34 protein-coding genes, 4 tRNA genes and 1 pseudogene are annotated in these 49376 nt (G+C 37.7%); 27 read left to right on the forward strand and 12 right to left on the reverse strand.

Annotated elements, in window-relative coordinates; genetic code table 11:
* Window positions 1-118: 118 nt before the first annotated feature.
* The 8 genes from H4J59_RS17025 (at window position 119) to H4J59_RS17055 (ending at window position 10235) form a co-directional block, all read left to right on the forward strand.
* Window positions 119-532, forward strand: coding sequence for a hypothetical protein (locus H4J59_RS17025; RefSeq protein ID WP_182241203.1), 414 nt, complete (start codon window positions 119-121; stop codon window positions 530-532).
* Window positions 533-818: 286 nt separating this feature from the next.
* A complete protein-coding gene (locus H4J59_RS17030; protein WP_182241204.1) occupies window positions 819-1766 on the forward strand; it encodes an ornithine cyclodeaminase family protein in 948 nt (315 codons plus the stop codon).
* 93 nt (window positions 1767-1859) lie between these two features.
* Entirely contained in the window at window positions 1860-2111 is a 252-nt protein-coding gene (locus H4J59_RS19885) for a zinc ribbon domain-containing protein (protein ID WP_404852033.1), read from the forward strand.
* 143 nt (window positions 2112-2254) lie between these two features.
* Window positions 2255-2713 carry a UPF0158 family protein gene (locus H4J59_RS17035; RefSeq protein WP_182241205.1) on the forward strand — a complete coding sequence of 153 codons (459 nt, stop codon included), beginning with the start codon at window positions 2255-2257 and terminating at the stop codon, window positions 2711-2713.
* Between the two features lie 721 nt (window positions 2714-3434).
* Window positions 3435-5132 (forward strand): L-lactate permease, encoded by a 1698-nt coding sequence (locus H4J59_RS17040; RefSeq protein WP_182241206.1) that lies wholly within the window; start codon window positions 3435-3437, stop codon window positions 5130-5132.
* 178 nt (window positions 5133-5310) lie between these two features.
* The gene (locus H4J59_RS17045; RefSeq protein ID WP_182241207.1) at window positions 5311-8154 is read left to right on the forward strand and encodes an FAD-binding and (Fe-S)-binding domain-containing protein; all 2844 of its coding nucleotides are present in this window, start codon (window positions 5311-5313) and stop codon (window positions 8152-8154) included.
* A gap of 40 nt (window positions 8155-8194) precedes the next feature.
* Window positions 8195-9613, forward strand: coding sequence for a cache domain-containing protein (locus H4J59_RS17050; protein ID WP_182241208.1), 1419 nt, complete (start codon window positions 8195-8197; stop codon window positions 9611-9613).
* 1 nt (window position 9614) lies between these two features.
* Window positions 9615-10235, forward strand: coding sequence for a response regulator transcription factor (locus H4J59_RS17055; protein WP_182192022.1), 621 nt, complete (start codon window positions 9615-9617; stop codon window positions 10233-10235).
* Between the two features lie 255 nt (window positions 10236-10490).
* Here the strand turns inward: H4J59_RS17055 and lldD are convergent, their stop codons facing one another.
* Window positions 10491-11627, reverse strand: coding sequence for an FMN-dependent L-lactate dehydrogenase LldD (gene lldD, locus H4J59_RS17060; RefSeq protein ID WP_182241209.1), 1137 nt, complete (start codon window positions 11625-11627; stop codon window positions 10491-10493).
* A 132-nt stretch (window positions 11628-11759) separates the two neighbouring features.
* Between lldD and H4J59_RS17065 the strand changes: the two genes are divergently transcribed.
* The 3 genes and pseudogenes from H4J59_RS17065 to folD all read left to right on the forward strand — a co-directional run bounded on the left by H4J59_RS17065 (window position 11760) and on the right by folD (window position 14867).
* Window positions 11760-12659, forward strand: a complete 900-nt coding sequence (locus H4J59_RS17065) for a LysR family transcriptional regulator (protein ID WP_182241210.1) — start codon at window positions 11760-11762, stop codon at window positions 12657-12659.
* Window positions 12660-12841: 182 nt separating this feature from the next.
* Window positions 12842-13863: pseudogene (locus H4J59_RS17070) on the forward strand (IS630 family transposase).
* Window positions 13864-14003: 140 nt separating this feature from the next.
* On the forward strand, window positions 14004-14867 hold the full coding sequence (folD, locus tag H4J59_RS17075; RefSeq protein ID WP_182241211.1) for a bifunctional methylenetetrahydrofolate dehydrogenase/methenyltetrahydrofolate cyclohydrolase FolD: 864 nt from the start codon (window positions 14004-14006) through the stop codon (window positions 14865-14867).
* A 199-nt stretch (window positions 14868-15066) separates the two neighbouring features.
* Here the strand turns inward: folD and H4J59_RS17080 are convergent, their stop codons facing one another.
* The gene (locus H4J59_RS17080) at window positions 15067-15555 is read right to left on the reverse strand and encodes a GNAT family N-acetyltransferase (protein WP_182241212.1); all 489 of its coding nucleotides are present in this window, start codon (window positions 15553-15555) and stop codon (window positions 15067-15069) included.
* Between the two features lie 501 nt (window positions 15556-16056).
* On the opposite strand from H4J59_RS17080, the gene H4J59_RS17085 reads away from it, so the two are divergent.
* The 3 genes from H4J59_RS17085 (at window position 16057) to H4J59_RS17095 (ending at window position 20773) form a co-directional block, all read left to right on the forward strand.
* Window positions 16057-17406 carry a DEAD/DEAH box helicase gene (locus tag H4J59_RS17085; protein ID WP_182241213.1) on the forward strand — a complete coding sequence of 450 codons (1350 nt, stop codon included), beginning with the start codon at window positions 16057-16059 and terminating at the stop codon, window positions 17404-17406.
* Window positions 17407-17850: 444 nt separating this feature from the next.
* Window positions 17851-20286, forward strand: a complete 2436-nt coding sequence (locus H4J59_RS19705) for a winged helix-turn-helix domain-containing protein (protein ID WP_182241214.1) — start codon at window positions 17851-17853, stop codon at window positions 20284-20286.
* A 28-nt stretch (window positions 20287-20314) separates the two neighbouring features.
* The gene (locus H4J59_RS17095; protein WP_182138403.1) at window positions 20315-20773 is read left to right on the forward strand and encodes a hypothetical protein; all 459 of its coding nucleotides are present in this window, start codon (window positions 20315-20317) and stop codon (window positions 20771-20773) included.
* Window positions 20774-20857: 84 nt separating this feature from the next.
* On the opposite strand, the gene H4J59_RS17100 is transcribed toward H4J59_RS17095, so the two are convergent.
* From H4J59_RS17100 to H4J59_RS17110, 3 genes are all read right to left on the reverse strand, one after another.
* Window positions 20858-21700 carry a 23S rRNA (adenine(2030)-N(6))-methyltransferase RlmJ gene (locus H4J59_RS17100; RefSeq protein ID WP_182241215.1) on the reverse strand — a complete coding sequence of 281 codons (843 nt, stop codon included), beginning with the start codon at window positions 21698-21700 and terminating at the stop codon, window positions 20858-20860.
* A 106-nt stretch (window positions 21701-21806) separates the two neighbouring features.
* Window positions 21807-23399 (reverse strand): ABC-F family ATPase, encoded by a 1593-nt coding sequence (locus H4J59_RS17105; protein ID WP_182241216.1) that lies wholly within the window; start codon window positions 23397-23399, stop codon window positions 21807-21809.
* Between the two features lie 418 nt (window positions 23400-23817).
* Window positions 23818-26169: a YgiQ family radical SAM protein gene (locus H4J59_RS17110; protein ID WP_182241217.1), complete on the reverse strand. Its 2352-nt coding sequence runs from the start codon at window positions 26167-26169 to the stop codon at window positions 23818-23820.
* Window positions 26170-26739: 570 nt separating this feature from the next.
* Here H4J59_RS17110 and H4J59_RS17115 point away from each other — a divergent pair.
* The gene (locus H4J59_RS17115) at window positions 26740-29235 is read left to right on the forward strand and encodes a prolyl oligopeptidase family serine peptidase (protein ID WP_182241218.1); all 2496 of its coding nucleotides are present in this window, start codon (window positions 26740-26742) and stop codon (window positions 29233-29235) included.
* A gap of 119 nt (window positions 29236-29354) precedes the next feature.
* Here H4J59_RS17115 and H4J59_RS17120 read toward each other — a convergent pair whose 3' ends face one another.
* Complete coding sequence (locus H4J59_RS17120) at window positions 29355-30197, reverse strand: ABC transporter substrate-binding protein (protein ID WP_182241219.1); 843 nt, start codon at window positions 30195-30197, stop codon at window positions 29355-29357.
* A 313-nt stretch (window positions 30198-30510) separates the two neighbouring features.
* Between H4J59_RS17120 and H4J59_RS17125 the strand changes: the two genes are divergently transcribed.
* Window positions 30511-31998, forward strand: a complete 1488-nt coding sequence (locus H4J59_RS17125; RefSeq protein ID WP_182241220.1) for an FMN-binding glutamate synthase family protein — start codon at window positions 30511-30513, stop codon at window positions 31996-31998.
* On the opposite strand, the gene rrtA is transcribed toward H4J59_RS17125, so the two are convergent.
* Together rrtA and H4J59_RS17135 are read right to left on the reverse strand one after the other, a co-directional pair.
* Complete coding sequence (gene rrtA, locus H4J59_RS17130; RefSeq protein ID WP_182241221.1) at window positions 31988-32587, reverse strand: rhombosortase; 600 nt, start codon at window positions 32585-32587, stop codon at window positions 31988-31990. The two genes, H4J59_RS17125 and rrtA, sit on opposite strands and share 11 nt — an antisense overlap.
* Window positions 32588-32791: 204 nt before the next feature.
* The gene (locus H4J59_RS17135) at window positions 32792-33820 is read right to left on the reverse strand and encodes a sensor domain-containing diguanylate cyclase (RefSeq protein WP_182241222.1); all 1029 of its coding nucleotides are present in this window, start codon (window positions 33818-33820) and stop codon (window positions 32792-32794) included.
* A 222-nt stretch (window positions 33821-34042) separates the two neighbouring features.
* Here H4J59_RS17135 and H4J59_RS17140 point away from each other — a divergent pair, with 222 nt between their 5' ends.
* Entirely contained in the window at window positions 34043-34669 is a 627-nt protein-coding gene (locus H4J59_RS17140) for a tRNA-uridine aminocarboxypropyltransferase (protein WP_182241223.1), read from the forward strand.
* 214 nt (window positions 34670-34883) lie between these two features.
* The gene (gene ggt, locus H4J59_RS17145) at window positions 34884-36641 is read left to right on the forward strand and encodes a gamma-glutamyltransferase (protein ID WP_182241224.1); all 1758 of its coding nucleotides are present in this window, start codon (window positions 34884-34886) and stop codon (window positions 36639-36641) included.
* A gap of 173 nt (window positions 36642-36814) precedes the next feature.
* Here the strand turns inward: ggt and H4J59_RS17150 are convergent, their stop codons facing one another.
* Window positions 36815-37249, reverse strand: a complete 435-nt coding sequence (locus H4J59_RS17150) for a hypothetical protein (RefSeq protein WP_182241225.1) — start codon at window positions 37247-37249, stop codon at window positions 36815-36817.
* A gap of 248 nt (window positions 37250-37497) precedes the next feature.
* Window positions 37498-38475: a cysteine synthase A gene (gene cysK, locus H4J59_RS17155; RefSeq protein WP_182241226.1), complete on the reverse strand. Its 978-nt coding sequence runs from the start codon at window positions 38473-38475 to the stop codon at window positions 37498-37500.
* Between the two features lie 476 nt (window positions 38476-38951).
* Between cysK and H4J59_RS19545 the strand changes: the two genes are divergently transcribed.
* Window positions 38952-40172: an RDD family protein gene (locus H4J59_RS19545; RefSeq protein WP_259369584.1), complete on the forward strand. Its 1221-nt coding sequence runs from the start codon at window positions 38952-38954 to the stop codon at window positions 40170-40172.
* 212 nt (window positions 40173-40384) lie between these two features.
* Here the strand turns inward: H4J59_RS19545 and H4J59_RS17165 are convergent, their stop codons facing one another.
* Entirely contained in the window at window positions 40385-42673 is a 2289-nt protein-coding gene (locus H4J59_RS17165) for a carbohydrate binding family 9 domain-containing protein (protein ID WP_182241227.1), read from the reverse strand.
* A gap of 820 nt (window positions 42674-43493) precedes the next feature.
* On the opposite strand from H4J59_RS17165, the gene H4J59_RS17170 reads away from it, so the two are divergent.
* The 8 genes from H4J59_RS17170 (at window position 43494) to H4J59_RS17205 (ending at window position 47579) form a co-directional block, all read left to right on the forward strand.
* The gene (locus H4J59_RS17170) at window positions 43494-44258 is read left to right on the forward strand and encodes a DUF599 domain-containing protein (RefSeq protein WP_182241228.1); all 765 of its coding nucleotides are present in this window, start codon (window positions 43494-43496) and stop codon (window positions 44256-44258) included.
* Between the two features lie 6 nt (window positions 44259-44264).
* On the forward strand, window positions 44265-44756 hold the full coding sequence (locus H4J59_RS17175; RefSeq protein WP_182241229.1) for a DUF2919 family protein: 492 nt from the start codon (window positions 44265-44267) through the stop codon (window positions 44754-44756).
* Window positions 44757-44817: 61 nt separating this feature from the next.
* Entirely contained in the window at window positions 44818-45552 is a 735-nt protein-coding gene (dnaQ, locus tag H4J59_RS17180; protein WP_220469870.1) for a DNA polymerase III subunit epsilon, read from the forward strand.
* Between the two features lie 140 nt (window positions 45553-45692).
* Window positions 45693-46949, forward strand: a complete 1257-nt coding sequence (locus H4J59_RS17185; RefSeq protein ID WP_182241230.1) for a TIGR03503 family protein — start codon at window positions 45693-45695, stop codon at window positions 46947-46949.
* A 170-nt stretch (window positions 46950-47119) separates the two neighbouring features.
* Window positions 47120-47196, forward strand: a tRNA-Asp gene (locus H4J59_RS17190).
* Window positions 47197-47247: 51 nt separating this feature from the next.
* Window positions 47248-47324: transfer RNA gene (locus H4J59_RS17195), tRNA-Asp, on the forward strand.
* A gap of 51 nt (window positions 47325-47375) precedes the next feature.
* A tRNA-Asp gene (locus H4J59_RS17200) sits at window positions 47376-47452 on the forward strand.
* 50 nt (window positions 47453-47502) lie between these two features.
* Window positions 47503-47579, forward strand: a tRNA-Asp gene (locus tag H4J59_RS17205).
* Window positions 47580-47794: 215 nt separating this feature from the next.
* On the opposite strand, the gene H4J59_RS17210 is transcribed toward H4J59_RS17205, so the two are convergent.
* The gene (locus H4J59_RS17210) at window positions 47795-48760 is read right to left on the reverse strand and encodes an integron integrase (RefSeq protein ID WP_182241231.1); all 966 of its coding nucleotides are present in this window, start codon (window positions 48758-48760) and stop codon (window positions 47795-47797) included.
* Between the last annotated feature and the right edge of the window lie 616 nt (window positions 48761-49376).

Consider the following 49376-nt stretch of genomic DNA (forward strand, 5'->3'; position numbering starts at 1 on the left):
AAAGTATGTTATGTTTTATCATGCTAGCCTCTGTTTTTAGTTGTTTGACACACTAATTATGGCGCTGGTTTGTAAAACTAACCCACGTTTAGAGGCTAGCACCTTGTGGGGAGTCATTGTGTCTAGATACCTAATCGTGGTCGAAGATTTCAAATCTATGCCTCTAATATTGAAATTCATAACAGCACACGGATTATTTTGCTTTTTGTTTTTCCTATCGGCTGTAATACCTGGCTTTGATGTAAATTTTTCCTACAAAGGGCAGTCAATGGAGTTTAATGAAATATGGCAAAATGATTTGGGTGTTCACTTAATTTTAATAGGGTTGTTTTTTCCTACTAGCGCTATTTTACTTATTAAAAAATGGCAATATTGCCGCCAGTTTTATGCTTTTGTTATTTTAGCAACTTTTGTCATTCCAAACGCTAATGGCGATAGTTTTATCTATTTACCTTTTGCTTTAATAGTTCCATGCTTGCTTATTGTTTACTTATTTAAATATAATAAAGCTAAAGTGTACTTCGGTACCTAACAAGCTAATTAATAAGGACAAAAAACAGTTGGCTGTTTTCGTTCCTCAACATTTTAGCCAACAATTTTTTGCCCATTAATAGGGCGTTGAGGCTGTAGAATAACTAATTCAGCCAAAACGACTAATATTTTGTACTCCTGTATCGAACCGTAGACAATTAACTCGATACAGATAATGCATTTAGTACCCTATTTTATAGGGCAATTCATCATAAACGAGTTATTCTACAGCCTCGTTATATTGCACAACCACCTGAAATTCCGTAAGAAACAGGAAATCAATCGCTATGAATACAAATAAATCTATTCCTTACCTATCAGAAGAGATGCTCTCCGGACTAAATATTTCAACTACCGATGTGATTCATAGTATCGAAAAATTAATTATTGGCTGTGAAAAGAAGTCGGCATGGAGTGCACCAAAAGCCGTGATATTACCCGAGGATGGCCGATACATGATGGCCGCATTAGCAGCGGCCGATGATCCACCATATCTGGCTGTTAAGACCGTAATATTAAATCCTCGTAATTCTGAGAAGAATCTGCCTCAAATAAACGGGTTAGTAACAATGCTGGATAGTGAAACAGGTCTTCCCGTTGCGATTCTCGATGGAAATTGGATAACCGCTGTGCGAACTGCTGGATTGAGTGCAGTCGCCGCAAAACATATGGCCCGAAAAGATTCAACTGTCGCTGCTTTTATTGGCTGCGGGGTGCAAGCTAAAAGCCATTTGAGGGCTTTTGCTGATATGTTTCCTCTTGAGAAGGTTCGAGTATTCGGTCGAGGCCAAGCCAACATGGATAGCCTCTGCGAATTAGCCGAAAGCATGTCGCTTAAACCTACACGATGTGCGACAGGCGAAGAGGCGATAAAAGGTGCAGACTTAATTGTGAGTTCCGTTACCTACTCAGCTGGCTTAGTGCCGTTTCTGGATGCAAACTGCTTAAAGCCCGGATCATTCTCAGCTATTACTGACCTCGGTGCTCCTTGGGATAAAGAACAGTTCTCTGCTATTAATCGAATCGTCATTGACGACTTGAAACAGGAAGCATCGCTACCGAATAAATTGGCTCCATCTGAATATATAACGGGTGACTTGTCTGGACTGGTTTTGGGTCAGTTTAGCGGGCGCGAGAGTGATAGTGAACGAACTGCATTTATATTCCGTGGCCACGCGCTGGGTGACCTTGCATTATCCGCATTAGCCTTGCAAAGAAGTCAGGATGTAAGTTAATCCGTGCCACAGAAAAAACGCCAGCACTTAGAATAGCCACTCGCTACACTCTTAGTTTTTTGGTGTGGCAGGGATTAGGTGTACGGAGAAAGCATGAACGATTTCGATTGGATTGATACTGGCTCAGGGGAGCGATTCCACTCTGCAATATATAATTGTCCAGATTGTACTAAAAAGGTTTCATTCGGTGATAATTTCTGTCGGCATTGCGGCATAAAATTCACGCCTACGATGTGCAATCACATGAAGAAAAGTTTAAAGGTTCTGGGTAGCAGTAATTTCAAACATTTAGTTATTATTATGCTCATAGTTATGGTTATTATATTAGCTACAGTACTTTCTTAGTTTGGAGGCACTGTATACTTAATAAGAAATTAAACAGGGACAAAAAACAGTTGGCTTTTGCTCCTTCTTTGCTTACTTTAGCTAACTACAGTTTTCCCCTTAACAGGGCTTTAGAATTTACAGCGAATCGGTGAGTAATCTGCATGAAAGTAAAAATAGACGATATCATTGACGCTGTAGATTTTGATAGTGATATGAGCGAGTCATTTTTAAACACTAAGACGGAACAGGTCTGTATGTTCACTGATGAGGAGCTTCGAGCAGCAGAAAACAATGTAGATTTGTCTGATTCTGCAGAGTGGTATTGTGAAGCTGTTGCTAGTGCTAAATATTATTTAGAAAACCAGGATGACTATTTGTCTTTGCCTGAAAAATACGATTTTAATGAGTACCGCATCATAGAAAAATTTATCGCTCGAGTGGTTATTCCTAAGCAATCAGAAATGTTATCCCAATCGATACATGGTAAAGGTGCATTCCGGCGGTTTAAAACTGTGCTAGAAAAGCTTGGATTGGCAGATGAATGGTATAAATACCGAGGTCAAAAGTTGCGAGAGTTTGTTGAGTTTTGGTGCAAAGAAAATAAAATTGACTTTGAGTAGGTAAATTCGAACCATGAGAGATAAGAGTCAAGATATGCCGCAAATTGGAAAACCTGAAGAGGGTATTTATATTACAATCTGGCATGGTAACTTTGAGTCACTTATTCAAATAACTGATTGTGTTAATTTAGAGCAACTATCGATAGCCTCCAAAAATAGAGATTGAACTAACCTTGTTACTTTAACGTAACAAGGTTAGTAGCTGCATTAATTCGTTGATAATTAATGCATTTCGATTTAAATCAACTCCTGCCCCTATAAGTTAGCTCAGTGTACAAACATTTAACTTTTCATTAGGGTAAGTAATTTAACAAGTGTCTAAGCCATTTATTTTATGTGCTTTATTTAAGTTATTCTTACACTGTCAAAGAGCAGCGTTTTTCTGTAAAAGCCATTTCGTCAAATCAATACCCCACCAATATACTGGTTAGTAGCATCAAAACTAAGTGTAAACACGTAGAAAAAGTAAGTGCATTCCCCGATTTTATTTTTTTATTAATACAATAATATAAGACATAGGAAGAACTTGATGTTGTATTTAAAGATTTTATTGAAATAACAAAAAATAAAATCAAGTGCATTGGCAGTTTATGTTTATCTATTTTCACTACCAATAGATAAATATTCTTTCCAAAAACAATATTTTCATTAGTTTAGTCAATTACTTTGTAAAACTGATCATTACTCACTATTGAGTAGTGAATAAATAGAGTCAATTATTATGTCAATTACAATGCAAGCACTACTTGCTTTTATCCCTATCGCCTTATCGGCATTACTACTTGTTGGCCTACAATGGTCTGCCAAACGAGCTATGCCTGTTGTCTATTTTACCACTGCTGCTATAGCTATTTTTGCCTGGGAAATGAGTGTTAATCGTGTATTAGCCAGTTCAATTCAAGGTTTATTAGTCACCGTTTCTGTATTGTGGATTATTTTTGGCGCCATTATGCTGTTAAATACTTTGCAACATTCAGGGGCTATTACTCGGATTAGATCTTGTTTTACAGATATAAGCCCAGATCGCCGTATTCAAGCCATTATCATTGCTTGGTTATTTGGGAGCTTCATTGAAGGGGCTTCAGGCTTTGGTACCCCTGCGGCTATTGCAGCGCCATTATTAGTTGCTATTGGTTTTCCTGCCATTGCCGCGGTTATGATAGGCATGATGATTCAATCAACGCCGGTATCGTTTGGTGCTGTTGGAACGCCAATCATTATTGGTGTAACTAGCGGATTAGATAAAGCTAATATGAGTGAACAACTAATTGCACAAGGCAGTAGTTGGGAACAGTTTTTACAGCTTATAACCTCAGAAGTTGCTATTGGTCACGCTATTGTTGGTACGTTTATGCCCCTACTTATGGTTGTGATGATGACGCGTTTCTTTGGTCAAAATAAGCGTTGGAAAGAAGGGTTAAGTGTTGCGCCATTCGCTATTTTTGCTGGTGTTGCTTTTACCGTTCCATATGCTTTAACGGGTATTTTCTTAGGTGCTGAATTCCCATCACTTATCGGTGCACTTGTTGGCTTAATTATTGTTGTGCCAGCAGCAAAAGCTGGATTTTTAATGCCTAAGCAAACTTGGGATTTTGCCCCAAGAACTTTATGGCCAAGCCACTGGTTAGGTAGTCTGCAATTTGAGCAAAAAACATCTCAATCTAAAAAGAGTATGTCATTGTTTAGCGCTTGGCTACCTTACTTATTAGTGGCCATTATTTTAGTGCTTAGTCGTGTTTCTAGTGATTTTAAAGCCATACTGCAAAGTGTGTCATTTGGTTTTAGTAATATCCTTGGTGAAACAGGTATAAGTGCAAGTGTACAGCCGCTGTACTTACCTGGGGGCATTTTATTCTTTGTCGTATTGCTAACGTTGTTTTTACATAAAATGCAATTTAAGCAAGTGGTTAGTGCGGCTAAGCAAGCGAGTCATACCTTAGTGGGTGCAAGTTTTGTTCTAGTTTTCACTATTCCAATGGTTAGGATTTTAATTAACTCAGGCGTGAATGGTGCTGATTTAGCGGCAATGCCAGTGGCTATGGCAAGTTTTGTTGCACAAACCTTTGGTGATCTATACCCATTATTTGCTCCAACTATCGGTGCCTTAGGGGCCTTTATTGCTGGCTCTAATACGGTAAGTAATATGATGTTAAGTCAATTCCAATATGAAGTTGCAAGTGCATTATCTGTATCAGGCGCATTAATGGTTGCACTACAAGCTATTGGCGCTGCAGCAGGAAATATGATTGCTATTCATAATGTTGTTGCCGCCTCAGCCACAGTGGGGTTGCTAGGGCAAGAAGGTAAAACAATACGACGTACCATCTTACCAACACTGTATTATGTTTTTGCTGTTGGATTACTTGGCTTATTTGCTATGTTTATATTAAACGTTACTGATCCATTAATGGCCGGTTAATCACTAAAATTGGTGGTGAGTAAATTTACCATTATATTGTAGAGTTTATGAAATCTGACCCTTGTTTGGCTTGATAATAGCCAAGCAACGGTGTTTGTACCGTAAGGGTGAACCGTTTTTTTTAAATATTGAATAGGGGCTCTAAAAGGGTTTTTATTTGTTAAACACAGGGCTACAAATGTTATTAACTAAGTATCAAGAATTTGCTAACAAATTAACTCAATTTTTGCCCACAGATAGAATAGCAACTGACTATTCAAAACGTATTGCCTATGGCGTAGATGCTAGTTTTTATCGATTAGTACCACAGTTGGTACTTATGCTTGATAGTGAAGAAGAGGTAGTGGAGGTATTAAATAAAGCCGCGCTAGATAACCTTCCGGTAACATTTAGAGCCGCGGGCACTAGCCTTTCAGGGCAAGCACAATCTGAGTCTATTCTCATCATGTTAACCACAAATTGGCGTGCTCATCAAATTTTAGACTTAGGCCTTAAAATAAAATTAGGTCCAGGTGTTATTGGTGCTGATGCTAACAAATACCTATTACCTTATGGCCGAAAAATAGGCCCTGATCCTGCGTCTATCAATACCTGTAAAATTGCGGGTATTGCCGCTAATAATGCTAGTGGCATGTGTTGTGGTGTAGCACAAAATAGTTATCATACGTTAGATAGTATTCGAGTGGTTTTGCATGATGGTGCAGTGCTTGATACGGGTGATAAAAATAATATTACCGAGTTTAAAAAAACACATATCACTTTGTTAGAAAATCTAAAGATATTGGCATTAAAAACGCGCAATAATAAAGATTTGCATCAATTAATTAGCCACAAATATAGGCTAAAAAACACCACAGGCTACGCCATAAACTCACTCATTGATTTTGATGATCCTATCGATATTCTTGCTCACTTAATGATTGGCTCAGAAGGTACATTAGGTTTTATTTCTTCTATCACCTACAACACAGTTATTGAACATAAACACCGCGCCTCATCAATCGTCTTTTTCCCTGATATACAAACCACTTGTCATGCGGTATCAGCATTGGCAAATGCCAATGTTTCAGCTGTTGAATTAATGGATCGAAGAGCCTTATCTTCGGTGAGTGATATGAATGGTTTACCTGACTTTATTAAAACGCTTGATAACAATGTTGGCGCATTATTGATTGAAACGTGCGCTGCAAATGCTGATCTGTTGGGTCAACAGGTCATAGCGCTTGAGTCTTTATTAGCCGAGTTTGAGCAGACGAATGTTATTAAATTCACCGATATTGCTAGCGAATACGCTCAGCTTTGGGCCATCAGAAAAGGCACTTTCCCCGCCGTTGGTGCCGTGCGTGAAAATGGCACGACAGTGATTATTGAAGATGTTGCCTTTCCTGTTGATAGACTGGCTAATGCTGTTGCTGATCTTCAAGCGCTTTTTGATAAATATCATTATGATGAAGCCATTATTTTTGGTCATGCACTGGAAGGAAACCTACATTTTGTCTTTACTCAAAATTTTGGCACACAACCTGAAATAGATCGTTATCAGGCATTTATGGACGATGTTTGTCAGCTAGTTGCGGTTGACTATCAAGGCTCACTAAAAGCTGAACACGGTACAGGACGCAATATGGCCCCTTTTATCGAGTTAGAATGGGGTGAGCAAGGGCTGGCGTTAATGCAACAAATAAAGCAATTGTTTGATCCTAAAAACTTGTTAAACCCTGGCGTTATCATTAATGACGATCCTAATGCGCATATTAAGCATTTAAAGGCATTACCCGCAGCAGATCCGCTTATTGATAAGTGTATTGAATGTGGTTTTTGTGAGCCAGTATGTCCTTCAAATGGTTTGAGTTTTACCCCGCGTCAGCGTATCACGAGTTATCGAGAGATTAGACGCCTTACTGACACCAATGAAAACCCTGAATTACTGGCTGAACTTGAAAAAGATTTTAATTATTTAGGCATAGAAACTTGTGCAGCAACGGGGTTATGCGCAGAGCGCTGTCCTGTTGGCATTAATACTGGCGATCTCATTCGTGAGTTGCGTCATCGAAACAATACAAGCTATCAAGGTGTATCTAAGGTTTTAGCAAATAATTTTGCTACGGTAGAAAAAATGACGCGTGTCTCGCTTGCGGTTGCTGGTTTTAGCCATCGACTTGTGGGTAGTAAAGTTATGGGTGGGCTAACCGGCACTATAAGAAAGCTCTCTTTTAATAAAATTCCGTTATGGAGTAAATATTTACCGCAAAAAGCCAACTATAGCCCTATAAGTAGTCCTAAAAACGCTGACAGCAATAAAATAACTTCACGTCCGAAAGTAGTTTACATCCCAAGTTGCGCAAGCCGCAGTATGGGGCAAGCAATAACGGCGACAGACCAGCGTTCGTTAACAGAAGTCACTTTTTCTTTAATTGAAAAAGCAGGATTTGATGTCATCAGTCCAGATTTTACGGGTGAATGTTGTGGTATGCCATTCAATAGTAAAGGCATGTTTTCACAAGCAAATCAGAAGAGTAATGCTTTGCTAGATAAGTTAAGAGCATTAAGTGAACAAGGTAAATATCCTATTTTAATTGATACTAGCCCGTGTAAATCAATGTTGTTAAAAAATAAAGAAAAAGTCAGTGGTTTATCAATCTATGAGCCAGTGGGATTTATTGAAGATATATTAATAAATTATTTAGATTTTTCGCCACTCGATGAAACAATCATGTTGCATGTTACTTGTTCTAGCAGAACAATGGGCTTAGCCGTAAAAATGCAACAACTTGCCGAGCGTTGTAGTACTAAGGTTATAATACCTGAAGATATTCAATGCTGCGGCTTTGCGGGTGATAAGGGCTTTACCACGCCAGAGTTGAATGAAAATGCGCTTGCCTCATTAAAAATACAGGTGCCAAAAAATTGTAATACTGGTTATAGTAATAGTAGAACTTGTGAAATAGGTTTATCTCACCATTCAGGTATTGACTATCAGTCAATTATTTATTTAGTAGACAAAGCAACAACAGTAAAGTGACGGCTTGAAGTAGACTACCTAAAAAGTAATAGGGGCATACGTGAATTTAAATTTAAAATTACAATTGGTGACTATAATCCCGTTGGTGCTAGCACTTTTGGGGGTGTTTTTTGTCACGCAAGTGCAATATCAATCGCTTTCTAAACAAACCGTTGATGAATATCGACAAAGCGTTATTCATCATCGTAAAGACGAATTACGTAACTATGTCACTATTGCTGAAGGTGCGATAGAACATATTTATCAAGATAAAAATTTAAATGTGCAACAAGCGCAAACATTAGTTAAGCAAACATTATCTAATATGCGTTTTGGTGAAGACGGCTATTTTTTTGCTTATGATTTTGATGGAACTGCCTTGGTGGTAGCCGGGCAAGAATGGCGCATAGGTAAAAACTGGCTCGATCTTGAAGATAGAAATGGCACCAAACTTATTCAGGGCCTTATTGAAAAAGCACAAGCAGGAGGCGGTTACCTTAACTATGTTTTTAATCAACCTTCTAAAGGTGGTGACGATGCTAAAAAAATCGGCTATTCACGCGCATTAGATAATTGGCAGTGGATGATTGGCACGGGTGTCTATATTGACGATATTGATCAAGAAACCGCATTGCTTAATGATTCTATCGGCAAACATATTCGTAATACCTCTATAATGACCCTTGTTATTGGCTTGTTTGCCGTTATTGCGATTTTTATTTCAGGACAGTTTATTCGCTTTAGCGAAAAAAAATTAGCCAACCGTAAATTACGTGAATTAAATGAGCGTATTTTTCAAACCCAAGAAGAAGAATGTAAACGCGTCTCTCGAGAACTACATGATGGTATAAGCCAAACTATCGCAGCCGCTAAATTTTCGTTAGAAACTGCGCAATTAAAGCAGCAAAACAATGATGATTCCAGTAAAGAAATGGATCGTGCTATGGAATTTATTTGTAAGATAATGGGCGATATTCGCGCTATTTCGCATCAGCTTCATCCAGGGATACTTGAAGATTTTGGTTTAGGCGCAGCCTTAGAAGAGCTCGCTAGAGATTTTTCTCAGCGAACGGGCATTGATGTTAAAGTCGAGCGTTTATCTATTAGAAACGTTTTATCAACTGAAGTTAAGGCCGCGTTATACCGAATTGCTCAGGAGTCGTTAACCAACATTGAACGCCATGCCAATGCTTCAAAAGTTTCACTGAGTTTAAAGCTGACCCCTGATTGGTTGGTACTAGAAATTATTGATAATGGCCAAGGTTTTGATTATCAGGATTACGATAAAAGTAGCGACAAAAAAAACAAAGCGCACCAAGGCATAGGTCTGCGTAACATTAATGAGAGATTAAGATTTTATCAAGGTAACTTAACGGTTTACTCAGAAAACAATGGCACCACAATACTAGCGCGTCTACCACAATCGCAACTTCGATATAATGCAAGTAGCACAAGTGAAAATTCAAATAAAGGGGAATAGTATGATTAAAGTATTATTAGTAGACGATCATCCGCTCTTTAGAGAAGGGCTAACATATCGCTTAAGTCTTGACGACGATATAGCCGTTGTTGGCGAAGCTGAAAATGGCAGACAAGCGCTGGAACTTATTAAGCGCCTTGAATTTGATATTGTCTTAATGGATATCAACATGCCTGATATGGACGGTATGTATGTGCTTGAGTTGATTAAAGAACAAGGTATTGATTGCAAAGTACTTATGCTAAGTATGCATGATAATAAAGAATACATTTTAGGTGCTATGCGACATGGTGCTGATGGTTATATTTTAAAAGATGTGCCCGGTCAAGAGCTCATAGAAGCGATTAAAAAAGTTATTTCAGGTAAAAATTATTTCAGCTCAGAGGTCACTGAAATCCTGTCAAAAGAACTTTCAGGTGAACAGCGCGGCATTGTTACTAGACGTGAGCAACTCGTTTTAAGACTTATTTCTCAAGGTCTTAATAACAAGCGCATAGCCCAAGAAATTAATGTTAGTGTGCGTACCGTTGAAACTCATAAACGTAATATCAAGCAAAAACTTGGCATAGACTCAACGATGGGGCTTATGCGTTACGGCATTGATTATGGCTTAGATCGTTAGATTATTAGCTATTAAAAATGTTGAATTTACTATCTTGAATAGCTAATGACTCATTGCACTGTGTAACTTACCTATACTGGTTAAGGTTCCAAATTTAAAAACGTTAAAAACGTTAAAAACTATAAAGAAAACTATAAAGAAAAGTACAGAATCAATTATCGATAATACGACTAAAAAAACTAGCTTATAGAATGACCCATAGGCTAGTGCATCGGAAAAATAGCTTATATTTCAAAACCCATATATAGGTTACCACTACATATTGGCTAAAGAATCATAGGTTAGGTCATTAATACATTTGGCACCGGTTAATACCATGGCAATTTGCATCTCTTTCTCGTAGATCGAAAGTAAATTTTCAACCCCTTTCTGGCCTTGAGCAGCCAAAGCATAGATATATGAACGGCCAAGTAAAGTACAGTCGGCACCTAGGGCAAGCATTCTTACGACATCTAAACCAGAGCGAATACCTGAGTCGGCAAATATTTTTAAATCACCTTTAACGGCATCAGCAATCTTTGGTAGTGCTTTTACTGATGATAAAACACCGTCTAGTTGGCGGCCACCGTGATTAGAAACTACAATGCCATCTGCACCAAAACTAACGGCATCTTTAGCATCTTGTTGATCAAGGATACCTTTAATCACCATAGGACCATCCCAAAACTCTCGAACCCACTCAATATCTGCCCATGAAATGGATGGATCAAAGTTTTCACCTAACCAACCAATGTAATCTTCTAACTTGGTGGGTTCACCTCGGTATGTAGAAATATTGCCTAGATCATGGGGCTTACCAAAAACGCCGACATCAAATGCCCATTGTGGATGAAGCATTGATTGAAATATTCGGCGGGTAGCGGCATTAGCACCACTCATACCTGAATGCATATCACGATAACGGGCTCCAGGAACGGGCATGTCAACGGTAAAAACCAAAGTGGTCACACCTGCAGCCTTCGCTCGCTCAAGCACATTTTTCATAAAACCACGGTCTTTAAGCACGTAAAGCTGAAACCACATTGGGCGTTTAATGGCTGGCGTAACTTCTTCTATCGGGCAAACCGAAACGGTAGACATAATAAAGGGTAGCCCTTTGTTATCAGCGGCTTTTGCCGCTTGAACTTCACCTCGGCGAGCATACATGCCGGTTAGCCCTACAGGTGCAAGGGCGATAGGCAAGGCCATTTTTTCACCAAAAATTTCAGTACTTAAATCAAGCTCAGACATATTATTTAAAACACGTTGTTTTAATGCGATATTAGCTAAATCTTCAGTGTTCTTTCTTAACGTATGCTCTCCATACGAACCACCATCAATATAGTCAAATAAGAAAGGTGGCAGTTTAGCTTTTGCGGCTTTTCGGTAATCTGTTGGCGCTGAAATAATCATTTATGGCTCCTGTTGTATCAAGAAATTACGACTGTTAATTTGTTTTTATATTGAGCAATTAAAAGTTTACGCTTTATATTTTTATGATAAATAGAGATAATGAATAACATTGTTTCCAAAAGTTGATGAATAATGCTGGCTAATGATTTAATTTTGTTTTCTCAGGTAGTTAAGCTCGGTAGCTTCAGTAAGGTGGCAGAGACAAATAATTTGACTAATTCGGTTGTTAGTAAACATATAGCCCGGTTAGAAAAAGAATTGGGTGTGCAATTGTTGTATCGAACCACACGTAGATTAACATTAACCGAAGCGGGTCGGGCCCTAGTTCAACAAGCTGAAATGATCAGCCAAATAACAGCGGAGGCGGTGGACACAGCTTCAGGCTTTAGTGAGAAAGTCTGCGGCCATATTCGGATGTCAATTCCTACTATTTCAGGTGAACTGTTTTTGACAGAATGCATTGCTGAGTTTGGTCAACGTTATCCTGACCTTTCTATCGAAGTGAGTTTAGAAAATGAATTCGTCGACTTAATAAAAGAAGGGATCGATTTAGCTATTCGAACCGGAGTATTAGATGATTCAAGTCTTATTGCTAAATCGTTAATGACGTCACACTGGGTTGTTTGCTGTTCGCCAAAATATATTGAAAAACATGGTATACCTCAAGTGCCCGCTGATTTAGTTCAGCATAATTGTCTCGCTTATACCTATCAAAACCAAGGCGCACATGAGTGGCGCTTCAGTCAAGGGGAGCATCAGCAGCAAGTAAAAATATCAGGTAGTTTTGCAACGAATAACTCTCAAGCATTACGGACCTTAGCACTCGCAGGTTACGGCATTGCTTATATTCCTAAATGCAGTGTTTATCAAGATCTTAATAAAGGGCTGTTAATCGAGCTATTACCGGATTACAAACCTCGAGAGCTTGGGGTTTATGCGATATATCCATACACTAAGCATTTACCTCTTAAGATTAAGCTGCTAATTGATCACATCAAACAAGGTTACGAAAATTTAAGCCATTATTTCTGATGAGGTGAAAGCCGCCTTATATCACTTAAGTCTGATGTGGACAGCTACGTAGCTGCTGAAGCTTAAAATGAAAATTAAATATAAAAACTAATTAATTCTTAATATTAGTATGCTTACGGTAGGAACCTAGACCAATTCCGATAATTTTGTGATCTACTATCCTTAATAAAGGATTACTAAATATGACTCAAGATTTATCACAAATTATTGCCACTACGACTAATGGTAGACTACGGATCCGATTACCTGCCGTATCTCATTTTAAAGCGGGTAAAAACAGACCACAAATAGCGAGTTTTTTAAAAGTGAGTCGCACTAGTGCTAATAAGTGGAGCAAGTCCTATTTGGGTAATGGTTTAACAGGACTTCAGGAAAAAGCACATACTGGACGCCCAAAAGCTCTGACGGATCTTTAATTACTTCAGCTTAAAAATTTTGTCACCACGACATCTATTAAGCCAAATGGTGGTAGACTCCAAGGGAAAGATATTCAAGCTTATATTGAGACAGAGTTCAACGTTAACTATCAAAAAAATAACGTATATCACCTCTTGTATGGACTTAACTTGAGCTGGATAACAACTCGGTCGAAATACCCCAAGTAATCAGTTGAAGCACAGGAAGCGTTTAAAAAAATGCTTAACAAAAATGAGCCTTAAGATCCCTGGTCATTTACCACTTGCTCGCGTTGATGCGTGGTTTCAAGACGAAGCCAGATTTGGCTAACAAAATACAACGACACGTATTTGGGCAGAAAAAGGAACGAGACCTCGTGTTGTACAGCAACAACAATTTACCTATGCTTATTTATTTGGAGTTGTTTGCGTAACTAACACAAATACTGAAGCGATCGTTGCCCCTTTGAGTATTATGAATGTAATGACGTCACATTTAGCGCTTATATCTGAAGCAACTGAAGCTAGTAGGCATGCCGTAGTTATCATGGATGGTGCTAGTTGGCATCAGCGTACCTTGATCAAGATTTTATTAATCTGAGTATCATACATATTCCCCCTTATTCACCAGAGTTAAATCCTATTGAACAAGTCTGGTCATGACTAGACAAAATGAAATAGCGAATTGCTCGTTCGCTGATTATGAGGATATAGTGGATAAGTGCTCTATTGCATGGAACAACTTCATAGCTGATACAGAACGGGTCTTATCTCTATGCCGGAGGGACTGGGTAAGGTTGACCAGTTAATTATCGGAATGAGTATCACTTATTAAATTTTATGCCTTGTATTTATTCATTTTTTTGCATTAAAAAGTAGATGACTTGATTAATCAAATTGATGTTAATTGCAAGGTACTATTTTGCTTTAACCAATGAGAACAATAATAATGAACATTAATGGAACGTTAGTAGCTAAACAATTACGAGATAAATTAGCGGTAGAAATAAACGAGCTTAAATCATGTCATGGTATTCAGCCTAGTTTAACCGTGCTGCTTGTTGGTGAAGATCCTGCTAGTCATATTTACGTAAAAAATAAAGTAAAACAAACACAAGAAATTGGTATGATCTCCAATGAGATAAAATTACCCTTTGATACTTCTCAGGAGTATTTACTAAGCCAGCTCGAAAAATTAAATAATGATGATAGCGTTCATGGCATTCTAGTTCAGTTACCTTTACCAAAACACATAGATGAAAGTGCTATTATTTCAGCTATTAATCCTAATAAAGATGTTGATGGTTTTCATGCGATAAATTCTGGTCGATTATTCAATGGTGAAACAGAGGCTATAGTACCCTGCACGCCACAAGGTTGTGTGATCTTGGTAAAACAACATTTAGGTGATGATTTATCTGGTAAGCATGCTGTTGTTATCGGTCGATCTAATATTGTTGGTAAGCCTGTGGCTATGTTGTTATTGCAAGAAAATTGTACGGTAACCATTGCGCACTCTAAAACAATAAATTTACCAGAAGTATGTCAGCAAGCTGACATTTTAGTTGCCGCTGTTGGTATAGCTAAATTTGTTAAAGCTGATTGGGTTAAAGAAGGGGCTACTATTATTGATGTAGGCATCAATAGAATTTTAACCGATGAAGGCAAAACAAAACTGGTTGGCGATGTAGATTATGATACGGTTATAGCTAAATGTGGCGCTATTACGCCTGTTCCCGGCGGCGTAGGACCAATGACAATTGCTTGTTTATTAAAAAACACGCTAACAGCGGCTAAAAATAGTCTGCGCTAGCACTTACCTTGTGTAGTCATTAGAGGCTTTACAATCAAGTTAATATTTTATTGCAAATTTTTAGCGATCTTAAAACTGTACTGATCTTCAAGGAAGCTGATTTTTTAGGTAGTTCAGAGAGCAAGTAAAATGACTTGAATGGTAAAATAGTTCTTATATACGGTTATTCGCATAGAGCAGCAATTAACTGCTGCTCGGTTTAATCATTTACACTACAGCGAAAGCAGTGTAAATTTTTCTGTTTCTCTCGATAGCGAATCAATCGTTGTTGAAACTCTTCGGGTAGCTGAGCTATGTCGTCACGGGTGTTATAAAGAATAAAGTGATTTGATGAATAAAACGCTTTTAATGCTTTATCAGCAAAGCAAATAAGGTTCTTATATCTTGCTTTTTTTCGCTCATTTTTTTCAGAAATAATGGTATGTAGCATTAAGCTTGCGATATTTTTACCACGCTGAGCTTTGTCGGTAACTAAGCCGTGTAGTAGCCAAAAATCCCCAGGATCTTGACCGGCTGATATGATTACACTGGCTACAATGCACTGATCAATTTTAACAATATAACATTGATCATGTCCGATGAAACTTGCTGCATATTGCTGATTTTTATAAAAGCGCAATATATCTTTTTTATCTGTCTTTATTGCTTTTATAACTCTGTATGGCGAGAAGGGAGTATCTGCATTCATTTATTTATTTCTATTCAACAGTGTTAATTTATTTTACTGAGCTATTCCACACTAGGCCTCTATGGATCTTCTACCTTATTTAACTTTACTAACAAGCTGAGCCATTAAGCTATAAAACATCATGGCTTTGCTAATCGACTTACAGTTGAATAACCTGTAATCGTGTTAAGTATCAACTAATTCTAATCGTTTTGTTAAACAACCGATATATTTACCTGCATATACTGCTGCTTTAGTTAGGGTAAATAAAACTTTGCTTGAACTTATGTGTTTATTTACTCTTTGGTATTTAATTAGCGTAAATAAGCTATTAATAGGTGAATTTAAATCAAACAAAGCAGCAACCATTAGCTAGATTAGAAATAATTCTTTTTAAACCAAAATAGTTTGGCTAAACATCGGCAATTACAGGTTACAATACGTTATTATATTTTTGGTTTTATGTGTCTGTAACAATGATATTGTCTAACAGATATAAGTTAAATAACGTGGAGAGTAAGCTTGCAGTTTAGTGATTTTGGATTGGATAGTAAAATAATGTCAACTGTGGAACATTTAGGTTTTAGTGAGCCTAGTGAAATTCAGCAGCAGGCAATTCCTGCCGCCATGGCAGGTCATGACTTGATTGCTTCATCTAAGACCGGATCAGGTAAGACGTTAGCCTTTATTATTCCTGCGATGCAGCGCTTGTCAAAAAATAGAGCCTTAAGTAAGCGAGATCCACGTGTACTTATTTTAACGCCAACTCGTGAATTAGCCAAGCAAGTCTTTACTCAGCTAAGAATGTTTACCTCGGGCTCTGCATTTAAAGCGGTACTTATTCTTGGCGGTGAAAATTTTAACGACCAAGTTAAAGTTTTAGAAAAAGAACCTCATTTTATTGTTGCTACACCAGGGCGTTTAGCCGACCACCTTTCGCAAGGGCATTTTCACTTGAGTGGTTTAGAATTACTCATCCTTGATGAAGCAGATCGCATGTTAGATTTAGGTTTTGCCGATCAGTTATCACAAATCAACAAAGCTGCCGATCATCGTAAACGCCAAACGCTGTTGTTTTCTGCGACTTTAGATCATGCACAAGTTAATGACTTTGCTTTAGCATTATTGAAAAAGCCAAAGCGTGTTGCTATCGGCAGTGGCTATACCGAACATAAAGACATTACTAAGCGTTTTTATCTTTGTGATAACTTAAGCCATAAAGAAAAGCTACTGGCGCACTTTATTGCTACTGAAGATCACCAGCAAATAATTATATTTACTGCGACCCGTGCCGATACCGATCGGTTATCGACATTATTAACTGAGCAAGGCTTAAGTGCTGTTGCGTTAAGTGGTGAGCTAAACCAAGGTCAACGTAATCAAATAATGGACGGTTTCAGTAAAGGGCAGCAAAAAATACTGATCACAACTGATTTAGCGTCTCGCGGATTAGATTTAATTAATGTCTCGCACGTTATTAATTTCGATATGCCAAAGCATACCGAAGAATTTGTTCATCGCATTGGTCGCACTGGCCGCGCAGGTAGCACAGGTGACTCTATTTCATTTGTTGGACCTAAAGACTGGATAAGCTTTAAAAATGTAGAAGGCTTTCTGCAGCAAAAGCTGACTTTTGATACTGTTGATGGCTTAAAAGCTAAGTTCAAAGGTATTAAACCTAAGAAAGTGAAAGTCGATAGCAAAGCAAAAGATAGCAATAAGCCAGTCGTAGTAGCTAAGAAACCAAAATCAAAGAAAATTGTTAAGGATACCTTTTTAGCGGAAGACGCTGGTGACTTACCGGTATTAAAACGTAAGCAAGTAGTTACCCCACAAGATATTGATAACTCGGCTATCGATGAAGTGGATTGATCCCGATCGGTTATCTTAACCATTAAGCTTTTATAAACCCGTTATGCCTCAATATTAAAAAGGTCTAGCGGGTTTTTTATTTCTATAGTGCTTTATTGTGAATTCACTTAATATCAATCTCATTAATTAGGTGGTTTACTTTATACGCAGGAAAAATGGCCAACTACTGCGTTATTTTAACCAGTAAAAATGATCAGATAATTAATGAGATTGGTATAAGTATTTATGACCGGTCATCCATTGTAATAATTAAAAATTTTTTGAAAAAACATCTGTTAACAACCACAGAAAAACCTTAACTAAATGAGCGTTGAGGCGACTTGATCATAGCGACCACTCGCTATTTTTTCTAATATCAACAATACTTATATTTTGATTAAACCCTAAAACTTATAAAGAGTGCCTAAAGGCATGTTGTGCTCTTTTTTGTGAGGCTAGCATCACGTGTCAGCGAGCAATGAACCAGAAATTTCAGTTTCATTAGACAAGGTTACGGAGCACTTTGTTGTAGATGCAGAGCTACATCAGGGCTTTCAATTAGGTAGTCTAGTGATTGAACCTGATTTAGGTGTCGTTATTCGAAATGGTCAACGATACCATTTAGCACCTAAAGCGATGGAGGTTCTACTTTATTTATCATCGACTAATGGTGAGATTGTCTCGCGAGAGCAAATTTCGGTTTTTGCTTGGGGTGATAATCACGCGGCAAAAACCAATGTTACCCACGTCATCAGTGAAATTAGACATGTACTTGATGATCACAAAGAATGTCCCACATATATCCAAACTATTCCTCGCAAAGGTTATCGTATGCTTTTACCGACAGTGGCAAAGTCAGTGAATAGTATTTGGCCGTTCCCCGCTGATCAGCTACACCAAATTAGTGGCTCAGAAAAAAAATGGCAACTGTCATTTTCATTATTAAAAAGTAGTCGTTTAATTAACGCTAGTGCCGCATATTTAGTGGTATCTTGGGTTTTATTACAAGTATTCTCAATTATTTTACCTATTTTTGATGTACCAACTTGGGGGGGTAAGGTGGGTGCTTTATGTTTAGTTATTGGCTTTCCTCTCGTTATTAGTTTTCAGTGGTATAAAGAATTTAAAATAAGAAAAAAGTTTGCTCATGAAAACAATAAAAAAAAACGATTTATTTATCAACAACTTTCTGTCGATAGTTTTTTTATATTAATAATGTTGTTGATTATATATTACGTATCTACTCATCTTATTGAGAAAATAGAAAGTGAAAGTAATTTACAGCCACTTAATGTCATTGTTGACTACAAAGCGCCCATTGCTAATGTGATTGAAAATGCCGTTGCTGTCTTGCCTTTTCATGCAACCGGTATAGACAATAATCCTCAATACTTCGTTTCAGGTTTGCAAGAAGAGCTAGTCAATCTATTAACATTAAAAGCTGTATTTAAGGTGTCTTCAATAAGGGCTATAAATGCATTAGAACCTAAAGCAAGCATTGAAGAAATTAAAAATATTTTAGGCGTTAAATATATCGTAGAAGGTCGTTCTAAAGTGGTCAACAGTGTATTAATTATTAACACTACCATGATAGATGTTGTGACTGGCTTCCAGGTTTGGTCTGATGAATCTAAAGGCTCAATAGATGAACTGGTTATACTCTATAGTGACTTGTCTCGTAAAATTACTAATGCATTGCGTTTGCTTATCGTTGGCGATAACGCAGAGAACAACATCAATGCCATGCCAACAGAGAATTTTTCAGCCTATGATGCTTATTTACAAGGTAAAGAAAAGTACAGAAATTCAAAAGACATCAACAGCTTAGTCACAGCTGAAAAACTCTTTATTACTGCCTTACAATTGGACCCTAATTTTATTCAAGCTTCGTCAGCCTTATGTCAAACCTACTTGGATAAATATTTACTGAGCAATGATATAAATGAATATGAAAAAGGTTTAAATGTTTGTCAATTAATTGCCAGTAATCGGACAGTATCGTTTGAATCAGAATTAGCACTGGGTAGACTTTATCGTGTTAATGGCCAATATAAAAAAGCTGAAACACACTTAAACAAAGCAAAACTAATTAAACCAGAGTCGAGTGAAGTTTTTATTTCATTAGCTGATTTATATGCAAAATTAGAGCAAAGTGATAAGGCTGAAAGTTTATACCAACAAGCGATTAGTCTTGAGCTAGGTAATTGGAAAAATTACTATGATTACGGTTTGTTTTTATTTAACTCGGGCCGTTATGAACATGCAATAAGCCAATTTAATAAAGTCATACTAATCAATAAAAGCACGGCCATGGCCTATAATGCCTTAGGGGCTGTTTATTACATGCTACTAAATTTTGAGCAGGCCAATATTGCTTGGTCTAAATCACTGGCAATTAAGCCAACAGCATTAACTTTTTCAAATTTAGGTACAGTATTGTTTTTTATGCAGCGCTTTGAAAATGCTGCAGAAATGTATTTACAAGGTGCTGAATTATCCCCATTAGATCCTATCGTTTGGGGTAATTTGGGTGATGCATTTAAGTACAGTGAAAATAGCACACTCAAGGCTCAAGCGGCTTACAAAAAGGGACTTGATTTAGCTCAAAAAAATGCGTTTATAAATGATAAGGATCCAAGTCTACAAGCACAAATATCTCGTTATTACTCTGAATTAACTCAATGTGACCAAGCAAAGAAACACCAAGAAATAGTACTTAACAATAACGTGCATGATCCCTATATTTATTATGACTTAGCCATAGTAGCGATTAATTGCTTCGACGTTAACGACATGAAACCATTTATTAAAAAAGCTATCTTTTTAGGCTATCCCCGACAGCTTTTATTGGCGGATCCTCAGTTTTACGACTATAAACATTGGTTAAAAGAAATTGTTTGAATCCATTAACCTGAATAAGGAAAGTTCAATGAATAGCCAAAATATCAAATTACTGAAAAAAATGATCAGCGGTTTAATACTCTTAATAGCGACAACTTCCTTGGCAGCTTTTGCTGCTAGCAACAGCGCTAAAGATAAAGAATTGCTCATTCATGTAGACCCCTCGACACATTGCGCAATAAAGGTAACCCCCTCCGTCAATGAAAGTAACTGTGCATTGTTATATTCAGAGAGTAAAAACCCCTGTAAGAATGATCCCGAATGTGTTTGTTCACAAAAGGAGAAATATATTGCTTGGCAAACAACTACGGGTGATGCCTTTGATATTCGTTTTACCGAGGGTTCGCCTTTCAAAAGATGTGAATATCAAGCAGGTCGCGATGGTGAAGTACGTTGTAAAATTAAAAATACAGGTGACTATTACTATGAAGTAAATGTCAAAGGCTGTGCAACTAACCCTTATGATCCTCGTATTGTTGTGCAATGAGATTTTTGTACTGTATGACCTGAGATTTGGCAATATACTTTTTGGAGGCTGAAATGTACTTAGCCAAAGCTCAGGTTATTTTACTTATTCGTTAATTAATTGCTTAACACTATACTGACTTTCAGTATGGCCAAGTTTTGTTTTTAAATAGGGGAGTATTTCATCTAACTGGCGAGTTAATTGCCATGGTGGATTGACAATAAATAAGCCTGTGCCTGTCATGCCATATTCTTCAGTATCTGCATCTTGGCAATATTCTACTTGCGTTAAGTTACGCACTTCACTCTTAATAAAAGCATTCTGCATTTGTTCAACAAGTTCACGTTTAACGACTGGATACCATAAAATATAAGTGCCAGTAGCAAATTTTTTATAAGCATTAACAACCGTACGAACGGCTTTTAAGTAATCTTCTTTTAACTCATAAGGTGGGTCAATTAATACTACACCACGACGGTTTGGCGGCGGCACTAAACCTAACACACCTTGGTAACCGTCAGATTGCTTAACATGGGACTTATTCCACCGTTGGCTATATGCTTTTAAGTGTTCAATATCAGTCGGGTGTAACTCAAATAAATGTGCGCTGTCTTGTCGACGAGTAAACTGGCGAGCAATACCTGGGGAGCCAGGATAGAGTGTAAGTTCTCCAGTTTCCTGATTTAAATTTTTGACTAAATCAATATACGGCTGCAGGGCTTCGGGTAAGTCATCGTTTTCAATTAACTTAGCAATACCGTTTTTATATTCACCAGTTTTTTGAGCGTATTCGTCGCTCAGCTGATACATGCCAGCGCCCGAATGACTATCGATATAATAAAAGCCTTTATCTTTGCGGGTCATGTACTCCAGTACTAAGGTTAATACTGAATGTTTTAAAACATCAGCAAAATTTCCGGCGTGAAAAGCATGGCGATAACTGAGCACAATGGCTCCTTAAAATAGCGTAATAGCAATTGAAATAATAAAAAATAAAGCTATCAAAATTAACTCATGATAGCTTTATTACAGTGCGCTTACCGAGATAACTAATTTATACTTGTGACGCTAAATATTCGTCGTAGCCACCAGCAAAATCAGTGTAACCACCGGTTGTTAATTCGATAATACGAGTCGCTAAGCTTGAGACAAATTCTCGGTCATGACTAACGAACAAAATAGTGCCTTCATATTGCTCCATGGCCATGTTTAATGACTCGATAGATTCCATATCCATATGGTTTGTTGGTTCATCCATAATGAGAATATTTGGACGTTGCATCATGATTTTACCAAACAACATACGACCTTGTTCGCCACCTGAAAGTACTTTTACTGATTTGTTAATGTCATCAGCAGAGAATAATAAACGTCCTAAATAACTCCGAACAGCTTGTTCATCGTCGCTAGGTTGACGCCATTGGCTCATCCATTCAAATAAAGTCATATCATTTTCAAATTCATAACTATGGTCTTGTGCGTAGTAACCAATGTTAACGTTTTCTGACCAAGTATATAAACCTGATGTCGGCTGATATTCAGCTTCGCCCATTAGAGTGCGTAAAAATGTGGTTTTACCCACACCATTTTGTCCGATAATGGCGACACGTTCACCAACTTCAATCATCATGTTAAGGTTGCTTAAAACCTTATTATCACCAAAATCTTTGCCCATACTCTCAAGCACGAGGGCATTACGGAATAATTTTTTGTCTTGTTCAAAGCGAATAAAGGGATTAACACGACTTGATGCTTTTACATCGGCCAATTGAATTTTATCAATTTTCTTAGCACGAGACGTTGCTTGTTTTGCTTTTGAAGCATTGGCAGAGAAACGCGCGACGAAAGCTTGTAGTTCACCAATTTGTGCTTTTTTCTTGGCGTTGTCAGACATTAATTGCGCTCTAGCTTGCGTCGACGCCAACATATATTCGTCATAGTTACCCGGAAATAACCGTAATTCACCGTAATCTAGATCAGCCATGTGGGTGCAAACACTGTTTAAAAAGTGACGGTCATGCGAGATGATGATCATGGTTGAATCACGTGCGTTCAAGGTCTCTTCTAACCATTGAATAGTGTGAATGTCCAAGTTGTTGGTTGGCTCATCAAGTAATAAAATATCAGGATTAGAAAATAAGGCTTGTGCTAATAGCACACGTAACTTCCAACCTGGGGCAACGTCACTCATTAAACCATAATGTTGATCGACAGGAATACCGACACCCATTAATAATTCGCCGGCACGACTTTCTGCGCTGTAACCATCCATTTCAGCATATTCAGCTTCTAAATCACCGGCACGCATACCATCTGCTTCACTCATTTCAGGCAAAGCGTAAATCTCATCACGCTGTTCTTTTATTGCCCACAATTTGGTATGACCCATAATAACGGTGTCAACGACAGATGTTGCTTCAAAACCGAACTGGTCTTGACGCAGTTTACCAATGCGCTCATTTGGATCTAAATTAACATTACCCGATGTTTGTTCTAAATCACCACCTAAAATTTTAATAAAGGTTGATTTACCGCAGCCATTGGCACCGATTAAACCATAGCGATTTCCGCCCCCAAATTTTTGTGAAATGTTTTCAAATAACGGCTTAGCACCGAATTGTTGGGTAATATTGTTTGCAGCTAACATATAAGTTCCGTAGCGATTGTGTAGATGAGTGTAAGTTGAACTTTAATTTAAGTTTAACCTTAAATAATGCGCGAGATTATACAGTATGATGGCGTTGTTTGGAATTCTAGTGAGGCTTGAATGTGCAGGTTTTTTATTTGTTTTACATGAGTTGTGGTAGTTTGATAACTGCTTATCATTAAAGCAATAAAATGAAATTACGCATTTAATCTAAACTTGCTTCTCGAGGCTTTCTTATTTCCTCAACAACACTAGGACATTGTTCGCATGTTGCATAACAAACAACATAATATTTGTAATGAACTAATTATTGTTCTTTAGCTAGTGTGTCAACCTCTTTAGAAAGTTTAGACAAGTGAGTCATTATCCTGATTAAGGTCTACTAAATAGACCTTAATCACAACAATAAATTTCAACATCATACTGCTTTTATTTGGCCTTTTTTAGGTTTTCTGTCGTTAAACTGATTATCAGAAAAACGCGTTAAGCCTTGTTTGGCCTTATCGCCAGGTTTAGCTTTTTTAGCGGTTATGGGTTTTTTACCGTAACGCTTTTCCTGCCCTGGTGAGGTTTTATTCCCTTGGGCATTATTTTTACCTTTGCCGTTGTTTTTAAAGTGCGCTTGCTGGCTTTCATTTCTGCTTTCATTAGGCACTAAACAACCGGGTTTACTTCCAATCAGTTTTCTTGCTAGACCCATTTTGGTTAAGGCGTCACGAATAATGCCCCAGTTTGCAGGATCATGATAACGCAATATGGCTTTATGCAAACGACGCTGAATAGTGCCTTTTGGCACAGATACGGTCGCGCTGTCTTTTTTAACATTACGCAATGAATCAATTTCAGTATGATAAAGCGTAGTGGCGTTTGCTAATGGTGATGGATAAAAGTTTTGTACTTGATCAAGTTTAAAGTCGTTTTCTTTTAGCCATAGCGCAAGGTTGACCATATCTAAATCAGTAGTGCCCGGATGTGCTGAGATAAAGTAGGGTATTAAATACTGCTTTTTACCCGCAAGTTTAGAATAATGATCAAACATGTCTTTAAATTTGTTATAGCTGCCCATACCAGGCTTCATCATTTTATTTAATGGCCCTTCTTCAGTATGTTCAGGAGCAATTTTTAAATAACCACCCACATGGTGAGTCGCCAGTTCTTTAACATATTCAGGGTCTTGAATAGCTAAGTCGTACCTTACACCTGAGGCGATAAGTATTTTTTTGATACCTTTAACTTTCCGTGCTCTACGGTATAGATTAATTGTCGGGGTATGGTCGGTATCTAAGTGGCCGCAAATAGTTGGCCAAACACATGATGGCTTGCGACAGGTGGCTTCTGCTTTTTCACTTTTACAGTTTAATTTATACATGTTAGCGGTGGGTCCGCCAAGATCAGAAATAACGCCGGTAAAACCAGGTACTTTTAATTTAATATCTTCAATTTCGGCAATAATAGAGTCTTCAGAGCGACTTTGAATAATACGGCCTTCATGCTCAGTAATCGAGCAGAAGGTACAACCGCCAAAACAACCACGCATAATATTGATTGACGTTTTTATCATGTCGTAAGCGGGAATTTTAGCATCACCATAAATAGGATGAGGTACACGTTGATACGGTAAACCAAAAACGCCATCCATTTCTGCTTCAGATAAGGGTTTAGCTGGCGGGTTTAACCAAATAAGTCGGCTACCATGCTTTTGCACTAAAGGTTTAGCGGATGTTGGGTTAACTTCTTGATGAAAAATACGTGAGGCATGCGCATAAAGCGTTTTGTTGTCTCTGACTTGCTCAAAGGTTGGTAAGTTAATGTACGTAGTTTCCCACGGTTTTTTCTTATCTTCCCATGATTTATTCTTATGTGCAGTGGCTCTAAATTCACTTAATTGTATCGGTTGTGCGGTTTTAGTTACATCTTTTTCAGCGGCGTTTTTTACCATGTCTTCAGCGGCAGCAGCTGCTGCATCGGCTGATGTCGTGGCGCAATCAGGCGATGTCATGTCTTGATATGGGCTATAGATAGGGTCTATTTTTCCCGGTTTATCAATACTTCGAGAGTCTATGCCTTTCCAGCCGGGTAATACTTGGTTTGCTAAAAATGCGCTACCACGTACATCGGTAATGTTTTTAACATCATCACCATTGGCAATACGGTGGGCAATCTCTATGAGTGGACGCTCAGCATTACCGTAAATTAACAGATCAGCTTTGGAATCAAATAATACCGATTGACGCACTTTATCAGACCAATAATCATAATGAGCAACTCGGCGTAAACTCGCTTCTATACCACCAATAATAATAGGTACGCCCTTATAGGCTTCTTTACATTTCTGGGTATAAGCGGTTACCGCGCGGTCGGGACGTTTGCCACCTTCATCATTTGGGGTATAAGCATCGTCATGGCGCATACGTCTTTCGGCCGTATAGCGGTTAATCATTGAATCCATATTGCCGGCGGTGACACCAAAAAATAAATTAGGTTTACCCAATTGCATAAAGGCGTCTTTTGAGTGCCAATCAGGTTGAGCAATTATGCCGACGCGAAAGCCTTGTGACTCCAACATACGACCAATAACGGCCATACCAAAACTGGGATGGTCAACATAAGCGTCGCCAGTCACTAAAATAATATCGCAACTATCCCAGCCTAACACCTCCATTTCTTGACGAGACATCGGCAAAAATGGTGCGGTTCCATAGCATTCTGCCCAATACTTAGGGTAATCGAATAGTTTTGGAGTTGTTTTCTGGAGTGACGCTAAGTTCATACATTACCTAAATTAATTTTTTACAATAGAGACAAGCGTGATATCACACACTTTCAAAGCCTAACAATGACCTATTAACCGACAAAGTAAATACCTTGATGATAAATGTCATATTTACCACATTCACACAGCGCACGATTGCAGAAATAAAAGTCACATTAACAAAGCGCGCGATTATAGCAGAGAAAAATAGGAGGCGCGCGATTAAAAAATTTTAGCCAAAATTTTCTTAGGACAATTGAAAGGATGAATTATCCCATTGAGCACAATATAAGGTGATTTATCAGCAAAAAATAATTTAAGAAAGGTTGCTCATGGCTTTGTTTGCTGAGTTGTTCTACCTGATAGAGGCTTTCATCGTATAAAGTTTGTTATTGGTCGTGTTATAAGGCAGAGACATTGAAAATTAAGCTATTTTTTAGTATAACTAGCTGCAGAATCTTAATGATTAGCAAGGTTAATCATTTCAGTGCCATTGAACTTTGTACCAACGTTGAGATAAATAGCCCTTATAAATAAGCCAATATAAGCTACCTAATATAAGCAACCCTATATAAGTATAAATAAATTATGAAAATACAATTAATTGCCGCTGCTATTAGTTTTTCTTTAGTCGCCTGTGTATCGACAGAGCAAAAACAGGTTGTACTAGACAGTCAGACTACTATTGCTAGTGACGTTACCACTAGTGACGTTATTGCCCGTGAAGTGCTAGCAAAACCATCTGTAGGCGTAACAAGTGCAACAAAGATTACCTTAGAAAAAATCATGTCAAATCCTGATTGGTTTGGCCGCTCTCCTGAGTCTTGGTATTGGGGTGACGATAGCCAAACTGTGTTTTATAAGCAAAAGCGTCAAGGCAACCCATTACGTGATTTAGTACAAAAAAACTTAAGCACGCAAGGTAATGGTGAGTTAGTTAAATTAGCGCAAATGCATGTGGTTGCTGACACTAATGCGGTATTAAATAATAGCCGTACGCATGAGGTATACACCTTTGAAGGTAATGTTTTTGTTAAAGCATTGGCCACTCAAACTGTGCAGCAGTTAACCTATACCTCGGCAGTTGAATCATCGGCGATGTTTTTAACTAATGGTAATATCGCTTATCGCGTTGATGATATCTTTTACGCCCATGATATGAGCAGTCAAAAAATTATTGAGTTAGCCAATTTAAAAATGACTGACGCTGAAAAGCCTGTTCTCGATACACCAAGCTATATCGCTGCTGAGCAACATGAACTGATTGAATATGTTGCGCTGCAGGAGCGCAATAAAGACTTACGTGCCGAGCAAAAACGTCAGTTAAGGGTAAAAAATAGCACAGTAACCCAAACAAATTTTTACCTCGGTAAAGGCAATAAAGTTGTGCATGCGAGTCTTTCACCGGCCGGCGATAAATTAGTGGTTAGTGTGGCAACGGATAAGTCGCCAGGTAAAGACAGTGACATTATGCCTAACTATATTGCTAACGACGGCGATATTAAAGCGAAAAAGGTGCGAACACGCGTTGCTGATAACCGCCAATATGCTGAACAGCTTTATATTTTAGATTTAAGCCAAGGCACAAAAGCCTTGTTGAGTTATGACAGCTTACCGGGTTTTGATGAAGACGTGCTAGCTAGTGTGCGTAAAGAAAATTATGCCCGTGAAGGTAAAAAATATAAATCAGAAAAATCAGCGCGTAATATTCATGTTATGCAAACGTGGGAGCCTATTCAATGGCAAAATAATGGTCAGCAAGTCGCTATTATGCTTGAAGCCTGGGATAACAAAGACCGTTGGATTACAACGGTTGATTTTGACCGTAAAGCTTTGGTTTCTCAACACCGTTTACATGATGATGCTTGGATAAATTACACCTTTAATGAACAGGGTTGGTTAAATAACGCCGAAAGTTTATATTATCTTTCAGAAGAAAGTGGTTACGCACACTTATACCTTAAGCCACTAAATGGCAAAGCAAGAGCCTTAACGGCAGGTAATTTTGAAGTTAACGACTTAACAGTATCTGCTGATGAACAAAATATTTACTTTAAAGCCAATAAAAAACACCCAGGTATTTATGAAATTTACAAAGTGAATATTGCGTCAGGTAAAGTTACTGCGTTAACCGATTTAGGTGGTATGAATAATTACACGTTAAGCCCTGATGAAGCTAAACTTCTAATTGAGCATTCAGAAATCACCTCACCACCAGAGCTTTATGTTAAAGATATGACTAACAACACTGAGGCAATGCGATTAACCCATACCGTTTCAGCAGCGTTTCTGGCGATGCCTTGGGCAGCACCTAATGTGGTCGCTATCGAGTCATCACATCAAGCACAGCCCATATATTCAAAAGTATACTTACCTAAAGGTTACGATAAAACCAGCGCTAAAAACAAAGCGGTAATGTTTAGCCATGGCGCGGGCTATTTGCAAAATTCGCATTTAGGTTGGTCGGGTTACTTTCGTGAATATATGTTTCACAGCATGTTAGTACAACAAGGTTATGTGGTTATCGATATGGATTACCGTGCATCAAAAGGCTATGGCCGTGATTGGCGTACAGCAATATACCGCCATATGGGTAAGCCCGAAGTGCAAGATATGCGTGATGGCGTAAATTGGTTAGTGGAAAATGCCAATGTTGACGCTAACCGTGTAGGTACTTATGGCGGCTCTTACGGTGGCTTTTTAACTTTGATGTCAATGTTCACCGACCCTGAGTTATTTCAATCAGGTTCAGCGCTGCGTTTAGTGTCGGATTGGGCTTATTACAATCATGGTTACACGTCTAACATCTTAAATATGCCGGGTGATGATCCCATTGCTTATGAACGTAGCTCACCCATATACTTCGCCGAAGGCTTAGAAAAACCGCTGCTAATTAATGCACCTATGGTCGATGACAATGTGTTTTTTCAGGATACTGTGCGTTTAGTTCAGCGCTTAATTGAGTTAGAAAAACAAGACTTTGAAACCGCTATTTATCCGGTAGAGCCCCATGGTTTTGTTCAACCTAGCTCTTGGTTAAATGAATATCGGAGAATTTATAAGTTGTTTGAAACTACCTTATAAAAATTTTACTGATAAGCAATAATAAAGGCCTCATTTGAGGCCTTTATTAGCTTCAGGATGTCGGCAATGGCACGATAAAATAGTGCCAATATTTGATTAATCATTTAATCGAAACTAATTTATAACTTAGGGCTGGTGAGTGTGTTACGCCATTTTTCCCAGATAGCATCATAAGTACCATCTTGGTAAAGGCTTTGTAGTTTATTTGATAAATGCTTGATGATGTTATCGTCAGTTTTTTTACTGCAGGCGAAGAAAAAATTTAGTGGTAAATCTTTAATTTCATAGACCCGTTGCAGCTCATTTATATTAGCTCCCGCTAATTCAGTACGAAATTTTATTGTCGTATCATCGGCGACGATCAGGTCTATTTCTGGTCGAGTCATCAATAAACTAATCAATGATTTTGTGTCATCTAAAACATAGAGGTTCTCGCCCTCGTTAAAGCCTCGCTCTATTAATCCGATATGAGTGAAATCATTTCGATTAACGGCAACAATGTATTTCTTTGCATCGTTTAGGTTGGATATTTTAATATGACGACCTTTACGTGCCCACATTGCTGTGTTGTTTACGTTGGATATTGGCCCAACCCACTTAAACATATTTTCTCGTGACTTTAATCGAGCAAGGGAGAATATGCAGTGATTAGCTTTTACTTGGGCTAAATTATAAGAGCGGACCCAAGGATAATTTTTCATTGAATAGGCATATTGACTTCGTGCCATCGTCTCTTTAATTATATCTACTGCAAAGCCGGACAGTGGTTTATTTTGAGTCACTATTTGGTATGGAGGTAAATGTTCGGTAACTATATGTATAAAAGGACTTTTGTTAGCACTGATAGGTAAAACAACCCATAATAATGTTAAAGCAAGATATGATATTTTTTTTATATATAGACTTGCGTTACTCTGTTTATAACGAGCAATAATATTGTGGTTATTTTGAGTTTTCTGCAATTGATATCCCTTATTAAGCCAAAGCCCATTTATGATTGTAATTTTCTTTAATTTTTATCATAAACAACTGACATGAAAAAGCCACAGATTTAAAATAATTGCTGCTAAAGTAATTTTTATGAAGCTAATATTATACTGCCTGCATATTTACCTGCAGGAGGTCATGGTACTTTTTTGATACATTATTAATTAGTCTATGATGATATAATAAACGCCATATTTTGAGTCTTTTGATACCTTTTTGTCGATAATTTCTTGATAAAAAATTAGATTAAAATCAACTGAAAAAACCAACAAGATTAACGAGGTAAACATGGATAACATGCTAGGTTATGTAGAAACGCTTTCTGCACTATTTATATTATTGTTGGGGCTAGGCGTATTAGCGATAATCTATATGTACATTGTAGATAAAACGCAAAATAAACAGGCGATAAGGCGTAATTATCCCGTTATTGGCCGGTTTAGATATTTTTTTGAAAAGCAGGGGGAGTTTTTTAGACAATACTTTTTTGCCATGGACCGAGAAGAGCTACCCTTTAATCGAGCTGAGCGCAGCTGGGTCTATCGTGCAGCAAAAAATGTTGACCGTACCGTGGCATTTGGCTCGACGCGAAATCTTGAACCCATTGGCACCATAATGTTTATGAACTGTGCTTTTCCGACCCTGGAAGAAGACGCAGTCCCGGCGAGCTCTATTACCTTTGGTCGTCAATGTAGAAAGCCTTACATCACAGATTCAATTTTTAATATTTCAGCGATGAGTTTTGGCGCTTTATCTGCACCAGCAATCAAAGCACTTTCAGATGGTGCAGCAAAAGCAGGATGCTGGTTGAACACAGGTGAAGGCGGTGTTAGTGAACATCATTTGGCCAGTGGTGCAGATATTGTTTATCAAATAGGCACCGCAAAATATGGCGTAAGGGATGAGCACGGACAGTTATGCGACAAAATGTTGGCTGCATTAGCGGCTATGCCACAAATTAAAATGTTTGAAATAAAAATGAGCCAAGGCGCTAAACCCGGTAAGGGTGGTATATTGCCGGGCAAAAAAGTAACTGAAGAAATTGCTATGATACGAGGTATACCAGTAGGTGTAGACTCAATTAGTCCCAATGCTCACCCAGAAATTAAGTCAGTGAAAGATATTTTGACCATGGTCAATCGAGTGCGCAAAGTCACCGGTAAGCCTGTAGGCTTTAAAGCGGTTATCGGTGAATCGTTATGGTTAAGAGATTTACTTGAAGAGATTAACCGCCAAGGGCCAGAATCTGCGCCAGATTTTATTACCATAGACAGTGCCGATGGTGGTACGGGGGCAGCACCACAACCCTTGATGGATTATGTTGGCTTGCCGTTAAAAGAAAGCTTACCGCTCGTCGTTAATTTACTCGTTGAATATGGTTTACGTGACCAAATTAGAATTATATGTGCAGGTAAATTGATCACACCATCAAAAGTTGCTTGGGCACTGGCAATGGGGGCTGATGCCGTAAATTCAGCAAGAGGATTTATGTTTTCTTTAGGCTGTATTCAAGCAATGCAGTGTAATAAAGACACCTGTCCTACGGGGATTACTACGCATGATCCTAGATTACAACAAGGGTTAGACCCAGTCAGTAAAGCTGTGCGTGTTGCCAATTATCATAAGTACATTCTATATGGTGTTGGGTTGTTAGCACATTCATGTGGTGTTACCCAGGCAAGAGATTTAGGCCGTCACCATGTTCGGGTTATTCAAGACAACGGTTTATCTATTGCGCTTGATAAATTACATCCCTATAACGAAACTAAGCACTAGCTTTATTAGCCGTAAAATAACACCAGATAAAAGCTAACAAGCCACCGATCGCGCCATATAAATGAGCATCGGTGGCAACACTTGCACCGATAAGTATTTCTACATCAGCGCTGGCACCGTAAATTTGCTCATGAATGATTTTTGCCATCACACCGATTAACAGCAGATAGCCGGTTTTTTCTTTATGCTTGATGTCCATTAATGCCCCCCAAACGAAAAAGCCATGCAGAATACCTGACAGCCCAACATAAAGTTCAATGTTGACAGAAAACCAATAAATACCCAGGCTGCAAACTATGGTACTGGTCAAAAACACTAACAGGTAATTTTTATAGCTATAATATTGCCCATGCAAGGCCCATAGCAGAGCTACTGCGGCGACATTCAGCATAAAGTGGTTAGTATTAGAATGAAAAAAATGGCCTGATATTATACGCCAATATTCTCCCGCCGTGATTAAGCTGCGATTATAAATGAGCAAGTCAGAAATTTGAGCATCAAAGATAAGTGCGCTCAAAGCAAGCGCAAATACGATCGTAGGGCCAAGGCTGTGAGTTGCTTTTACGGGTAGAGGTTTTAATTGCAACATGTGTTTTTATTATTTATTTAAATTTATACCGTCATATGATTCAACGCACTTTAGCAGTTGCTTACCGCTTTATAAACATTAGTTTTAGTGAATAGGGCGAGTAATGACCAGTGAGTATGGATTTACCTTGTTCGCTATAGCTGCTCAGTTACACTTCAATAAAGAATAAAATTTTTCTCCGTAACTTAAATAACTTAAATAGTTTTAAATAACTTCAGAGTAAACTTGATTACGACCTTGTTTTTTTGAAATATAAAGCTGTTTATCTACCCGTTGAAATAAACTGTCTATTGAGTCACCGCTGTTATATTGTGCAACACCAAAGCTACAGGTTACTGATATTTTGTTTTTTATTTGGTGTAGGCTAATCATTTCTCGTAATTTATCGCTGGTTTGATGTGCCTGTTTTTGAGAGAGTTCAGGGAAAATAATAACAAATTCATCACCACCCCAGCGAGCAAATAAATCGACATCTCTAATGTTTTCGGCAACAAGTTTGGCTATCATACAAAGAATATTATCACCCACTTTATGACCATGTTGATCGTTAATTCCTTTAAATTTATCTAAATCAAACATGACTAGTGTTAAAGGGTGGTGATAGCGATCCGCGCGTATTATCTCCTTATTTAATACCGTCTCAAAAAGCTTACGATTGGCAACTTCTGTTAAAGAGTCTATGTTTGAAACTGACTCAACCTCGATGATTTTTCGTTCTAATTGTTGGTTTTTTTTGGCTAACTCATCCGTTTTTTGTGCAATAACTTTTTCTAAGGATAAGTGGCTATCTTGTAATAGTTTGTTTTTTTCAATAAGGTCTATTTTAGCCATAACTTGTTGGTGTATATCATGATGTGCGCCAATCATCCGGTCAACACTGCCATCGGAATTTCTTGCTATAATCGCGCCACGATCTGCAATCCATAAATAACTATCGTCTGATTTTTTACAACGATATTCTACATCATAAGCGTTAATTTTTCCTGATATATAACATTCAAACTGATGCATAACTCTAGGGTAATCTTCTGGATGGATAATATTTTCCCAAGTAAATACATCCTTTCTAAAAACAGCAAACTCGTAACCTAACATGTGGAACCAGCTAGGGCTACGGGTCACTACTTTGGTATTGCTATTCCAGTCCCAAACACCTTCAACAATAATATTTAAGATATTATTTAAGGTATTATCTGAAGCGCTAGCCGAACTGTGTTGATAGGTTTTATGCATGGAAATCCCTTGTTAAATGCATTATGAAAACAACGATATTTAAAAACACTAATTGTCTCGTGCGATATTGACAACGTCCCTAAGTAATAGCGGTGATTGGTTGAATTAGCAATTCGAAATGAGTTAAGTACAACAATATTAAAAAGTAATGTAATAAATGACTTAAACTCGTCGATAAAGTTTCGTAAACTTAACTATCCTATTTTTTATTATTTTAAATAAATGTCCCGAGTTTTATGTCAACAATGTCAACGGCCTGAAAAAGCCTGTATTTGCGTTTTTACTGTCGCTATTGATAACCACATACCTGTTATTGTGCTGCAACATCCCAATGAAGTTAAGCAAAGCAAAGGTACGGTCAGCTTATTACAACAATCGTTAGCGCACTGCGAGGTGATAGTTGGCGAAACCTTTGCGAATTCTGATATTTTAAGACAGCGCCTGATACAATACGCTGACAAAATAGTATTGTTATATCCGAGTAAGCAAGCTTTAACGCTGAATTTTCCAGCGTTAACTATTCCCGGTAATAATCAAAGTGAGGATATAGAGCGTGAGCCGAGTGAAATTAAGTGCATTATTATACTTGATGGCACTTGGAAAAAAGCCTATCGCATGTTTATGAGCAATGCTTGCTTACATAATATAAAGCATATTGTTTTACCGCAAGGTATAGCCAGCCTTTATGAGATTAGAAAAACCAAAAAAGACCATGCGCTATCATCACTGGAAGCATGCTGTCATGCTTTAGCTCGCTTAGAAAATGAGCCTAAAAAGTATCAAAAATTGTTAAATAGTTTTGTAAAATTTAATCAATTTCAACAATCATTTAGTCAGCCTAGTGACTGATGGCTGAATAAAATATATACCTGATAATGAAGGGGTTAATGTCTTGTGCAATGTTATGGTAGTTAAAGTAAACCAGTTGCATTAATGATCAGGTTTACTTTATACACAAATAAAAGGCACCTATTTTAATGGTTAGTTGTTTTAACTAGCTGAAATAATGAGAAAACTAGTGAGATTAGTATAACTTATCGTAAATTATTTATTAAGGAACAGCATGTCAAATTCAGCCATAAAAGGGCTATTATCTTTACTCTTTATTTCCACCAGTTTGCTGGTTGTAGCAGCGCCAGATAAAAAAAGAGAAGACCGTGAACCAGAAGCGGCAACAGGTATTATCGCTAAGCAAACCGTGGTTACCGAGCATGCCATGGTAGCAACAGCAAACCCTTATGCCAGTAAAGCCGGTTTGAATATACTCAAGCAAGGTGGAAGTGCTGTAGATGCTGCTATTGCAGTCCAATTGGTATTAACCTTGGTTGAGCCACAATCTTCAGGCATTGGTGGCGGTGCGTTTATGTTGCATTGGGATAAAAAAGCTCAGCAGCTAACCACTTTTGATGGCAGAGAAACCGCGCCAGCGGCGGCAACAACAGATATGTTTTTAGATGAAAATGGTCAAGCTATTCCATGGATAAAAGCCGTTGTTGGTGGTCATGCTGTTGGCGTACCTGGGGTATTAGCAAGTCTTAACAAGGCGCATGTAAAATATGGCAAGCTACCTTGGGCGGTATTGTTTAAAGATGCAATTAATTTAGCAGAAACAGGGTTTATTGTTTCACCTAGGCTAGAAAAACTGGTGGCAATGGAGTTTAACCCCGGTATTACGAAATTACCGACGATTAAAAACTACTTTTTTCCTCATGGTGAGGCAGTAAAAGCAGGGCAGTTATTAAAAAACCCAAAGTTAGCGACGGTATATCGCAGTATTGCTAAAAACGGCATCAACGCTTTTTATGAAGGTTGGATCGCGAAGAAAATTGTTGCTGCAGTACAACAATCAGCCATTGCCCCAGGCCGTTTAACATTAGCTGATATGAAAAACTATCGCGCAAAAGAATTACCGGCGGTATGTGGACCTTATCGACAATATCAAGTGTGTGGCATGGGACCACCAAGCTCGGGTGGTGTGGCTGTTATTCAAATACTCGGACAACTTGAAAAATTTGATATTGCCAAATTATCACTAGCAGATGTTGAGTTTACCCACTTATTTAGCCAAAGTTCTCGTTTGGCATTTGCCGATCGTAACCGTTATATTGCCGATAGCAGCTTTGTGAATGTACCCACACAGGGGTTGATTTCAAAGCCATATATGGCGCAGCGCTCCGCGTTGATTAATCCTGATAGCGATATGGGTAAAGCGGTTGCAGGCACACCAATAGGTGCACTGGAACAAGCCGACGACAACGCTTATGAATTGCCTTCAACAAGCCACATCTCAATTGTTGATGAAGACGGTAATGCTGTTTCTATGACCACCAGTGTTGAAATGGGCTTTGGCTCTGCGGTGATGGTTGAAGGTTTTATTCTCAATAATCAATTGACTGACTTTTCATTAGATCCAAAAAAGAATGGTCAGTGGGTAGCTAACCGTTTAGAGCCAGGTAAGCGTCCGAGAAGCTCTATGGCACCTATGATGGTATTTACTCAAGACAAGTCTTTAAAGCTTGTTTTAGGCTCTCCGGGCGGCAGCCGAATTATTAATTATGTTGCACAAACCATGATCGCTATTTTAGATTGGCAACTTGATCCACAATCTGCGATTAACTTGCCCCACATCACTAATCGCAATAAGGTCACCACATTGGAAAAAGGCAGCGATTTAGTCAAGCTTAAATCAGCGTTAGAAGCAAAAGGGCATCAGGTTGTGGTGCGTGATTTAAACAGTGGTATTCAGGCGATTGAATTATCTAAGGGTAAATTGCGAGGTGGGGCTGATCCTCGTCGCGAAGGTATAGCCATAGGTTATTAACTTTAATTAAAGCTAAAGTTTAAGTTTAAAAAAACGGCGTCAATATTGACGCCGTTTTTTTATTCAGGATGAATGATTAGCTTTTATGTTCGCAACAAAAGCTAAGTCTCGACATTTATGTCGGCAATGCCACTGTTCACATGAAATAGTGGCGATGTTATTTTAGGGAAAAATTAAAAGGGGTCTTTTAGTATTTTTTCGATAATCCATTTATTATCAATTTGTACCAACAACAATCGTTTAACATCTTTTATGCGGTCATTTTGATAATAACCGTCAAAATAAAGAGTAATCTCCGCAGAGTTTTTAAATTGTTCCCTCACTTTAACACCACTATCATCGGGCTTAATATCAACTTTATCGTATGACATATTGAACAAATGGCGAGCAACCGCTTTAGGTGATTGATAGTGCAGAATAATGCGCGATAATCGTGGACTACAAACCGATGCGGCTTTTTTTATATTTTGTTCATTATACAAGGCATTAAAAAATTCAATGGCAACCACTTCTGGGTTGTCAAGATCATGAATTTTGTTTTTGTTTTCTTTACTACAGGCAGAAAACAAAATAACGAAACTTAGGATGATTAATTTTAAATAATTCATAGGGTAATAGATAACTTTGTGAACTTAACGTCATTTTACCGCAAAAATAGGAGTTAAAGCTAGAGTAAGCTAATTTTTACTGACTTAAATTGTATATTATTTTAAGATCAAAAAAAGCCTGATTCTTTCAAATCAGGCTTTTAAAAATTCAGCTCAAGCTAGCGTTTAACTGTCAACAAAACCCGTGAATTGTCATAGTTTAATCATAATGGGTTAACAATTAAACTTAGCTTGATGTTTTTTAGCTATTACGCCAGATCTTCTTCAGAAAATGAATCAGCAAACAATGGACTTGAAAGGTAGCGTTCAGCAGAACTAGCAAGAATAACAACAATGTTTTTGCCCGCATTTTCTGGTCTTTCAGCAATACGCTTAGCGGCTACAACGGCAGCTCCAGACGATATACCGGCAAGTATACCTTCTTCTTTCATTAAGCGATGCGCCATTGCCATACAGTCATCATTTGATACTTGTTCAACTGCATCAATAAGTGAAAGATCTAAGTTGCCAGGAATAAAGCCAGCACCAATACCTTGAATTTTATGAGGACCCGGTGTTAGTTTTTCACCTGCCATTGCTTGAGTAATAACAGGCGAATCTGTAGGTTCAACCGCTACTGAGGTGATTTTATGCTCAGCAACACTTTTAAGATATCGCGTTGTACCGGTAATTGTGCCACCCGTACCAACACCAGCAACGAAGAAATCAATGTTACCTTTAGTATCGCGCCAAATTTCAGGTCCGGTAGTTTTCTCATGAATTTCAGGGTTAGCCGGATTATCAAATTGACCTAACAGTACGGTGTTCTCTGGATCAGCATCTTTAATTTCTTGTGCTTTGGCAATAGCACCATTCATGCCTTTAGCACCGTCGGTTAATATTAATTTAGCCCCTAGTGCAATTAATAATTTTCTACGCTCTATACTCATAGTGCTTGGCATAGTTAGGGTGATTTTATAACCACGAGCAGCAGCAACAAATGCTAGTGCGATACCTGTATTACCACTGGTGGGTTCGACAATAGATTTACCGGCCACAAGCAAACCTTTTTTCTCGGCATCCCAAATCATGTTGGCACCAATGCGGCACTTAATACTAAAGCTTGGGTTACGTGCTTCAATCTTTGCGTAGATATTGGCCGTATTTTCACCCGTAACGATGCGGTTAAGTTTAACTAGCGGTGTATTACCAATTGATGTTGAGTTATCTTCAAATATAGTCGACATTTTTTAATCCTGTTTTCATTGCATTGACCGAGTATGGCATACAGATTTAATCGTTATTTTATGTGTTAACCACCGAAAGTTATTTCAGATAAATTAACACTATTATTACAAGTAGGTTAACACTATTGCAAGTAGGTTAAAACTATTGCAAGTAGGTTGATACTATAGGAAGTAGGTTAACGCTTTATGGCAGAAAAAGAAGTGATATTTCGGTATCTTATATGCAAAAAAGGAATAGATACCTAATTAATAGGTCTTAAAAGGTGTTTTTTTCATACTTGAGTATCACTTTATTTCATCTATATCGCGGTAGTAATAGTTATATTTATAACCAGGTAACTGATATTGATAGCTTTATTTTATTTTTTTATCGCTAAGATACAGTAACTCCCAAGGTAGAGATGGATGACGCTGGTAGATAATTTATAAGCTAAGTTTTGGATAAATAACTTAAAAAATATCACAAGGAGATTTCAATGATGGCGAAAATACAAGCAAAAAAACTGTCTGATGAAGAAACGCGTGAAATATTAACACCACTGGCTTTTAAAATTGATAAGTCGCTGTTTGGTATATCATTAGCTGTACCATGGCGCCGAGGCATGGCACTACTCGTAGATTTATGTTTTGTGGCTTTGTTAAGTGGGGCTCCTGGCGAGTTACTGGCTTTTTTGGTGGCGATAACGCTATTTAAACTTGGCAGTAAAAAACGTGGTAATACATTGGCTAAAAAAAGTGCTTTAAGCAAAATAATTTTACGTGTTTTTGCTGCGTTAATTGTTTTCGTCGTCTTGATTGATATTTTACCCAAGCTCTTTGCTGAACTAGAGACCTTTAATCATCATGTTGAGCAAGCAGGGCAGAGCCAAGGTACATTATTGGGTAATAAAAATAATCAAAGCCATACAGAAAATATGACTGAACAAAACACTAATAGCTCAGAGGATAATGACTTTATCAAAGTCACACTCACCCTAGCAGCAGGCATTGCAATTTCTCAAACTGACTGTGTTGATTATCCATGTTGGCTGCAGTTGTGTGAAAGTTTATCATCGGCCTATAGCGAGCAAACAGCCTCAACGATAGAAATTAACAAATTTAATGCTGACTTACTTGAACGTGTGGCTAAGCAAAGCCGTTTAAGTCAGCAAGAAATAGCCCAGTTAAGTGAGCAACTTGAACAATTAGCTTTAGCTGCTCAGAGTAAGCCGCCATTAATTAAGCACAAAATTAAACACAAAGTTGAGAAAAAAGTTGCGGTGACTGGCGCTGAACAAAGCAATACCACCAGCGAAATAAATAAAAAAACGGTTGCTGTTCCGTCGAGTTCATCGGTATATAAAGGCTTTGCTTGGTTACAAGGTTTAGTCGAAGATCTGGGGCTAGGTTTTGGTTGGGCAGCATTTTATTTCACCATGTTTACCGCACTTTGGTATGGGCAAACACCGGGCAAAAAACTGTTTAGTATTCGAGTGATCCAGCTTGATGGCACGCCGTTATCAATATGGGACAGTTTTGGGCGTTATGGTGGCTATGGTGCTGGCATAGCCACAGGTTTACTTGGCTTTGCACAGATATTTTGGGACCCTAATCGACAAGCTATTCATGATAAAATTTCAGCAACAATTGTCGTTAATGATACTGATATTGAGAGTAAAATAAGCAGAACAAACACTGCTGAGCAGACCGTTGCTTAAAGCCCCTCCTATTATTAAACAGCCTAGAACGTTTGTTGAGAACTGAACAACAAACGTTAAAACGTACCTGCCTTTAGGCACAAGGTGGGTTAGGGAGAGACATTAACCTTTGTTGCACTGTAAGTTATCAGCGTAATCAAATGTTTAATTTGTTATTGATTACACTGATAACGGATGTGATTAAGATTAATTTAAGTTGCTGGTATTAATACTTATGGCAACCATGCATAACTAATTTTACTGTAAATGGTACGTTGATCTCGCGTTAAGTCTTTCAATCTATCATCTTGATAACTATTATCTGAATAGCCCAAGTAAAAGACGGTTTGTGGGTTTATTTTATAAGCATAAATTAGCTGTGTTGATAAGTTGTTATCTTTTACTGAATAGGCGCTGGGATTATTATTTAGGTTGAAATCAATGTCGGTGTAAACAACGTTTAATTTTAAATAGCTATAAATATTAAACTGATATGAAACACGAAGTTCGGTTAAGTTTTCTGTAAAGACGTTGGCATTATCGGCCTCTAAATCGCTGTAAGTGTGCGAAAACTCAAACTCTAAATGTTTATTAACGTTATAATTTATATAGCCATAAAGTGCTGTGACTTCACCAAGTCGGTCATTAACATAATCAATTTTATCGCCCATGGTTAATTCAAGCTCAGTGGAGAATTGCGCTGTTGGCTGAATATAACCATAGATAACGAGCTGATTTTCTTGGAAACGTTTGGTGTTACCGTCAATGCTGTTATCAATAGGTAAATTAAAATCTAGTTCATGACGACGTAAACCAATTTTATCAGCGCTAACTAGCATTGCATCAAACACTGATAGCATTGGGCCATCAATACTGAAGCTTGAAGAGACAGAACGCTCTAATAACTCACCGTTTTCATTGTGTAATATTTGCCATTGGCCAGCAAACTTCATTTTTTGCCAAGCACTGTCAGGTTCGCCATAGATAAAACGATTAACCAACACATTACTTTTTTGATAATCAGCACGTGGCATAAAACCTAAATCAGCACGAAATTTTTCGCCTATTTCTTGATGTTCTGAAAACACCTGCCAATATTCAGAATCATGCTCATACTGAATTTTAAAGGCATGGTCGTTAAAGTTCTCTACTTGGCCGCTGTCGGTAAATTGTGCTGAGTCTTTAGTATCAGCCACCAATATTTGTGCTTGGAATGAGTTTGAGTCATTTAGACGATATTTTGAATCAAGCCCTGAAACAAAGTTATGATAACTATCGGTTTGGCGTAAGGTGCTAATAACACCAAGAGATAAATCGTCGTTAACATCATAGCGATATTTTATTGCCCCTGACTCACTCTTCTCATCTAATGAAATTAATCTTGATCCCGTATTACCAGGCAGAATAATATTGGTTTGCGTATCATTGGTCATGAATGCGCCATAACTATGTTGGCCTTGGGTGCCTGTTAGTTTGGCGCCGTATTCGGGATCAGCAATGTTTCGCGTGTAGACAAGATCAAAGTTACTGGAAAAATATTCTGAATTTTCAACAAAAAACTGACGTTTTTCATCATAAAATAATGAAAAGGTTTTATTAACACTTAACTGGCCGGCATCTGACTCAACATTAGAAAAATCGGGGTTAACGGTAACATTTAATAAGGTGTTGGCATTAATGCCCCAACGTAGATCTAAACCGGCATCAATATCGTTTTCACTTTGCCAATCTGTTTTGGGCGTAAATATTTCACGACTTTCGCTCTTACTAGCGACTAAGGTTGGCGTGATCATAATATTTTTGCTGGCTTTAGCGTCTTTAAATCCGGTTATTTCTGGGATTTGACATAACCAACAAGCATCGTCGCGATCAAGTTCAATGTGGGATATCCGCAAACGTGTATCACGCGGGTATAAGCGCACTAACTCCATTGCCCAAGTTTTAACATCATCATTGTCGTCAAAATTTAAAATATGATAGGGAATCGCAATTTCAACTTGATAGCCGGTTTTCGTTATTTTACCAGCAGATTGCCAAATACCATCCCACGCTTCGTCTTTACTGCCAGTCATTTCATTGAAAATAGCGTCATGTTGTACGCCGTGTGGATTAACAAAAAACTCATAGTTTAAACGGCGATTATTGTAAGTATCTAATTTAAAACCGACTAAGTCATCTCTCCAGCGAGTATCGCGGTCACCTAAAAATCCTTGAATTAATTCAGGATTAGGATCTTGGGCAATAAAAGCGATGTAGAGAAACTCGCCATTTTCAACAATTTTGGCGCTTGTTGAAACTGGGCTAGATTTATTGTTCCAAGGGCTATTAACAATATCAAGGGATACATCAAGGGCTTGCTGCCACAAAACATCATTTAACTTACCGTCAATTTTTAACTTAAGGTCTACATGGGGAATATTTAATTGTGCCAGTTTCACAGTGTTTTCTTGAGCAAAACTAGGCTGTATAAATAGTATAAATGCGCTGGCGAGTGAATATATGCCACGAATACTAAATTTCAAATTTACCACTCCAATCTTATTATTTTATATTTTAACGTAATAACTTCCACGCTAACGAGAATTCCTTTTCACAAATTGTTACAAATTTGCTAAGCAATGGCAATGTAAACTTTTGTTTTGGTAGAAAAAAACTCTATTAATGATGATTTATTTAGCAATATAAAAATATGGCTTTATTTATATTGCTATTTATATTGTCATTTATGAAACGAATTATGAGGCTTATTTAAGCTAGGTTTGATGAACAAAATTGGCCGTTTATAGCTTGATTTTATTGCGATATAGAGTCGTTTGGTAGATGACTTTTTGTTATGTCGTCAATGTTTTTGTGCGCTAATTTTGAGGCGATATATCAATAGTTGAATGGGTTTGTGTGGCTATGATGTATAAAAATATAAAAATATAAAAATATAAAAATATAAAGTTTGTAGATTAAATTACTAGGCAGTGTGTTATCGGTTAATTGAGTAATAAATACCTTTTCACCATTGGGATTTAATGGGCTAGGTTTTGCTTAAGCTTACCTTAGGTTTAACGTCAAGGTGCTTATTTAGTTTGCAATTAATTTAGTTTGCAATTAATTTAGTTGCTAAAGCGGTTTTTATTACCTAGTTGCTTGTTAATACGATTAATTTACCATCCTATTTTTAGCTTTTTTTAGCATAACGCCAAGTAACCTAATTCGTTATTTCAATTGATATTATCATAAAAAAGTTATACAAAAATTATGAAAAATTAATGAATAATTGCTCGAATCTTAAAAAATTGTAGAGCATAATAACTTCATCTTTATTAAAAATGATAAGTCTTTGTAAATACTATGCCATTTTCTCTGCTTGATGTTATCGCGCTTTGCTGTTTTTTTATTTGTTGGGCGGGGTATACCGGATTTGCACGTAAAAAAGCAAAAACAACGAACTGTGTTGCAAGATGCTTGCATCAACATAGAATTTATTGGATGTATGAAATTATTGGTCGTGATGTTCGGGTTAGTGAGGCCGCCTTACTTGCTAATTTAGAACGTAATATTTCCTTTTTTGCTTCCTCTACCTTGTTAATATTAGCGGGTGTTTTAACATTGTTTGCTCAAGTTGAGCGTCTTGAGTCAGTGATTGGCTCAATTCCATATGCTAGCTTTCCTAATCATGTCATGATCCAATTGAAGCTCAGTTTACTCACATTTATTTTTGTTTTGTCATTTTTTCAATTTACTTGGTCAATGCGCCAATATGGTTTTCTTAATGTCATGATTGGTGCTTGCCCATTTGATGACAGCGGTGAGAATAAAAACTTGAAAAAATACGCTGAACAAATGGCTGTAGTGCAAGACCAAGCGGCTCATTCTTATAACTACGGTTTACGCTCTTATTATTTCTCTATTGCTGCTTTATGTTGGTTTTTTCATCCATTAATTTTTATGATAGCCAGCTTATTTGTTGTTTATACTTTGTACAACCGCGAATTTCGCTCAAAAGCAGTCAAAGCGATTACCTTAGGGCAAAAGTATTTGGAGCTTGAGTCTGTTGCTAGGCATGCAAAGGCCAGTAATACAACAAACACTAATCAAAACGTGAGTGATAAGTAATGCTTTATGTCAGCTAAATATTACGCGCACTTTTTACCAAAACACTTTGATAGTTTTGACTGTTTAAAATTAGCACCCGGCATTTACATTATTTTACTGTTTATATTGCGTGCCTATATTATTTGGATCATGTCAGTGACTAATATGCGTGATCACGTGGGTATGATTCAGTGGGTTTTTCCACAAACTGCACTGTTTTATTTAAATTTAGCTTCAGGTGTTATTGGCTTGTTTATTGTACTTATTTTAAGTTTACGCCGACCTAAAGCGCAAGCTTGGGTGCGTATTTGTTGGCGAAAATGTAAAGTATTGCTCATTTCAGCGTTAACTTTTGATTTGTTTATTGGGGTTTTAGGCTATTTTATTTGGCAACTTCAATCGATAACTTGGTTGCTAGTACATTGTTCGTTGGTAATATCCGCGATTGTCTATATTTTATTTAGTAAAAGACTTACCATTAACATTGCAGAATTTCCTGAAGCTTTACCTGAAAAGTGACATTAAAAGCCTTCATACCATCTTGTAAACACAGGCATAACAAAAATTTAAGGGTTAGACATTGATTGAACAAAATACACAAGACGAACGGCTGATCATACTGGATACAGAAACCACAGGTCTTAATCCTCGTGAAGGGCACCGTATTGTTGAAATTGGTTGTGTAGAAATGATCAACCGTCAGCTAACTGGCAGAAATTTTCACGTTTATGTCAAGCCAACGGTGCGCGGCATACAAATGGTTATGGACCAAGAAGTTATTAATATTCATGGGTTAACCGACGAATTTTTACGTGACAAACCAGTGTTTGAGCAAGTAAGCCAAGATTTTGTTAATTTTATTAAAGGTGCTCGTTTAGTTATTCATAATGCCAAGTTTGATGTTGGTTTTATGGACCATGAGTTTTCGATGGTGCGAGGCCTGCCTAAAACAACCGATATTTGTACTATTACCGATACCTTAAAAGTAGCCAAAGACGAATTTGGCTCACCTAAGACCTTAGATTATTTAGCCCGTTTTTATAAGGTTGATAAATTAATTGACCGTACTTACCATGGTGCGTTAATAGATGCGCAGTTACTGGCGTTTGTTTACATTGAAATGACCCGTAAACAGGCAACGTTGAACTTGCAATCAGGTGATAGCCAAGCAGAAGATGCTAACGCCATTCGAAGAGTTAATAGTAATCACCAAAAATTAAAGGTTTTGGTTGCCACTGCCGATGAACTAGCTGAGCACGAAAATCGTTTAGTTATCGTTAATGACAAAGGGGCTGCGCCACTATGGTTGAAATAAGCAGGGTTGAAATAAGCAGGGCTAAAATAAATAGGGCTGAAATAAATAGGGCTGAAATCAATACGACAAAAATAAGTAAAGCAAAAATAGCTTTGTTTAACACCCAACCATTATTCATAGCACGCTGTGCTAGGGTGGTAATGGCACTAATGTTCAGTTTAAGCGTAAATGCACAGCAAATAGGTGCTGAAATTGAATATGTTGATGATAGCGCCACCAATCAAATCCCTTATTTTGACAATCGCTTTCGTATTGATGAACAACTAGATGAAGCAACACTTATATTTTATCACCGCAGTGGCGCCAAGCCCATTATTCTTGTCCGCCCTGATGGCTCAAAACTAAATATTAACAATTACTCTGAAGACAAAGTGCAATGGTTTGATGATCAAACCTTCGATATGCTCAAGATAAAATCACCCATGATTGGTCCATGGCAAGTAATAGGACAGGTACAAGCCAACAGTAAAATTATGGTGGTATCAGAAATTAGATTAGAAGTGACACCACTCCCCGAAATTATTTTACAAGGTGAAACATTAAAAGTGGTAGCGCGCTTATTTAATGGTGATTTGATCATTAACGACCCTTTATTTCAAGACGTATTAACACTTAATGTTGATTTTTTGAGTACAAATAACTCTGCCTTCGACAATTTTGGCGCAGCGGCCATTCAATTAGCTTCATTTCGTGATAATGGCAGAGGTTTAGACGAACATGCCCATGATAGCTTGTTTACCGGTGAACTGGAGTTGGATTTTGCCCCAGGCGAGTGGCAACCTATTTATATTGTTAAAATGCCTATGATCACAAGAGAATTACGACAAAAGCCGATTGTAGTGCAGAAAAACCCCATCAGCATATCAGTAGTGACAAACCAAGGTGAAAATAATACCCATGTGGTTACCTTTACTATTGATGATAGTTTTGTTGAAGCTGACAGTATTCTCATTCAAGGTAAAGTGACTTTTCCCGATCAACAAGTAGAACCTTTTACTGTAGTGCAAGAGCAAGGCCTTACCCGTACGCATACAATTGCCTTTACCGAGCCTGGAGTGCACCGTATAAAAGTAGGGGTGTTTGGTGATATTCAAAATGGCAGAGAATTTCAAGCAATATTACCTGAGTTTACTTTTAATGTTGACCGCTTACCCGAAGCAGGTATCTTAGCGGTTAACCGCGGGTCTAATAATTTAACCTCTGAGCAAAAAAATGCACAAGTAATCGCTAATGCAGCAATTGAAGCTGAAAAGCTTGCGCAAATAAAAGCAACGCAAGAAGCTAAAGTGGCCAACCAACAACAAGCAACACTTTTGTATATTGTTGGCGGAAACACCTTAGTGATCATAATTGCCGCATTGATGTTTGTTTTTATACGACGTAAAAAGCGTAAATAAAATGGCTTAATGGTATTTTATTATAGGTTTTTGCTGTTAAAAACGTCGTATTGTTCATCAATTAGACATATAAGCAAATGAATGGAAAAAACTGGTTGACGGCATCGAATCTTAACCGTATTATTCCGGCCGCATTCAACGAGTTGTGTTGAAAGCAGCGATTAATGTGTGGAGTGGTAGTTCAGTTGGTTAGAATACCGGCCTGTCACGCCGGGGGTCGCGGGTTCGAGTCCCGTCCACTCCGCCAATTAATCAAAAGGTTGTAAGTCCTTTTAAAATTTTCAGAAGCAAGATGTGTGGAGTGGTAGTTCAGTTGGTTAGAATACCGGCCTGTCACGCCGGGGGTCGCGGGTTCGAGTCCCGTCCACTCCGCCAATTGTTTCAAAGGTTGTAAGTCCTTTCAAAATTTACAGAAGCAAGATGTGTGGAGTGGTAGTTCAGTTGGTTAGAATACCGGCCTGTCACGCCGGGGGTCGCGGGTTCGAGTCCCGTCCACTCCGCCAATTGTTTCAAAGGTTGTAAGTCCTTTTAAAATTTACAGAAATAAATACGCGGAGTGGTAGTTCAGTTGGTTAGAATACCGGCCTGTCACGCCGGGGGTCGCGGGTTCGAGTCCCGTCCACTCCGCCAATTTATTTTATTTTTACCTGTGATCCCAATCTAATTAGCATTTTAATGTGATTAGCGATAAAAAATCTAAAATCCAGCTATATCCTCCTTTATTACACAAGCCAAATTTCTTCAAAAGATATCCTTACTTGCCTAGCCTATAAGTTCATTTATTTGAATTTTATTCAATAGTCATTAAAGCCATTATTAAAACATAGCCAGTAGGCTGTAACTACTTATATTAAAGCCGATAATGGACTTGTAACACCGTTTGCGCCTCGTTCTATGACATGTGTGTATATTTGCGTTGTTCTAATGTCGCTATGGCCCAATTGTTCTTGCACAGTACGAATGTCTGCACCTCTTTGAAGTAGATGAGTTGCGAAAGAGTGACGTAAGGTGTGACAAGTTACATTTTTATTTATATTTGACTTCATTGACGCTACTTTTATTGCCTTTTGAATAACAGTTTCGTTTATATGATGCCGTCTTAACTTATTGACTTCAGGGTCTAGCGATAATCGACTTGATGGAAATAAATAATGCCAATTAAATGTTTTAGCTGCGCTCGGATATTTTCGTGCTAAAGCAAAAGGTAAATATACACCAGAGTAGTCAGCATTATTCATATCTAATACGTAATAAGCGCTCACCTGTGATATTTGATTTTTTAGTGCTTCTGTTAACTCAGGAGCTAATGTAACCGTTCGATGCTTACCCCCTTTTCCATTCCAGACTTCAATGCAATGATAATCAAAATTGATATCTTGAACCCGTAAACGTACCGCTTCCATTAAACGCAAGCCACTGCCATACATTAATTGACACAGTAACAGGTTATTTGTATTTACAGCCGTTAAAAGCGCTTTGACTTCTGCTGTAGTTAATACTGTGGGAAGTTTTGGCGTTACTCGAGATTTATTAAAACGCAACTCAAGGCTAAGTGGCTTTATTAAAATATGTTTATATAAGTAGTTAAGCGAATTTAACGCTAACGCCTGAGATTTAGGGGCAAGATTTAAGTTATTTGAAAGGTAACTAAGAAAATTTTCGACTTCTTTATTATGGCAATCGTTTGGATGTATTTTTCCAATAAAGATAATATACGCTTTAATCCAATATAAATAAGACTCAATAGTGCGTTTGGCGTAGCGTCGTGTCCACATAGTTTCTTTGATATGCGAGAGAAATTCAGATTTCATAATTATTCCTTATTAATTTTAAAGATGTACTGTATATAGTTACAGTTTAGCTTCATATCCCGCTTTTATGTATAAAGCGGGATTTAATCTGTCTTTCTACATCGCTATATTCAAAAAGTGAAATTAACGTGTTGAATTTTAATATTAAGTTATGTATATTAATTTGAATAAATATTCATTAGTTGGACATTCACCTTTGTTGAAAGTGGGATTTTATCCGTCTAATAAAGCTGTTATTTGGCACCACGAAATCAAGTTAAAATTTATTTGTAAGCGCGGTGTTTTAATATTGGTTTGGTGTGTGGTTCATAAGTTTTCGCCTAAGCGGTTTTGTTATTACCGCTAATAGGCTTTGCTATTTTTAAGACAATATTGCTGTAAAGCCATTAGCTAAATATCCTTTAGTGTTTGGCTCAAAGTTCAAGGTTGGGTTAGTCGTGGCGCTGGGTATTTTTTGCTGCTACGGTCGGGCTGCCTTAAGCTGTAAAGTGCTTGTTATCGTTAGTGTTCTCACGCTACCATCAAATAACAAGGTAATTCAATCTGACAAATATAGCTTGTCTCGTTTTTTGCAAAAGGCGCAAAAACCAATCCAACTATTTTTGCAGTTTAATTA

This window comes from Colwellia sp. MB02u-10 (genome assembly GCF_014077185.1).
GTDB lineage: Bacteria > Pseudomonadota > Gammaproteobacteria > Enterobacterales > Alteromonadaceae > Cognaticolwellia.

Bases quoted from the DNA above. Each gene is read 5' to 3' on its own strand.
- H4J59_RS17135 (WP_182241222.1), bottom strand. From the start codon at position 33,820: ATGCATAAAACCTATCAACACAGTTCGGCTAGCGCTTCAGATAATACC.
- H4J59_RS17185 (WP_182241230.1), top strand. From the start codon at position 45,693: ATGGCACTAATGTTCAGTTTAAGCGTAAATGCACAGCAAATAGGTGCT.
- H4J59_RS17210 (WP_182241231.1), bottom strand. From the start codon at position 48,760: ATGAAATCTGAATTTCTCTCGCATATCAAAGAAACTATGTGGACACGA.
- lldD (WP_182241209.1), bottom strand. From the start codon at position 11,627: ATGATTATTTCAGCGCCAACAGATTACCGAAAAGCCGCAAAAGCTAAA.
- H4J59_RS17115 (WP_182241218.1), top strand. From the start codon at position 26,740: ATGAAAATACAATTAATTGCCGCTGCTATTAGTTTTTCTTTAGTCGCC.
- rrtA (WP_182241221.1), bottom strand. From the start codon at position 32,587: ATGTTGCAATTAAAACCTCTACCCGTAAAAGCAACTCACAGCCTTGGC.
- H4J59_RS19885 (WP_404852033.1), top strand. From the start codon at position 1,860: ATGAACGATTTCGATTGGATTGATACTGGCTCAGGGGAGCGATTCCAC.
- H4J59_RS17080 (WP_182241212.1), bottom strand. From the start codon at position 15,555: ATGAATGCAGATACTCCCTTCTCGCCATACAGAGTTATAAAAGCAATA.
- H4J59_RS17150 (WP_182241225.1), bottom strand. From the start codon at position 37,249: ATGAATTATTTAAAATTAATCATCCTAAGTTTCGTTATTTTGTTTTCT.
- H4J59_RS17170 (WP_182241228.1), top strand. From the start codon at position 43,494: ATGCCATTTTCTCTGCTTGATGTTATCGCGCTTTGCTGTTTTTTTATT.
- cysK (WP_182241226.1), bottom strand. From the start codon at position 38,475: ATGTCGACTATATTTGAAGATAACTCAACATCAATTGGTAATACACCG.
- folD (WP_182241211.1), top strand. From the start codon at position 14,004: ATGAACATTAATGGAACGTTAGTAGCTAAACAATTACGAGATAAATTA.
- H4J59_RS17140 (WP_182241223.1), top strand. From the start codon at position 34,043: ATGTCCCGAGTTTTATGTCAACAATGTCAACGGCCTGAAAAAGCCTGT.
- H4J59_RS17125 (WP_182241220.1), top strand. From the start codon at position 30,511: ATGGATAACATGCTAGGTTATGTAGAAACGCTTTCTGCACTATTTATA.
- H4J59_RS17095 (WP_182138403.1), top strand. From the start codon at position 20,315: ATGAATAGCCAAAATATCAAATTACTGAAAAAAATGATCAGCGGTTTA.
- H4J59_RS17110 (WP_182241217.1), bottom strand. From the start codon at position 26,169: ATGAACTTAGCGTCACTCCAGAAAACAACTCCAAAACTATTCGATTAC.
- H4J59_RS17105 (WP_182241216.1), bottom strand. From the start codon at position 23,399: ATGTTAGCTGCAAACAATATTACCCAACAATTCGGTGCTAAGCCGTTA.
- H4J59_RS17035 (WP_182241205.1), top strand. From the start codon at position 2,255: ATGAAAGTAAAAATAGACGATATCATTGACGCTGTAGATTTTGATAGT.
- H4J59_RS17030 (WP_182241204.1), top strand. From the start codon at position 819: ATGAATACAAATAAATCTATTCCTTACCTATCAGAAGAGATGCTCTCC.
- H4J59_RS19545 (WP_259369584.1), top strand. From the start codon at position 38,952: ATGATGGCGAAAATACAAGCAAAAAAACTGTCTGATGAAGAAACGCGT.
- H4J59_RS17040 (WP_182241206.1), top strand. From the start codon at position 3,435: ATGTCAATTACAATGCAAGCACTACTTGCTTTTATCCCTATCGCCTTA.
- H4J59_RS17045 (WP_182241207.1), top strand. From the start codon at position 5,311: ATGTTATTAACTAAGTATCAAGAATTTGCTAACAAATTAACTCAATTT.
- H4J59_RS17055 (WP_182192022.1), top strand. From the start codon at position 9,615: ATGATTAAAGTATTATTAGTAGACGATCATCCGCTCTTTAGAGAAGGG.
- H4J59_RS17175 (WP_182241229.1), top strand. From the start codon at position 44,265: ATGTCAGCTAAATATTACGCGCACTTTTTACCAAAACACTTTGATAGT.
- H4J59_RS17065 (WP_182241210.1), top strand. From the start codon at position 11,760: ATGCTGGCTAATGATTTAATTTTGTTTTCTCAGGTAGTTAAGCTCGGT.
- ggt (WP_182241224.1), top strand. From the start codon at position 34,884: ATGTCAAATTCAGCCATAAAAGGGCTATTATCTTTACTCTTTATTTCC.